The sequence below is a fragment of the Ollibium composti genome (assembly GCF_004801285.1).
In the GTDB taxonomy this organism is placed as follows: Bacteria; Pseudomonadota; Alphaproteobacteria; order Rhizobiales; family Rhizobiaceae; genus Mesorhizobium; species Mesorhizobium composti.
This window is the reverse complement of sequence record NZ_SSNY01000005.1, coordinates 273,470-314,054: the sequence shown is the minus strand read 5'-3', so window position 1 is coordinate 314,054 and position 40,585 is coordinate 273,470. Positions and strand designations below refer to the sequence as shown.

Annotated in this window: 41 protein-coding genes, 1 pseudogene and 1 riboswitch (1 of these 43 only partly in view); of the genes and pseudogenes, 20 read left to right on the top strand and 22 right to left on the bottom strand. The window is 65.6% G+C overall.

Translation table 11 applies throughout. From position 1 onward, the window contains the following. Positions 1 to 267: hypothetical protein (locus E6C48_RS22705; RefSeq protein WP_206086472.1), on the top strand; the 267-nt coding region annotated here is incomplete at its 5' end. A 59-nt stretch (positions 268 to 326) separates the two neighbouring features. Further along, positions 327 to 488 carry a hypothetical protein gene (locus tag E6C48_RS22540; protein ID WP_168734506.1) on the top strand — a complete coding sequence of 54 codons (162 nt, stop codon included), beginning with the start codon at positions 327 to 329 and terminating at the stop codon, positions 486 to 488. A gap of 100 nt (positions 489 to 588) precedes the next feature. On the opposite strand, the gene E6C48_RS11385 is transcribed toward E6C48_RS22540, so the two are convergent. The 3 genes and pseudogenes from E6C48_RS11385 to E6C48_RS11375 form a co-directional block, all read right to left on the bottom strand. Beyond that, complete coding sequence (locus tag E6C48_RS11385) at positions 589 to 849, bottom strand: DUF2312 domain-containing protein (RefSeq protein WP_136357190.1); 261 nt, start codon at positions 847 to 849, stop codon at positions 589 to 591. A gap of 101 nt (positions 850 to 950) precedes the next feature. Beyond that, positions 951 to 1,106 (bottom strand): annotated as a pseudogene (locus E6C48_RS11380) (DUF2312 domain-containing protein); the annotation flags it as partial. A 117-nt stretch (positions 1,107 to 1,223) separates the two neighbouring features. Continuing rightward, positions 1,224 to 1,352 carry a GapR family DNA-binding domain-containing protein gene (locus tag E6C48_RS11375; RefSeq protein WP_407940975.1) on the bottom strand — a complete coding sequence of 43 codons (129 nt, stop codon included), beginning with the start codon at positions 1,350 to 1,352 and terminating at the stop codon, positions 1,224 to 1,226. Positions 1,353 to 1,587: 235 nt separating this feature from the next. Between E6C48_RS11375 and E6C48_RS11370 the strand changes: the two genes are divergently transcribed. Further along, positions 1,588 to 2,763, top strand: coding sequence for an MFS transporter (locus E6C48_RS11370; RefSeq protein WP_136357187.1), 1,176 nt, complete (start codon positions 1,588 to 1,590; stop codon positions 2,761 to 2,763). On the opposite strand, the gene E6C48_RS11365 is transcribed toward E6C48_RS11370, so the two are convergent. Continuing rightward, positions 2,748 to 3,635 carry a LysR family transcriptional regulator gene (locus tag E6C48_RS11365; RefSeq protein WP_136357246.1) on the bottom strand — a complete coding sequence of 296 codons (888 nt, stop codon included), beginning with the start codon at positions 3,633 to 3,635 and terminating at the stop codon, positions 2,748 to 2,750. The two genes, E6C48_RS11370 and E6C48_RS11365, sit on opposite strands and share 16 nt — an antisense overlap. Before the next feature lie 99 nt (positions 3,636 to 3,734). Here E6C48_RS11365 and E6C48_RS11360 point away from each other — a divergent pair, with 99 nt between their 5' ends. Further along, a complete protein-coding gene (locus E6C48_RS11360) occupies positions 3,735 to 4,700 on the top strand; it encodes an NAD-dependent epimerase/dehydratase family protein (protein WP_136357185.1) in 966 nt (321 codons plus the stop codon). Positions 4,701 to 4,761: 61 nt separating this feature from the next. Here E6C48_RS11360 and E6C48_RS11355 read toward each other — a convergent pair whose 3' ends face one another. From E6C48_RS11355 to E6C48_RS11345, 3 genes are all read right to left on the bottom strand, one after another. Continuing rightward, positions 4,762 to 4,920, bottom strand: a complete 159-nt coding sequence (locus tag E6C48_RS11355; protein WP_136357183.1) for a DUF3309 family protein — start codon at positions 4,918 to 4,920, stop codon at positions 4,762 to 4,764. A gap of 96 nt (positions 4,921 to 5,016) precedes the next feature. Beyond that, positions 5,017 to 8,196 carry an efflux RND transporter permease subunit gene (locus tag E6C48_RS11350; protein ID WP_136357181.1) on the bottom strand — a complete coding sequence of 1,060 codons (3,180 nt, stop codon included), beginning with the start codon at positions 8,194 to 8,196 and terminating at the stop codon, positions 5,017 to 5,019. A gap of 58 nt (positions 8,197 to 8,254) precedes the next feature. Then, entirely contained in the window at positions 8,255 to 9,409 is a 1,155-nt protein-coding gene (locus E6C48_RS11345; RefSeq protein ID WP_136357179.1) for an efflux RND transporter periplasmic adaptor subunit, read from the bottom strand. A 410-nt stretch (positions 9,410 to 9,819) separates the two neighbouring features. Between E6C48_RS11345 and E6C48_RS11340 the strand changes: the two genes are divergently transcribed. From E6C48_RS11340 to E6C48_RS11330, 3 genes are all read left to right on the top strand, one after another. Then, positions 9,820 to 10,824, top strand: a complete 1,005-nt coding sequence (locus E6C48_RS11340; RefSeq protein ID WP_136357177.1) for an iron ABC transporter substrate-binding protein — start codon at positions 9,820 to 9,822, stop codon at positions 10,822 to 10,824. Positions 10,825 to 11,101: 277 nt separating this feature from the next. Next, positions 11,102 to 12,655 carry an ABC transporter permease gene (locus E6C48_RS11335; RefSeq protein ID WP_230978729.1) on the top strand — a complete coding sequence of 518 codons (1,554 nt, stop codon included), beginning with the start codon at positions 11,102 to 11,104 and terminating at the stop codon, positions 12,653 to 12,655. After that, positions 12,652 to 13,734 carry an ABC transporter ATP-binding protein gene (locus E6C48_RS11330; protein ID WP_136357173.1) on the top strand — a complete coding sequence of 361 codons (1,083 nt, stop codon included), beginning with the start codon at positions 12,652 to 12,654 and terminating at the stop codon, positions 13,732 to 13,734. The genes E6C48_RS11335 and E6C48_RS11330 overlap by 4 nt, the downstream gene beginning before the upstream one ends. Positions 13,735 to 13,899: 165 nt before the next feature. On the opposite strand, the gene E6C48_RS11325 is transcribed toward E6C48_RS11330, so the two are convergent. The 5 genes from E6C48_RS11325 to tlpA all read right to left on the bottom strand — a co-directional run bounded on the left by E6C48_RS11325 (position 13,900) and on the right by tlpA (position 19,041). Next, positions 13,900 to 14,955, bottom strand: a complete 1,056-nt coding sequence (locus E6C48_RS11325; protein ID WP_136357171.1) for a sn-glycerol-3-phosphate import ATP-binding protein UgpC — start codon at positions 14,953 to 14,955, stop codon at positions 13,900 to 13,902. A gap of 5 nt (positions 14,956 to 14,960) precedes the next feature. Beyond that, positions 14,961 to 15,809, bottom strand: a complete 849-nt coding sequence (gene ugpE / locus E6C48_RS11320) for a sn-glycerol-3-phosphate ABC transporter permease UgpE (protein ID WP_136357244.1) — start codon at positions 15,807 to 15,809, stop codon at positions 14,961 to 14,963. Positions 15,810 to 15,843: 34 nt separating this feature from the next. Beyond that, the gene (gene ugpA, locus E6C48_RS11315; RefSeq protein WP_136357169.1) at positions 15,844 to 16,728 is read right to left on the bottom strand and encodes a sn-glycerol-3-phosphate ABC transporter permease UgpA; all 885 of its coding nucleotides are present in this window, start codon (positions 16,726 to 16,728) and stop codon (positions 15,844 to 15,846) included. A gap of 175 nt (positions 16,729 to 16,903) precedes the next feature. Beyond that, positions 16,904 to 18,211, bottom strand: coding sequence for a sn-glycerol-3-phosphate ABC transporter substrate-binding protein UgpB (gene ugpB / locus E6C48_RS11310; protein WP_136357167.1), 1,308 nt, complete (start codon positions 18,209 to 18,211; stop codon positions 16,904 to 16,906). A gap of 149 nt (positions 18,212 to 18,360) precedes the next feature. Beyond that, a complete protein-coding gene (tlpA, locus tag E6C48_RS11305) occupies positions 18,361 to 19,041 on the bottom strand; it encodes a thiol:disulfide interchange protein TlpA (protein WP_136357165.1) in 681 nt (226 codons plus the stop codon). Positions 19,042 to 19,086: 45 nt separating this feature from the next. Between tlpA and argH the strand changes: the two genes are divergently transcribed. The 5 genes from argH (at position 19,087) to E6C48_RS11280 (ending at position 25,248) form a co-directional block, all read left to right on the top strand. Then, entirely contained in the window at positions 19,087 to 20,487 is a 1,401-nt protein-coding gene (argH, locus tag E6C48_RS11300; protein WP_136357163.1) for an argininosuccinate lyase, read from the top strand. 99 nt (positions 20,488 to 20,586) lie between these two features. After that, positions 20,587 to 20,799 (top strand): hypothetical protein, encoded by a 213-nt coding sequence (locus E6C48_RS11295; RefSeq protein WP_136357161.1) that lies wholly within the window; start codon positions 20,587 to 20,589, stop codon positions 20,797 to 20,799. Between the two features lie 18 nt (positions 20,800 to 20,817). Beyond that, positions 20,818 to 22,083 (top strand): diaminopimelate decarboxylase, encoded by a 1,266-nt coding sequence (gene lysA, locus E6C48_RS11290; protein WP_136357160.1) that lies wholly within the window; start codon positions 20,818 to 20,820, stop codon positions 22,081 to 22,083. A gap of 113 nt (positions 22,084 to 22,196) precedes the next feature. Next, positions 22,197 to 24,797, top strand: coding sequence for a TIGR02302 family protein (locus tag E6C48_RS11285; protein ID WP_136357158.1), 2,601 nt, complete (start codon positions 22,197 to 22,199; stop codon positions 24,795 to 24,797). A gap of 52 nt (positions 24,798 to 24,849) precedes the next feature. Further along, positions 24,850 to 25,248 carry a glyoxalase superfamily protein gene (locus E6C48_RS11280; RefSeq protein ID WP_136357156.1) on the top strand — a complete coding sequence of 133 codons (399 nt, stop codon included), beginning with the start codon at positions 24,850 to 24,852 and terminating at the stop codon, positions 25,246 to 25,248. A gap of 28 nt (positions 25,249 to 25,276) precedes the next feature. On the opposite strand, the gene E6C48_RS11275 is transcribed toward E6C48_RS11280, so the two are convergent. From E6C48_RS11275 to E6C48_RS11265, 3 genes are all read right to left on the bottom strand, one after another. After that, the gene (locus tag E6C48_RS11275) at positions 25,277 to 25,639 is read right to left on the bottom strand and encodes a response regulator (RefSeq protein WP_168734505.1); all 363 of its coding nucleotides are present in this window, start codon (positions 25,637 to 25,639) and stop codon (positions 25,277 to 25,279) included. Positions 25,640 to 25,682: 43 nt separating this feature from the next. Next, the gene (hpt, locus tag E6C48_RS11270; protein ID WP_136357154.1) at positions 25,683 to 26,225 is read right to left on the bottom strand and encodes a hypoxanthine phosphoribosyltransferase; all 543 of its coding nucleotides are present in this window, start codon (positions 26,223 to 26,225) and stop codon (positions 25,683 to 25,685) included. A gap of 61 nt (positions 26,226 to 26,286) precedes the next feature. After that, positions 26,287 to 26,886 (bottom strand): hypothetical protein, encoded by a 600-nt coding sequence (locus tag E6C48_RS11265; protein WP_230978728.1) that lies wholly within the window; start codon positions 26,884 to 26,886, stop codon positions 26,287 to 26,289. Positions 26,887 to 27,116: 230 nt separating this feature from the next. Between E6C48_RS11265 and ftsE the strand changes: the two genes are divergently transcribed. From ftsE to E6C48_RS11245, 4 genes are all read left to right on the top strand, one after another. Further along, positions 27,117 to 27,776: a cell division ATP-binding protein FtsE gene (ftsE, locus tag E6C48_RS11260; protein ID WP_136357150.1), complete on the top strand. Its 660-nt coding sequence runs from the start codon at positions 27,117 to 27,119 to the stop codon at positions 27,774 to 27,776. Then, positions 27,769 to 28,758 (top strand): cell division protein FtsX, encoded by a 990-nt coding sequence (locus E6C48_RS11255; protein WP_136357148.1) that lies wholly within the window; start codon positions 27,769 to 27,771, stop codon positions 28,756 to 28,758. The genes ftsE and E6C48_RS11255 overlap by 8 nt, the downstream gene beginning before the upstream one ends. Positions 28,759 to 28,846: 88 nt before the next feature. Next, positions 28,847 to 29,557, top strand: a complete 711-nt coding sequence (locus E6C48_RS11250; protein WP_136357240.1) for a YdcF family protein — start codon at positions 28,847 to 28,849, stop codon at positions 29,555 to 29,557. Between the two features lie 62 nt (positions 29,558 to 29,619). After that, complete coding sequence (locus tag E6C48_RS11245; RefSeq protein WP_136357146.1) at positions 29,620 to 30,417, top strand: lysophospholipid acyltransferase family protein; 798 nt, start codon at positions 29,620 to 29,622, stop codon at positions 30,415 to 30,417. Positions 30,418 to 30,577: 160 nt separating this feature from the next. Here E6C48_RS11245 and E6C48_RS11240 read toward each other — a convergent pair whose 3' ends face one another. Further along, on the bottom strand, positions 30,578 to 31,525 hold the full coding sequence (locus E6C48_RS11240) for an aldo/keto reductase (RefSeq protein ID WP_136357144.1): 948 nt from the start codon (positions 31,523 to 31,525) through the stop codon (positions 30,578 to 30,580). A gap of 107 nt (positions 31,526 to 31,632) precedes the next feature. Next, positions 31,633 to 32,154: a gamma-glutamylcyclotransferase gene (locus E6C48_RS11235; RefSeq protein WP_136357142.1), complete on the bottom strand. Its 522-nt coding sequence runs from the start codon at positions 32,152 to 32,154 to the stop codon at positions 31,633 to 31,635. A gap of 76 nt (positions 32,155 to 32,230) precedes the next feature. Here E6C48_RS11235 and E6C48_RS11230 point away from each other — a divergent pair, with 76 nt between their 5' ends. Next, a complete protein-coding gene (locus tag E6C48_RS11230) occupies positions 32,231 to 33,232 on the top strand; it encodes a DUF2125 domain-containing protein (protein WP_136357141.1) in 1,002 nt (333 codons plus the stop codon). A 68-nt stretch (positions 33,233 to 33,300) separates the two neighbouring features. On the opposite strand, the gene E6C48_RS11225 is transcribed toward E6C48_RS11230, so the two are convergent. Together E6C48_RS11225 and E6C48_RS11220 are read right to left on the bottom strand one after the other, a co-directional pair. Beyond that, positions 33,301 to 34,242 (bottom strand): prephenate/arogenate dehydrogenase family protein, encoded by a 942-nt coding sequence (locus tag E6C48_RS11225; protein ID WP_206086471.1) that lies wholly within the window; start codon positions 34,240 to 34,242, stop codon positions 33,301 to 33,303. Further along, positions 34,235 to 35,353 carry a pyridoxal phosphate-dependent aminotransferase gene (locus tag E6C48_RS11220; RefSeq protein WP_136357139.1) on the bottom strand — a complete coding sequence of 373 codons (1,119 nt, stop codon included), beginning with the start codon at positions 35,351 to 35,353 and terminating at the stop codon, positions 34,235 to 34,237. The genes E6C48_RS11225 and E6C48_RS11220 overlap by 8 nt, the downstream gene beginning before the upstream one ends. A gap of 117 nt (positions 35,354 to 35,470) precedes the next feature. Beyond that, positions 35,471 to 35,547, top strand: a riboswitch (SAM riboswitch). A 49-nt stretch (positions 35,548 to 35,596) separates the two neighbouring features. Here E6C48_RS11220 and metA point away from each other — a divergent pair. Next, complete coding sequence (gene metA, locus E6C48_RS11215) at positions 35,597 to 36,517, top strand: homoserine O-acetyltransferase MetA (protein ID WP_136357137.1); 921 nt, start codon at positions 35,597 to 35,599, stop codon at positions 36,515 to 36,517. Positions 36,518 to 36,534: 17 nt separating this feature from the next. Here metA and E6C48_RS11210 read toward each other — a convergent pair whose 3' ends face one another. Then, complete coding sequence (locus tag E6C48_RS11210) at positions 36,535 to 38,349, bottom strand: ABC transporter ATP-binding protein/permease (RefSeq protein WP_136357135.1); 1,815 nt, start codon at positions 38,347 to 38,349, stop codon at positions 36,535 to 36,537. After that, entirely contained in the window at positions 38,346 to 39,122 is a 777-nt protein-coding gene (locus tag E6C48_RS11205) for a class I SAM-dependent methyltransferase (protein WP_136357236.1), read from the bottom strand. Before E6C48_RS11205 ends, E6C48_RS11210 begins: the two co-directional genes overlap by 4 nt. Positions 39,123 to 39,248: 126 nt before the next feature. Here E6C48_RS11205 and gloB point away from each other — a divergent pair, with 126 nt between their 5' ends. Together gloB and E6C48_RS11195 are read left to right on the top strand one after the other, a co-directional pair. Further along, complete coding sequence (gene gloB, locus E6C48_RS11200) at positions 39,249 to 40,016, top strand: hydroxyacylglutathione hydrolase (protein WP_136357133.1); 768 nt, start codon at positions 39,249 to 39,251, stop codon at positions 40,014 to 40,016. A 7-nt stretch (positions 40,017 to 40,023) separates the two neighbouring features. Beyond that, positions 40,024 to 40,458 carry a cupin domain-containing protein gene (locus E6C48_RS11195; RefSeq protein ID WP_269142528.1) on the top strand — a complete coding sequence of 145 codons (435 nt, stop codon included), beginning with the start codon at positions 40,024 to 40,026 and terminating at the stop codon, positions 40,456 to 40,458. Positions 40,459 to 40,468: 10 nt separating this feature from the next. Here the strand turns inward: E6C48_RS11195 and yddG are convergent, their stop codons facing one another. Beyond that, positions 40,469 to 40,585 carry the 3' end of an aromatic amino acid exporter YddG gene (yddG, locus tag E6C48_RS11190; RefSeq protein WP_136357131.1) on the bottom strand. 774 nt of this gene lie beyond the right edge of the window, so the window shows 117 of its 891 coding nt (coding positions 775-891); its start codon lies beyond the right edge, outside the window; its stop codon occupies positions 40,469 to 40,471.

Genomic DNA, 40,585 nt, shown 5'->3' with positions numbered 1-40,585 from the left:
GCCCCGATCCTTCACCAGTCTCACCGCCTCGAGCTTGAACTCGCGGCTGAACTTCCTTCTCTGCATTCCAACTCTCCAGTTCCGTTAAACACCTTATCTCGGTGTCCACGAAACCGGCAGCAGGCCAATAATAATGAGCTTGAGGAATTCGATCTTATTTATCGCAGCGGGCGGGTGAAGATGGGAATGGGTGCAGGCCTTGATCTGATCCTTCCGGAAGAGATGAAACTCCTTGAGCGGCTCGCAGGGCTCGGCGCGACATCCTAATCAAAGAGGGTAAACATGATGGCGACCTGATTTCAGTCGATCCAGCGGGAAACACGTGGTTGACACGGATCGTGCCGGGCTGGCCGATGGCGAAGCTGGCAAACCGGGAAGGCCGCCGCTGGCTTGCCTCGAAATCCAGAGATCGGGGATTCGCATCGGAGGAATTGAAGTTGGATTTCTTTACGAAGAAATCGCCAATCATCCTAGATGAGAAGCGCTGAAGCAGCCAACGCTCAAAAGGAGAAGGCCCCGCAAGCTTGTCGCTTCGGGGCCAAACATTTGGTCGCTCAAATTGGCGAGGAACTCGGTTATGCCTAACGATCACGCCATGCCGAGAGCCGCCTTGTACAGGTCCAAGATTGCCTCAGCTTCTTGCCGTTCAGCCTGATCCTGCTTGCGCATTCTGACGAGCTGTCTGACCGCCTTCACGTCGAAACCGGTCCCCTTACACTCGCCGTATACCTCCTTGATATCGTCGGCGATCGTCTTCTTCTCTTCCTCGAGCCGCTCGATCCGTTCGATGAACGCACGGAGCTGGCCTGCGGCTACCGTTTGGCTGCTATCGGTGACTTCGTCTGCCATGTCGTTGTTTCCTATTCCGGAGAGAAGGCGTGTCGTCTAGTCCGATGACGTGTCGCCTACGTAAGTCGTTGATCTGATTGCTAGGCGACAAGTTTTAGGGGCGACCCGAAGCCCGTCCCCTTCATCTCAGCAAAGATCTCTTTTATGTCCTCTTGGATCTGGGACTTCTCCTCTTCGAGGCGCTCGACCCTTTCGATGAATGCACGAAGCTGCCCTGCTGCGACAGTCTGGCTGGTTTCGGTGATCTCGTCTGCCATGTGAACTCCATTCAATGCTTGTGCGCCATTCTGAACACCCGGTTTATCAGGAGGTCTCCCGATAACGGATTCTTAGGCTAACCCTAACAAAACTCTGCTGAAATCCCTTTCGGGAGACTAACTAAACGTGTGAAAGTCGTCGGCGATCGTCTTCTTTTCTTCCTCAAGCCGCTCGATACGCTCGATCAGGGCGCGCAACTGGCCGGCGGCGACCGTCTGGCTGGTTTCGGTGATTTCGTCGGCCATCGTTTTTTCTCCACATGGGCACGCCGCGACTCGACTGTCGCCGGCTTCGTGTTCGGGCGCTTCGATGCCCGACCGCCGCGCGCGGGTCAAGCCGGACCGGCATCGCAGTTGCCATGTCTGTGACTTGCCCGCGCCGGTCTCGACGCTGGATCGGGATTTTCGCCGCCATGCCGCTTGACTGCCGTTTGAATCGATCTAATTTCCGCGCGTCCCCGGCCTCAGGCGAGAACGCCCCATGCAAACGACCAACGTCCTGCAAACCGCCGTTCGCGGCCGCTGGGCGGTCGCCACGATGTTCTTCGTCAACGGTTTCCTGACCGGTAGCTGGGCGCCGCAGATTCCTGTCTTTCTCGAGCGGCTCGCCATCTCGAAATTCACGCTGGGCGTGCTGATCCTGGTCTTCGGCCTCGGCGCGCTCACCTTCATGCCGCTTTCCGGCTACCTGATGTCCCGCAATGGTTCGCGCACGGTCGTGCGCGGCTTCGGCGCCGTCGCCGTCTTCGGCCTGCTCCTGGTGGCGTTGGCGCCCAACGTCGTCCTGGCCGCGCCCGCCATGTTCCTCTTCGGTGGCCTCATCGGCGGCATGGATGTCGCCATGAATGCCAATGCGGTCGCCGTCGAGCGGCGCCTGTCGAAGGCGGTGATGTCGTCCTCGCACGGCTTCTGGAGCCTCGGCGGCTTCGCCGGCGGCGGCCTCGGCGGCATCACCATCCAGGCCTTCGGCCACGTCGCCCATGCGGCGCTTGTGACCGCCGCGGCACTCGTCCTGTTCCTGGCGGCCACCCGCTACCTGATTGCCGAGGCAAAACCCGCCGTCCACGAACATCACAGGTTCACCCTGCCGCGCACGGCCACCGTCTATCTGGTCGGGCTGATGGCGCTGCTGTCGATGATTCCCGAAGGCGCGATCCTCGATTGGGCGGCCCTGCATCTCCAGCAGGAACTCGGCGCCGACCTCGCCACGGCGGGGCTGGCTTTCGCCTTCTTCTCGGCGGCCATGTCGCTGATGCGCTTCGCCGGCGACAGCGTGCGCAACCGTTTCGGCGCCGTGACGACGCTGCGCGTGTCGAGCCTGATTGCCGCCGGCGGCATGCTTGTGGCGGCGCTGTCTCCCTGGCCCTGGCTGGCCATCGCCGCCTTCGCCTTCTGCGGCCTGGGCATCGCTAACATGGTGCCGATCGCCTTTTCCGCCGGCGGCAACCAGCCCGGGATGGCCTCGGGCACCGGCATGAGCGTCGTCACCACCATGGGCTACTCCGGTATCCTGATCGCGCCTTCGGCGATCGGCTTCGCCGCCGAGCACATCGGCTTTTCGCCGATCTTCATGGCGCTGGCCGGCTTCCTGGTGATCGTGTGCCTGATGGCGAACCTCGCACACACCGCCGACTTTGCGCCTCAGCCGGCGGAGTAGCGCTTCAGCTCCTCGTGGAGAAAATCGGCCACCCGGCGTATGCGCACGCTGGTGCGCACGTCGCGGTGCATGGCCAGCCACACTGGCAGCACCGGCAGCGGCAGGCCGGGAAGCACGATCTCGACGGCTGGATCGCGTCTGGCCAGCGGCTCCTGCCCGATGCCGATGCCGTTTCCGGCACGAACCGCTTCCCACAGCACGATCTGATTGTCGGTGCGCAGGCCGAACGCGCCGCGCGACAGCACCAGACCGAACCCGGCGAAACCGCGGACGATCTCGTCGCTGCGGTCGAACCCGATCAGACGGTGGCCGCGCAGATCGGCCGGCACCTGAGGGCGGCCGCTGCGGTCCAGATAGGGTCCGGCCGCCGCAAGGCAGAGCGGGATATCCGTCACCTTGCGCGCCACCAGTTCGTTCTGCACCGGCCGCACCATGCGGATGGCGATGTCGGCGTCGCGCCGCAGCAGGTTCTCGACCCGGTTGGAGGCAACGATCTCGACCTCGATACCGGGCTCCTCGACGCCGAGGCGGGCCGTGATGCCGGGCAGGACATAGGCCGCCACCACCTCGCTCGCCGCGATGCGAACCGTGCCCTCGATCGCCTCGACCGAGCCGAGCGCCAGCATGGAGAAGGCGGCCGCCTCGTCCGACACCGTCTTGCCGCGCTCGTAGAGCACAGCCCCCGCTTCCGTGAGCTGGTAACCGCGCCGTCCGCGCCGGAACAGCGTGACGCCCAGCGCCGTCTCCAGCTCGGCGATATGACGGCCGAGGGTCGGCTGGCTGGCATCCAGCCGACGTGACGCGGCGGACAGGCTGCCCGCTTCCGCTACGGCGACGAAGCTCTTGATGAGGTTCCAGTCGAGATCGGGCATCAATTCATAATTGAATATCTGAAGATCATTCTTCGCCAATTTTCATTCATAGGCGACGGGATCATATCTGGGCTCCCAACACAAGTACGGAGCAAGCAAATGACCAGCATCGTCATCCTCGGCGCCAACGGCCGGCTCGGCCGCGTCGTCGCCAAAGCCTTCATCGAAGCCGGCTATGACGTCAGGGCCGTTACCCGCAGCGGCAAGCTGCCTTGGGAACTCGGGAAGGCGACCGCTGTGGCAGCCGATGCGCTGGATCGTGCCGGCCTGATCGCCGCGACGGCGGGCGCCGACATCGTCTTCAACGGGCTGAATCCCGTCTATTCCGACTGGAGCACGGCCCTGCCCATGGCTGAAAACGTCATGGCGGCCTGCCGCGCGAATGGCGCACTGCATCTCTTTCCCGGCACCATCTACAATTTCGGCCAGCCGATGCCGCCATTGCTGAAGGAAGACACGCCGTTCCTGCCGACTACTGAAAAGGGCCGCATCCGCGTCGCCATGGAAGCGCTGTTCCGCGCCGAGGCGGAAGCGGGCCGCGTCCGCACCGTCCTGCTCAGGGCCGGCGACTTCTTCGGCGGCACCGGCACCGGCGGCTGGTTCGACACGGTGATGGCGTCCAAGGTGACCAAGGGCACCTACACCGCCGCCGGGCCGGTCGATCTGGTGCACGAATGGACCTACCTGCCGGACCTGGCGAACGCCTTCGTCGCGCTGGCCGAAAACCTCGACAGGCTCGGCGCCTACGAGGCGCTGCATTTCCCCGGTCACCCGGTCACCGATCTCGAGATGAAGGCGGCGATGGAGCAGGCGGTCGGACGGCCGCTGAAACTATCCGCGCTGCCGTGGTGGGTGCTGCGCGCCGGCGGCCCGTTCGTGCCGATGTGGCGAGCGCTCGTCTCGATGTCCTACCTGCGCTTCGAGGAGCACAGGCTGGTCTCCGATCGGCTGGAAGGCATCATCGGGCCGGTCCCGCACACGCCTCTGGAGCAGGCGGTAGCGGCGGCGCTGGTCGACCTCGGCATAGAGGTCGACGGAATCGACTACCCCGCGCGAGCCGCCTGAGCAGCAAAAAGGCGGCGCAAGCCCGGCTCGCGCCGCCTTTCGATCCGGTCGAAGCAGCCGGTCATATCCGGCCCATCAGAAGCAGGACGATGACGATCACCAGGATGACGCCGACGATACCGGACGGGCCATAGCCCCAGCCGCGCGAATAGGGCCAGCTCGGCACCGCGCCGATCAGGATCAGGATCAAAATGATGATGAGAAGGGTGCTGAGCGTCATTGAAAGGCCCTCGCTTGAAGTGTTGCAATGGCACAACAATGCGAAAGGCCGTCCGGGAGTTCCCGGACGGCCCTGTCTATCAAGAAGCTCAAGCGTCTATTCCGCGGCCTTGGGGAAGGCCGAAGCCGGCTCGCCCGCAGACTCCTGCGCTTCTTCAGGCGCGGTCGAAACCGCCCCCTTGCCGCGCCTGAACAGCCGGCTCCACAGACTGCCCCGCTCGCCTTCCTTGCGCTTGGCGCGTGTGAACACCATCAGCATTGACGGCGTCACGATCAGCGTCAGCACCGTGGCGAAGGACAGGCCGAAGACGATCGCCGAGGACAGCGAGATCCACCATTGCGTCGACGGCGCATTGATCGTCGTCTCGTGGTGGAAGATCTCCAGCCCGAGGCCGAAGGCGATCGGCAGCACACCGAGGATCGCCGACACCGCCGTCAGCACGACGGGACGGGCGCGCTCGCGGCAGGTCTGCAGCACCGCCTCCATCTTGTCCCAGCCTTCTTCCCGCAACCGGTCGTAGGTGTCGATCAGCACGATGTTGTTGTTCACCACCACGCCGGCCAGCGCGATCACGCCGATGCCCGACATGACGATGCCGAAGGCCTCGCCTGTCAGGAGCAGGCCGAGGAACACGCCGATCGTCGCCATGACGACGCAGGACAGCACCAGCCACACGCTGGTGAACTTGTTGAACTGGGCGAGCAGCACCAGGAAGATCAGGAAGATCGCCGCGCCGAACGCCTTCGACAGGAAGGCGGACGCCTCCGCGCTGTCCTCGTTCGAACCGGCAAGCTTCCAGCGCACGCCTTCCGGCAGGCCCATGTCGGCCACCGCCTTGGTGACCTCGGCCTGCACGGCCGCCACCTGCTTGTCGCCGGCGACGTTCGCCTGCACCACGACGGTACGCGCCCCGTCGATGCGGTTCAGGATGCCGACGCTGGCCTCCGGCTTGCGGATGACGAAGTTGGAGATCGGCACCGAACCCTGGCTGGTCTGCACGCGCAACTCGTCGAGCGTCGACAGCGTTCGCCGGTCCTCGGGCAGCCTGAGCCGGATATCGACGGCGTCGTCGGCACCGGCCGGCCGGTACTCGGACAATTTCAGCCCGTTGGTCACGAGCTGCACGACATTGCCGACCGCATTCGGGCTGATGCCGTACTGCGCGGCCTTGGCACGATCGACCTCGAGCGCCCAGTCGATGCCGGGCGGCGGCAAGCCGTCGGAAATGTCGATGACGCCGGGAACCTTGGCGATGCCCGCCGCGACCTTCCGTGCCACCTTGTCCAGCCCTTCAGGGTTGGCGGCGGAGAGGCGGATCTGGATCGCCTTGCCGGTCGGCGGACCGGCCTCCGGCACGCGCACCTCGACGTCGACGCCCGGAATGCCGGCCATCGCCTTGCGCAGGTCGTCGAGGATCTGGTTGGCGGGCTTGCGCTCGCGCCAGTCGACGAATTCGTACTGGATGACGCCGACGACGTCCTCGGGAATGTCGGCGCCGCCTCCTTGCGTCTTGCCGACGCGCGTATAGACCGACTTCACGCCCGGCCAGCCGAGCAGCCTGTCCTCCGCCGTCTTCGTCGCAGCGTCCATCTCGGCGAGCGACAGGTTGCCGCGCGCATGGACGTAGAGCAGGCCGTAGTCGGGCTCGACATTGGGGAAGAACTCGACGCCCGCGCCATACTTGCCATAGGCCATGAAGACGCCGACCAGCAACGCCACCGTGAGCACGCAGACCGTGATCGGGAAGCGCACCGCCTGCTTGACCACGGCCATGTAGAGGCCGTCGCGGTGCTCTTCCTCGCCATGCGCCGGTGCCTTGGCGAACTTGGCGCCCAGCGTCGGCGTGAACACAAGCGCATAGAGCATCGAGGCCGCCAGCGTCACGATCAGCGTGATCGGCAGATACTTCATGAAGTCGCCGACGATGCCCGGCCAGAACAGCAGCGGCGAGAAGGCGGCGATGCGCGTCATGGTGGCGGCGATGACGGGGCCGGCCATGCGCTTGGCGGCCAGCGCGAAGGCTTCCTCGCGCGGCATGCCCTCGCCCATGCGCCGCTCGGCGAATTCGGTGACGATGATGGCGTCGTCCACCAGCATGCCGACCGCCAGGATGAGCGAGAAGAGCACGATCATGTTGATGGTGAAGCCCATCAGGGTGAGCATCAATATGCCCATCAGGAAGGATGACGGGATCGCCAGCCCGATCAGCAGCGAGGCGCGGCCCGACAGCGCATAGAGGATGACGATGAAGACCAGGATGACGGCGATCATCACATGGTTCTGCAGGTCGGTCAGCAGCTGGTTGACAAAGACCGACTTGTCCTGCGTGTAGGTGACTTCCATCCCCTGCGGCGCGGTCTTGACGAAAGCGTCGGCGACGGCCTTGGCGCCCTCGATCGTCTGGACGATGTTGGCGCCGATGCGCTTCTTCACCTCGATGGCGATGGCCGGCTTGCCGTCGAGGCGCGTGATCGTCTCGGCGTCCTTGAAGGTCGAGCGGATAGTGGCGATGTCCTTGGCCTGCACCACTGCGTTCGGCCCGGCGATGACCGGCAGGTTGGCGACATCTTCCGGCGTCTCGATCAGCGACGGCACCTTGACGGCGTACTTGCCCTCCGAGCCCTCGATGTTGCCGGCAGCGACAAGGCTGTTCGATGCGCCGACGCCCTGCATGAGCTGGTCGAGTTGCAGCCCGTAGGACGACAGCTTGACCGGATCGACCACCACTTCGACGAGATCGTCGCGGGCGCCCTGCAAGTCGCCCTCGAGCACGCCCGGCACCTCCTCGATGCGGTCGCGCAGCTCGCGTGCGGCCGCCGTCAGCACCCGCTCCGGCACATGGCCGGACAAGGTGACGACGAGCACCGGGAATTCCGAGACGTTGACCTCGTTGACGGTCGGCTCCTCGGCCGCCTGCGGCAGGTCGGCCTTGGCGTCCTGCACCTTGGAGCGTGTGTCCTGCAGGGCGGTCGCCAGGTCCACCGACGGCTCGAACTCGACCAGCACGTAGCCGCCGCCCTGGAAGGCGGCCGAACGCATCTCCTTGAGCCCTTTCAGGCTCTTGAGCTTGGTCTCCATCGGCCGAAGAAGCAGGCGTTCCGAATCCTCCGGCGAGATGCCCTGGTAGACCAGGCTGACATACATCATCGGGATCGGAACGTCCGGCTCGGCCTCCTTCGGCACCGACTGGTAGGCGAGCGCACCCGCCAGGATCAGGAACAAAAGGACCGAGATGGTCAGCCGCGCGTTGCGGATGGCAAGTCTGACGATATCCATGGGTCAGATCCGGTTGAGAGCGACGCTCGTCCAAGCGGAGCGTCACTCTGGATTCGGTTTATTGCGTGCTGGCCGCCGCGTCGCCGACCAGCGTCTTGATCTCTTCTGCCGTAGCCTCGACCGGCTGCACCACGTCGCCCTCAGCGACCAGCGCCTGGCCGGCGACGATCACCCTGGCGTCGGCGGGAATGCCGCCCAGCACGAGGCCCTTCGGCGTGTCGTCGACGAGGTCGATCGGGTAGAAGACGACCTTGTTGTTTTGATCGACGGCACGGATGCCGAGGTCGCCCTTGTCGCCCAGCGTGACGACGGAGCGCGGCAGTACCACGGCATCGGTCGGCTCGGCCGAAAGCGTGATCTCGGCGGTCATGCCGGCGGGAATGGAACCATCGGCATTGGGAATGGCAACCTCGACGCGGAAAGTGCGCGTCGCCGACGAGGCGTCGCGGCTGATGTAGCGCACGGTGCCCTCGGCCGTGCGGCCGCTGACCAGGCGCACGGCCGCCTTGTCGCCGATCTTGAGGTAGCCGAGGTCGCGCTCGCTCACCTCGCCGCGGGCGATGACCGGGTCGAGCGCCAGGATGGTGGCAACCTCGCCGCCCTGCATGACGGCGCTGCCGAGTTCGACCGGGATACGGTCGACGACGCCGTTGAACGGCGCCTTGACCTCGTTGCGGTCGAGTTCGGCTGCGGCGGCATCGAGCCCGGACTGCGCGGCGGCGAGGTTGGAGCGCGCCGTATCGAGCTGCAGCTTCGGCAGGTTGCCGCTCTTGGCCAGTCGCTCAGCGGCACTGAGTTCGGCCTGGCGCTGGGCAAGCAGGGCCTTGGCGTTGTCGACGGCCGAAATCTTCTCCTCGGCGGCAAGCATGAGGATGAGGTCGCCGGTCTTGACGCGGTCGCCCTGCTTGACCGGCAGCTTGTCGATGATGCCACCGACGCGCGTCGCCAGAACGGCACGCTTGTCGGCTTCGGTCAGACCCGAGATGCGGATGGCGCGGGCATGTTCGTCACGCGGCGGCTTGACCACCTTGACGATGCGCGCCGGCGCCTCCTCGGCCTTCGGCTGCTCTGCCTTCTGGCTGCCCTCGGCGGCCTTCTGCTCGTCACCGCCGGCGGCGCTGCCGACGGAGGAGAACGTGCCGGTGGCGACCCAGGCAGCGAAGCCGATGAGCACCACAATGGCCGCAAGCTTGTGAAACCTGAATTTCGACATCGTTATTGTCCGTTGAGTGGCCCCAATGGCCATGCACACGTCGCGGTCATATGGGTTGTGCGCGACGGCATTCAAATCGCCGTGATTGGCGAAGGGCGCCTTCTACAGGAAAGTGACGGCGCTATACAGTCGAAATTGTCGGGGAAACGGCCACAGACTTGGCCCGCAAGCCGTTGATCATCGTTCGGTTTGCGCCTGTTCGCCCTAATTTTGCGGCGGCGCGCAAGGCTTTTGTTCCATTTGGCAGCAGCCGTCAGGAATGAGAACACGTACGGCGATTTATGGCGATCTTCGCCACGACCAGTCTCCCTCGGCGGCTGACCGGATGCCCGCAAGATAATCTTGACTGATGTATTCAGGTATTGATAAGGGTGCCGCCACGCCAACGTCGGCGTGCCAAGGAGACCTTGATGAGATCGATCCTTTCCCCCTTCTGCGGAGCCGTGCTCGCCGCAGTCCTGCTCACTGCGCCGGCGAATGCCGACGACGAAGGCATCGTCGTCTACAACGCCCAGCACGAAAGCCTCACCAAGGAATGGGCCGAAGGCTTCACCAAGGAAACCGGCATCAAGGTGACGCTGCGCAACGGCGGCGACAGCGAATTCTCCAACCAGATCGTCGCCGAGGGCGCCGCCTCGCCCGCCGACGTCTTCCTGACGGAGAACTCGCCGTCCATGGTGCTGGTCGAAAATGCCGGCCTGTTTGCCCCGGTCGACGCCGACACGCTGGCGCTGGTGCCGGAGAACTATCGCCCGGCCAGCGGCAAGTGGATCGGCATCGCCGCGCGCAGCACGGTGTTCGCCTACAACAAGGACAAGCTCAAGGAAGACCAGCTGCCGAAGTCGCTGATGGATCTGGCCGACCCGAGCTGGAAGGGCCGCTGGGCCGCCTCTCCCTCGGGCGCCGACTTCCAGGCCATCGTCTCCGCCGTGCTCGAACTCAAGGGCGAGCAGGCGACCGCCGACTGGCTGAAGGGCATGAAGGAAAACTTCACCGCCTATCGCGGCAACGGCACGGTGATGAAGGCCGTCAACGCCGGTGAGATCGATGGCGGCGTCATCTATCATTATTACTGGTTCGGCGATCAGGCCAAGACCGGCGAGAACAGCAAGAACGTCGCCCTGCACTACTTCAAGAACCAGGACCCCGGCGCTTTCGTTTCGCTCTCCGGCGGCGGCGTACTGGCTTCGAGCAAGCATCCGAAGGAAGCCCAGGCATTCCTGAAATGGGTTGCCGGCAAGGGCGGCCAGGACATCCTGAAGAACGGCACTTCCTATGAATACGCCGTCGGCGTCGGCGCCGAATCCAATCCCAAGCTCGTTCCGCTGGCCGATCTCGACGCCCCCAAGGTCGAACCCTCCATGCTCAACGCCAAGAAGGTCACAGACCTGATGACGGCGGCCGGCTTGCTTTAGCCGGCGTTCCGCCTAAAAGGGCAGCGCAAAGGCAGGTCCGGGAAAACACGAAGCGGTTTTCATCCGGACCTGCATCAAGACAAGGAAAACGATCGTTTCGGCGCTTCCGTGGCATTCCGAAACGATCCAGCCACTCCCGGCGGATATCCGCCGGGATAGCCAACCGAGAAACAGATGAGCATTCGCCGCATATCCGGCCGGGTCGTCCGCGCTCACGCCGCCATGGCAGTGCTGCCTGCGCGGACGGTCTGACCTGATGGCGGCGCAGGCGGATTCCATGACGACGGGTTTCGCCGCCTCACCGCCGCGCGCCCGCCGCCCGCTGCCCTGGATCACCGCGGCCGCGGTCTTGGTGTCGGCGCTGGCGCTCGTGCCTCTGACCTTCATCATCTGGATCGCCATCCAGACCGGCTGGGCGACCACCTGGGCTCTTGTGGTGCGCCCGCGCGTCGGCGAATTGCTCGTCAACACCGCCCTGCTGGTGCTGCTGACGGTGCCTGTCTGTGCCGTCCTGTCGATCGCGCTCGCTTGGTTGACCGAACGCACCGACCTGCCCGGCGCCCGCCTGTGGTCGCTGCTGGCGGTGGCGCCGCTGGCCATCCCGGCCTTCGTCCACAGCTATGCCTGGGTGACGATGCTGCCCGGCTTCCATGGCCTGCCGGCCGGCGTGCTGATCTCCGTGATCGCCTATTTCCCCTTCCTCTACCTGCCGGTGGCGGCAAGCCTGCGGCGTCTCGATCCGGCGCTGGAGGACGCCGCCGCCTCGCTTGGACTCGGCCCCGCGCGCGTCTTCCTGCGCGTGGTGCTGCCACAACTGCGGCTTGCCATATGCGGCGGCTCATTGCTGGTCGGCCTGCACCTTCTGGCGGAATACGGCCTGTTCGTCTTCGTCCGCTTCGACACTTTCACCACCGCGATCGTCGACCAGTTCCAGTCGACCTTCAATGGCCCCGCCGCCACCATGCTGGCCGGCGTGCTGGTTGCCTGCTGCCTGGCGCTGCTCGCCTTCGAGATGCTGGTGCGCGGCGAGGAGCGCTATGCCCGCGTCGGCTCTGGCGCGGCACGCCTGCGCCCGCCAAGCCGCCTTGGCCGCCTGACGCTGCCGGCCCTCGCTTTGCCCCTTCTGGTCGCGCTCCTGTCCCTTGGCGTGCCGCTCGTCGTCATCGCCCGCTGGCTGACCGCCGGCGGCGTTGCCGTGTGGCGTCTCGACGAGATAGGCTTGGCGCTCGGCCAGACGCTGTTCCTGGCGCTCGCCGGCGGCCTGCTCGCCACCGTCGCCGGCATCCCCATCGCCTGGCTGTCGATCCGTGCCCCCGGCAAGCTGCAGCGCGTGCTGGAGGGATTGAACTACACGGTCGGTGCACTGCCCGGCGTGGTTGTGGCGCTGGCACTGGTGACGATCACCGTCACCGTCATGCTGCCGCTCTACCAGACGCTGGTGACGATCCTGATCGCCTATGCGCTGATGTTCCTGCCGCGCGCCATCATCTCGCTGCGCGCCTCGATCGCGCAGGCGCCGATCGAGCTGGAACGCGCCGCCGCGGGCCTCGGCCGTCCGCCGATGAGGGCCCTGTGGGCGACGACGATCCGCCTTTCGGCGCCGGGGGCGGCCGCCGGCATGGCGCTGGCCGCGCTCGGCATCACCAACGAACTGACCGCCACCCAGATGCTCGCGCCCAACGGCACGCGCACGCTGGCACTGGCCTTCTGGGCCTATAGCGGCGAGATCGACTATGCGGCCGCAGCGCCCTATGCCGCGATCATGGTGGTGCTTTCGCTGCCACTGACTTTCCTGCTCTATGCGCAATCGAAGCGGATGGCCGGACGATGAGCTTCCTCGACCTTACGGCATTGACCAGGAGCTACGGGCCGGTCAGGGCGCTGGCCGGCATCGACCTCGCCGTCGAGGCCGGCACCCGCACGGCGATCGTCGGCCCGTCAGGCTGCGGCAAGACCACGCTTCTGCGCCTGATCGCCGGCTTCGAGGCGCCCGACAGCGGGCGCATCGTGCTGGATGGGCAAACCATGGCCGACGGCGCCGCCTTCGTGCCGGCGCACAAGCGCGGCATCGGCCTCGTCGCGCAGGACGGCGCGCTGTTCCCGCATCTTTCCATCGCCGACAACATCGGCTTCGGCATGGCGCGCGGCGAGGCAGGCCGCGCCGAGCGCGTCGCCGAGCTCGCCTACATCGTCGGGCTCGACAAGGCGATCCTGAAGCGACGGCCGCACGAGCTGTCCGGCGGTCAGCAGCAGCGCGTGGCGTTGGCCCGCGCCATGGCCTGCAAGCCCCGGCTGATGCTGCTGGACGAACCCTTCTCGGCGCTCGACACCGGCCTGCGCTCCTCCATGCGCAAGGCGGTGGCCGAACTGCTCGAAAATGCCGGCATCACCACCATCCTGGTCACCCACGACCAGGCCGAGGCACTGTCCTTCGCCGACCAGGTGGCGGTGATGCGCGAGGGCGCCTTTTCGCAGGTCGGCACGCCGCGCGACCTTTACCTCAGGCCGAAGAACCGCATGGTCGCCGAATTCCTCGGCGACGCCATCGTCATTCCGGCGCGTATCGCCGGTGGCTTCGCGCAATGCTCGCTCGGCCGCATCGCCGTCGACAGCGCCGACCGGCGCGACGTGGCGCGCATCATGCTGAGGCCCGAACAGGTGCTGTTGAAGCGCACTTCGAGCGAAGGCATGTCCGGGACGCCCGACATGCTGTTCGCGGAAGTGACGGAGATGGAGTTCGCCGGCGCCGTCTGCACGGTGGCGGTCAGGCTGCTCAACAATCCCGATCCGCCCGACGCCGCGGCCATCGGCTCGACGCCCCTCATCTTGAAGAAGCCAGGCATCGAAGCACCCGCCGTCGGCGAAGTGGTGCGCGTCAGCGTCACCGGCACCGCGCATGTGCTGGAGTGACTGGTGCGTCCTTCGAGGCTCGCTTCGCTCGCACCTCAGGATGAGGGAGGTCCGCGCCCGGCAACTGGCTGAAGGCGTAATCGGTTGTTGTGATGATTTCGGCTCGCGCTATGGACCCTCATCCTGAGGTGCGAGCGAAGCGAGCCTCGAAGGACGCACGACAGATCAGATCCGTTTGCCGGCCTGATCGAACCAGTGCAGGCTTTCAGCCGTAGCCACGACCCGCAAGTTGTCGCCGGGCTGAGCGGTCGCGCGACCGGCGACACGCACGACGATACTTCCGCCGGCGGCGGCGCAATGGAGAAAACTTTCGGCACCCACCGGCTCGACCGCTTGCACGGTCGCCGGTAGCGTCACCGAGCCGGCCGGCACCTCGCCGTTTGCCGCGACGTCGGCATCCTCCGGCCGGAAGCCGATTGTTACGGCCTTGGCCGGCGTGGCAAGCCCGGTCGCGCTGCCGTCGGCGAATGACGTCCCGTCGCCGATCAGGGGCAGCAGATTCATCGGCGGCGCGCCGATGAAGGAGGCGACAAAGGTCGAGGCCGGCTTCTCGTAGACATCGAGCGGCGCGCCGATCTGCTCGACCAGCCCGGCATTCATCACCACCAGCATGTCGGCCAGCGTCATCGCCTCCAGCTGGTCATGGGTGACGTAGACGGAGGTGACGCCGAGCGAGCGCTGCAGGTTCTTGATCTCGACCCGCATCTGGCCGCGCAGCTTGGCATCGAGATTGGACAGTGGCTCGTCAAACAGGAAGACTTTCGGGCTGCGCACGATGGCCCGGCCCATGGCGACACGCTGGCGCTGGCCGCCGGACAATTCGCGCGGCCGCCGGTCGAGCAGGTGCGACAACTCCAGCGTCTCCGCCACCTCCTTCACCCGCCGGTCGATCTCGTCCTTCGGCGTGCCGCGGTTGCGTAGGCCATAGGCCATGTTGTCGTAGACCTTCATATGCGGGTAGAGCGCATAGTTCTGGAACACCATGGCGATATCGCGCTCGGTCGGGCCGATCTCGTTGACTTTCCTGCCGTCGATCGAGCAGGTGCCCGACGAGATCGCCTCCAGCCCTGCGATCATCCTGAGCAGCGTGGACTTGCCGCAACCGGACGGGCCGACCAGCACGCACAGCGCCTTGTCGGGAATGGCGATGGAAACGCCCTTCACCGCCTCGACGCCGCCGGCATAGACCTTCTTCACGTCCTTGAGGTCGACTGTCGCCATAAACGCTATTTCTCCGATTCCACCAGGCCGCGCACGAACCAGCGCTGCATCAGCACCACCACCAGGATGGGCGGCACGATGGCGAACATGGCGGTGACCATGACGAGGTGCCATTGCGTGTCGGCGTCGGCGAACGACACCATTTTCTTGAGCGCAATGACGATGGTGTTCATGTCGTTGCGGTTCGTCACCAGCAGCGGCCACAGGTACTGCGTCCAGCCGTAGATGAAGAGGATGACGAACAAGGCCGCGATGTTGGTGCGCGACAGCGGCAGCAGGATATCGAAGAAGAAGCGCCACGGCCCGGCGCCGTCGACGCGCGCGGCCTCCACCAGTTCGCCCGGAATGGTCATGAAGAACTGTCGGAACAGAAGCGTCGCCGTCGCCGAGGCGATCAGCGGCAGGATCAGCCCGGCATAGGTATCGATCAGGCCGAAATCGACCATCACCTTGTAGGTCGGCAGGATGCGCACCTCGACCGGCAGCATCAGCGTGATGAAGATCAGCCAGAAGAACGTCATCCTCAGCGGAAAGCGGAAGAAGACGATGGCGTAGGCCGACAGGATCGAGATGGCGATCTTGCCGATGGCAATGCCCAGCGCCATCACCGTGGTGTTGAACAGGAGCGTGCCGACGCCAACGCCGCCGATGCGCCCCACGCCGCCGAACAGGGCTTCCGTATAGTTGGCGAAGAACTTACCGCCCGGCAGCAGCGGCAGCGGCGGGCGCAGGATCGTCTGCAGCGTGTGGGTCGAGGCTACGAAGGTATAGTAGATCGGGAAGGCGACGACGAGGATGCCGAGGATCAGTACGGCGTGGGCGATGTAGATGCCGGTCGCCGACTGGCCGATCATCAGCTTGTCGTGCCCGCTGGCGGGCGCTTTCCGGTCAGCCATAGTGCACCTTCCTTTCCACGTAGCGGAACTGGATGGCGGTAAGCGCGATGACGATGACCATCAGAATGACGGACTGAGCCGCCGAGGAGCCGAGCAGGAGATTGACGAAGCCGTCATTGTAGACCTTGTAGACCAGCGTTTCGGTGGCCTTGCCCGGCCCGCCGCCGGTGACCGCATGGACGATGCCGAACGTGTCGAAGAAGGCATAGGTCGTGTTGATGACCAAAAGGAAGAAAGTGGTCGGCGCAAGCAGCGGGAAGACGATCGTCCAGAACCGCTTGGTCTCGCCCGCGCCATCGATGGCCGCCGCTTCGATCAGCGATTTCGGGATCGCCTGCAGGCCGGCGACGAAGAACAGGAAATTGTAGCTGATCTGCTTCCACGACGCCGCCACCACCAGCAGGATCATTGCGTCGGTACCGTCGAGAACAGGGTCCCAATGCAACCCCAGCCGCCTCAAAAGCACAGCGACGGAGCCGATGGACGGGTTGAACATGAACAGAAACAGCATGCCGGCGATGGCCGGCGCGACCGCATAGGGCCAGATCATCAGCGTGCGATAGAAACCTTTGCTGCGCACCACCTTCTCGGCCATGACGGCCAGCAGCAGCGCCACGCCCATGGCAACGGCGGCGGTGGCAACCGAGAAGACCACCGTCACCTTGATGGAATTGACGTAGGCCGGCTGTGACAGGACCTTGGCGAAATTGTCGAACCAGACGAATTTCGATTTCAGCCCGAACGGGTCTTCCTTCAGCATCGACTGGTAGAGCGCCTGCCCCGCCGGCCAGTAGAAGAAGATCAGCGTGATAGCGAGCTGCGGCGCCACCAAGAGATAGGGCAGGACCTTGTTCGGGAAAACGACGCGGGGGGTCATGTGCGATCCTCCCCCCTCGAGGGGGAGGTGCACGCGAAGCGGGCGGAGGGGGGCGCCGCGAAAGGCATCGCCTCTAGGGCCTCGCCCCAAAAGCGCTGGCACACGTCCACAATGACCCCCTCTGGCCGCTCAGCGGCCATCTCCCCCTCGAGGGGGGAGAAATCGCCGGCGCCGCTCAACCCCCGGTCGCTTCCTTGATCGCGGCGTTGCCGCGCTCGACGGCATTGTCGAGCGCTTGCTGGGCCGTTTCCTTACCGGCCAGCATGTTCTCGAATTCCTCGTTCTGGATGTCGCGCACCTGCGGCAGGTTGGGCAGGCGTACGCCCTTCGAGTTCTCGGTCGGCTCCTTACCCATCATCTGCAGGATCGGCGTCTCGCGGCCGGGATTCTTCTCATAGAAACCCGACTTTTTGGTCGCCTCGTAGGCGGCCAGCGTGACCGGCAGATAGCCGGACTTCTCATGCAGGTACTGCTGCACGTCCGTCTGCGAGAGATAGGTGAAGAAGGCGGCGATGCCCTTGTACTGCTCGTCGGTCTTGCCGCCGAACACCCAAAGGCTGGCGCCGCCAGGCGTCGTGTTCTGCGGCGCGCCCTTGGCATCGCTGTCGTAAGGCAGCTGGCCGATGCCGTAATTCATGCCCGACTTGACGATGTCGCCGAGGCCGCCCGACGATTCGGTCATGATGCCGCATTCGCCGGCGAGGAAGAGCTGCTTGGCTTCCGAAGTGCGGCCGCCGTACTTGAACGTGCCGTCCTTGGCGAGATCGGCGAGCGCCTGGAAATGATTGACGTAGATCGGCGCGTTGATCTTCAGTTCCGGCGTACCGCCTTCGAGGCCGTTCTGATTGGTCGCCCACGGCACGTTGTTCCAGGCGGCGAAGTTCTCCAGATGGATCCAGGTCAGCCAGGTCGAGGTGTAGCCGCAGGCAGCCGCACCGCTGGTCTTGATCTTCTTGGCCATGTCCCAGACCTCGTTCCAGGTCTTGGGCGGCGTGTTCTCGTCGAGACCCGCCTTCTTGAAGATGTCCTTGTTGTAATAGAGGATCGGCGAGGAGGAGTTGTAGGGGAAGGACAGCATCGTGCCGTCCGGCTTCGAATAATAGCCTACGATGCCCGGCAGGTACTGGCTCTTGTCGAACTTCATGCCGGCGCCTTCCAGCACCTCGGCCACCGGCTTGACCGCGCCTTCGGCAGCCATCATCACGCCGGTGCCGACGTCGAAGACCTGGATGATGTCGGGCGCCTGCTTGGCGCGGAAGGCAGCGATGCCGGCGTTCAGCGCTTCCGGATAGGTGCCCTTGAAGACCGGGACGATCTCGTAGTCTTTCTGGCTGGCGTTGAAATCCTTGGAAATCTTGTCGACCACCTCGGCATTGGCGCCCGTCATGGCATGCCACCAGGTGATCTGCGTCGCGGCAAACGCCGTCGTGGTGGAAAACAGGGTCAACGTGGCGGCGGCGGCCGCAAAGCCGTGAAACTTCATGTCTCTCTCCCGATCTGTCATTGGCGAAACGTGTTCGCGACGGCAAGTATCGGCGGATTGTGACAGGTGCGCAATAGTTCTGTTAAGACTGCGTGACCTTTCACACAAAGTTCGGATCGGTTTCGTTTGAGCGGCCGGCAGAGGACCGCTCAGTTTTCGAGCGAGGCTTCGATGAGTTTGCGAGCATCCGGGCTCGCCCATTCGGCGGGGCCGTTCATATGGCCGACGAGGCAGCCCTCACCGTCCACCAGCATGGTGACCGGCAGGCCAAGCGCCAGTCCGCGTTGCTTGACGTCGTTGAAGACCCCCATGGAGGCGTCGCGATAATAGCCGAGTGTCTTGATGCCGATGTCGGCGAGGAACTTCTTCGGCTTGGCGTCGTCGCCGGTGTCGACGTTGACGGCGACGACCTCGAAGCGATCGCTGCCCATCTCCTTTTGCAGCGCGTCGAGCGCCGGCATCTCGGCCCGGCACGGCGCGCACCATGTCGCCCACAGGTTGAGCAGCACCGTCTTGCCTGTGTGACCGGCCAGCGTCATCGGCTTGCCGTCCGGCCCCTCGAAGGAAAGGTCCTTCAGCGACTGTGGCGGATCAGCCGGCAGCAGCGCCGCCACCTCCCCGGTGGCCGAGGCGGCCACGGTCTTCGCCCTGTCGGCCTTGGCCGCGCAGGCGGCATCGTCGGGGCCGGAAGCGGCGGCGACCGTTTCGGGTGCCGTGTTGCCAGACCCGCTCTCCCTGACATATACCGCGACCGCGCCGGCCAGCGCGCCGGCGACCAGCGCGGCGAGCACCAGGCGCGGGGCCGGGAGAAGGTTTTTGCCGTTTGCCATGGTCCTGATGTCTTCCGAAACGGTTTGGTCGAGCGGGTTATAGCGATGGGTGACGATAAGGCCAGCAACCAGATGTGGGGCGGACGTTTTGCCTCGGGTCCGGCCGCGATCATGGAAGCGATCAACGCTTCTATAGACTTCGACCGCAAGCTCTACGCGCAGGACATCCGCGGCTCGCTCGCCCACAGCGAGATGCTGGCGCAAACGGGCATCATTTCGGCCGCCGATCAAGAAAAAATCGCTCACGGGCTGAACACGATTGCGAAAGAAATCGAGGGCGGCACCTTTGCCTTTTCGAAGAAGCTCGAAGACATCCACATGAACATCGAGGCCCGCCTCGCCGAACTGATCGGCCCGGCGGCCGGCCGCCTGCACACGGCGCGTTCCCGCAACGACCAGGTGGCGGTCGATTTCCGCCTCTGGGTGAAGGACGAATTCAACCGCGTCGCCGCAGCGCTCAAGGACCTGATCGCCGCCTTCCTCGACCGCGCCGAGGAACACGCCGCGACCGTCATGCCGGGCTTCACCCATCTCCAGACCGCGCAGCCGGTGACGTTCGGCCACCATTGCATGGCCTATGTCGAGATGTTTGCGCGCGACCTGTCGCGCGTGCGCGACGCCATCGAGCGCATGGACGAAAGCCCGCTGGGCGCCGCAGCGCTCGCCGGCACCGGCTTTCCGATCGACCGCCACAGGACGGCGAAGGCGCTGGGTTTCCGCGAGCCGACCCGCAATTCGCTCGACAGCGTTTCCGACCGCGATTTCGCGCTGGAGTTCCTTTCCGTCGCCGCCATCTGCGCCACCCACCTGTCGCGGCTGGCCGAGGAGATCGTCATCTGGTCGACGCCGCAGTTCGGCTTCGTGCGACTGTCGGATCAGTTCTCGACCGGCTCCTCCATCATGCCGCAGAAGAAGAACCCGGACGCCGCCGAACTGGTGCGCGCCAAGACGGGCCGCGTCAACGGCCACCTGATCGGCCTGCTCACCGTCATGAAGGGCCTGCCGCTGACCTATTCCAAGGACATGCAGGAGGACAAGGAAGCCGTCTTCGACACCGCCGAGACGCTCGACCTGATGCTGGCGGCGATGACCGGCATGGTGCGTGACCTGACCGTCAACGAGGCCGCCATGAAGAAGGCCGCCGGCTCCGGTTACGCCACCGCCACCGACCTCGCCGACTGGCTTGTGCGGGAACTCGGCCTGCCCTTCCGCGAGGCGCATCACGTCACCGGCCGCGCCGTGGCGCTGGCCGAGAGCAAGAAGGCCGGGCTGGAGAAGCTGTCGCTGGAGGACCTGCGGTCCATCCATCTTGGCATCACCGCCGATGTCTTTTCGGTGTTGGCGGTGAAGAACTCGGTCGCCAGCCGCAAGAGCTTCGGTGGCACCGCGCCGGCGGAAGTGAAAAAGCAGGTCCGCGCCTGGAAGAAGCGGCTCGCCAAAGCATGAGGGCGGGGTGCATTTAATTGCAAACTCGGCTATAGCCGGACCGGCCATTGCGCAGCGGCGCATTGCTCACGTGTACAGGCAGAACGGACGGACGCAGCGATGACCGCAGGCAGGATATTCACGGCGCTGGCGCTCGTGGCAACCATGGCGCTGGTTTCAGCCTGCGGGCGCAGGCCGGGGCAGCTCGACACGCCCTACGAGGCCACCGTCCAGGCCCGCAAGGACGCCGAGAAAGCCAAGAAGCCGCTGCCGCCGGAACCCGCGCAACCGGAGACCGACAAGCCCTTCATTCTCGACAGATTGATCCAGTAGCGTTTCCGGGCCTTTCCAGTGAACCATTTCGACTATCGCGACGGCGTGCTGCACGCCGAAGACGTGGCGATCCCCGATATTGCGGCGGCGGTCGGCACGCCCTTCTATTGCTATTCGACCGCCACGCTGACCCGCCATTTCCGCGTCTTCTCCGAGGCCTTCGCCGGGCTCGATGCGCTGGTCTGCTACGCCATGAAGGCGAACTCCAACCAGGCCGTGCTGAAGACGCTGGCCAAGCTCGGCGCCGGCGCCGACGTGGTGTCGGAAGGCGAGATGCGCCGCGCGCTGGCCGCCGACATCCCGGCCGACAAGATCCTGTTCTCCGGCGTCGGCAAGACGGCGCGCGAGATGGATTTCGCGCTGCAAGCCGGCATCCTGTGCTTCAACGTCGAATCGGAGCCGGAACTGGAATTGCTCTCGGCCCGCGCCGTCGCACTTGGCAAGACAGCGCCCGTCTCGCTGCGCATCAACCCCGACGTGGATGCGAAAACCCACAAGAAGATTTCCACCGGCAAGGCCGAGAACAAGTTCGGCATCCCCCGCCAGCGCGCCCGCGAGGTCTACCGCCGCGCCGCCGAACTGCCGGGCATCCGCGTCACCGGCATCGACATGCATATCGGCAGCCAGATCACCGAGTTGCAGCCCTTCGACGACGCCTTCGCCCTGCTGGTCGATCTGGTCGACATGCTGCGCGCGGACGGCCACGCCATCGACCATGTCGATCTCGGCGGCGGCCTCGGCATCCCCTACCGGGCCGACAACAACCCGCCGCCGCTGCCCGACGCCTATGCGGCGGTGGCGCGCAAGCATGTCAGCAAGCTCGGCCTCAAGATAATGTTCGAGCCGGGCCGTATGATCGTCGGCAATGCCGGCATCCTCGTCGCTGAAGTCGTCTATGTGAAGGAAGGCGACGCGAAGAATTTCCTCATCGTCGATGCCGCGATGAACGACCTCATCCGCCCCACGCTCTATGACGCTTTCCACGATATCCGCCCAGTCGTCCAGCCGGCACCCGATGCCCAGCGCCTCAAGGTCGACGTCGTAGGCCCGGTCTGCGAGACGGGCGATTTCCTGGGCCTCGACCGCGACCTGCCGCGCCTGAAGGCCGGCGACCTCATCGCGGTGGGAACCGCCGGCGCCTACGGCGCGGTGCAGGCCGGCACCTACAATTCCCGCCTGCTGGTGCCGGAAGTGCTGGTGGACGGCGACCGGTTTGCGGTCGTGCGTCCACGCCAGACCTATGACGATCTGATCGGGCTGGACCGGCTGCCGGACTGGCTCTGACAAACGAGGCAGGCGCATCACGTTTTTGGAACCTGCCTCGCCTTTGCCGTGTTTGCTGGTATTGTCTGCGAAGTGAGGCCGCCCACCCCAAGGCCGGCGGCGAACAAGGGCCGATGACGGAACGACCCGCAGTCAGCACCGGAAGGCATCTCGCGGCGCGGCTTGCCGCCAGCCGCACGCTCACGCGCGCCGCCATCGTCGTCGAGCGTGGCTGGCCACTCGTACTGCCGTTCGTCATTGTCGCCGTCCTTTTCCTCAGCTTTGCCTGGTTCGGCCTGTTCCCTCGCCTGTCGGATACCGTGCGCCTCGTCGTCGTGACAGGCTTTGCACTGGCCGCGCTGGCCGCTCTCTATCCCTTGCGTTTCTTCCGCCTGCCGACGGCCGCCGAAGTGGACCGCCGCATCGAGGCTGCAAACGCGCTGCCGCACACGCCCTTGCAGGTCCGTACCGACCGGCCGAGTGGCCATGGCTCGGCCTTCTCGCAGGCGCTGTGGGACGAGCACCAGCGCCGCATGGCGGCCCGCCTGAACCGTCTCGGCGCAGACCTGCCGCGCCCGCGCGTGCCGGACCGCGACCCCTGGGCGCTGCGCGCGGTGGCGGCCCTCGCCCTCGTCGCGGCGCTGGCCTTCTCGCTCGGTCCGCAAGGCGGCAGCGTCGCCGATGCCTTCCGCCAGCGGCCGACGGCGGAAACCGTGCCGCCGCGCATCGACGCCTGGGTAACGCCGCCGGCCTATACCGGCAAACCGCCGATCTTCCTGACCGCCGACGCCAACCAGGGCACGAGTGCCTTCACCGTACCGCAGGGTAGCGACGTCACCCTGCGGGTTACCGGCGGCGCAGGCGACGAGACGCTGGGCTATCGGGACACCGGCGGCAACACCCGCCAAATCGAGGCCGCACAACCCAAGGCGACTGCCGCCAACACGCCCGGAGCAGGAAGCACCGGCGCACCCGCGACAGGTCCGGCCGTTCGCCAGTTCGCCGGCAAGCTCAATACCGACGGCGAACTCTTCCTGAAATCCGGCGAAACCGAACGCGGCCGCTGGCGTTTCGCCGTCGTGCCGGACACCGCGCCGCAAATCCGGTTCGTCGGCGACCCAAAGCGTGCCGCCAACGGCACAATGGAGCTGAACTACCAGATCGACGACGACTACGGCGCGTCGACGGCACGAGCCGACTTCGCGCTCGCCGATCCGCCGGCGCCGGGTACCCGCCCGCTCTATCCCGTGCCGGAAATGCCGCTTTCCCTGCCGCGCCGCGGCGGCAAGGCCAATGCCGCCCGCACCACCAAAGACCTGACCGAGCACGTCTGGGCCGGCTCGACCATCCGGCTGACGCTGGAGGCGGCCGACGACGCCGGCCAGGTCGCCCGCAGCGAGACGAAGACGCTCACCATGCCGGAGCGGCCTTTCACCAACCCGCTGGCGCGCGCCGTGATCGAGCAGCGGCGCCTGCTTGGACTCGATGCCAACGCCCGGCCGCACGTGCTCGACCTGATGGACGCCATCACGCTGCGTCCTGAGGATACGTTCGACAACATGGCGCATTACCTGGCCATCATGAGCGCCCGCAGCCGGCTCAAGCTGGCCGACAGCGACGACCAGTTGCGCGACGTCGTTTCCTATATGTGGGACATCGCGCTCGGCATCGAGGAAGGCGACCTGTCGGCGGCCGAGAGGAAGCTCAGGCAGGCGCAGCAGAACCTGCAGGACCTGTTGAAGAACGGCGCCAGCGACGAGGAGATCGACAAGGCGATGAAGGAATTGCGCCAGGCGATGCAGGACTTCCTGCGCGAATTCGCCGAGCGCCATCCCAACGACAGGAACGCCCCGCGCATGCCCGACGGCGCCAGGGAGCTCAGCCAGCGCGACCTCGAGCGGATGATGGACCAGATCGAGAATCTGGCGAAGTCGGGCGACCGCGACAAGGCGCAGCAGTTGCTGTCGCAGCTCGAAGACATGATGAACAACCTGCAGGCCGGCCGTCAGCAGCAGCAGAGGCAGGGCCAGAGCGAGATGCGCCAGCAGATGGACAAGCTGGGCGAGATCATGCGCCGCCAGCAGGAGATGATGAACGAAACCTTCCGCATGGACCGCATGCAGCCAGGCCAGCAGGGCGAGGAGCAGGAGTTCGGCGAGAACCAGGGCATGCCGGGCGAGCAGGACCAGCCGCAGAACGGCCAGCAAGGCCAGCAGGGCGACGGCAAGCCGATGACGCCGCAGGAGTTCGCCGATGCCTTGAAGCAGTTGCAAGAAGGCCAGGGCAAGCTGCAGAAGGACCTGGAACAGCTCGGCAAGAGCCTGGAAGGCATGGGTATGCAGCCGAACCAGGGGTTCGGCGATGCCGGCAAGGAAATGGGCAGTGCCGAACGCTCGCTCGGCGACGCGGACGGCAACGGCGCCGTCGGCCATCAGGGCCGGGCGCTGGAAGCCCTGCGCAAGGGCGCGCAGGACATGATGCAGCAGTTGCAGGCCATGCAGGGCGACGAAGGCGGCGCGCAGGCGGGCGGGCGCCAGCAGAATGCCGACCGCGATCCGCTCGGCCGTCCCCGCGCCACCGAAGGCCCGGACTTCGGCGATTCGGTGAAGGTGCCGGACGAGATCGACGTGCAGCGCGCGCGCCAGATCCTCGAAGCCATCCGCAAGCGGCTGGGCAACGCGCTCTCGCCCGACGTCGAGCGCAGTTACCTGGAACGCCTGCTGGAGTTGAAGTAGGGCGCGATCCGAACCCTGGTCGCTAGGGCATTCTTTCCGGCGATGGTGAACGATGACGAAGCTCGGCAACGTAACGCCCATCCTGCGCATCTTCGACGTGGCCAAGGCGCATGAGTTCTATGTCGGCTTCCTCGGCTTCACGATCGACTGGGAGCACCGCTTCGACGACAACGCGCCGCTCTACGTCGGCATCTCGCGCGATGCCTGCGTCCTCCACCTGAGCGAGCATCATGGCGACGGCACCCCGGGTTCCACCGTTCGCATCCGCACGCAGGACGTGGCGGGCCTCCATCAGGAGTTGATCGGCAAGAGATACCGCTTCGCGCGGCCGGGCCTCGAACACACGCCATGGCAGACCAGGGAAGTCACGGTCGCCGATCCCTTCGGCAACCGGCTGACCTTCTGGGAAGAAGCGGACGGACAGGGTGCAGAGGCGGAACCGGCTTCGTAATTCCGGGCAGCGGTTCGATATCCGCCGTTCAGTTCAGCGCGCGGCTCACCCGTTCGCGGATTTCGGCGAGCGTGAACGGCTTCTGCACGACGTCGCGAATGATGCCGTTCAGTTCCTCGGCGCGCTCGCGCTGGTCGGCATAACCGGTGACCAGCATGATGCGCATCGCCGGATAGGCGGCGGCCGCCGCCTTCGCCATTTCGATGCCGTCCATCTCCGGCATGCGGATATCCGAAACGACGAGGTCGTAGCCGCCAGCCGCGGCACGGATCGAGGCCAGTCCGGCCGCGCCGTCGGCGGCGACGTCGATCTGGTGCCCGGCGCGTTCGAGCGCGCGGGCGGCGAGTGTGCGGACGGATTCGTCGTCCTCGACGATCAGGAGCTTTGCCATGGCGCGCACCATGGCGGCTAAGCGTTAAACTTTTCCTGATCGCCTACGCGTCGCCGCGCACGATGCCGACAAAGGGCAATTCGCGAAAAGCGTGCCCCACATCCATGCCGTAGCCGACAACGAAGAAATCCGGGCAGTCGAAGCCGACATAGTCGGCGTTCAGCGTGGTCTGGCGGCGCATGCGCTTGTCGAGCAGCACGGCGATCGAGCAGCTTTTGGCGCCGCGCGACAACATTAGTTCGCGGGTGAACTTCAGCGTCTTGCCCGATTCCAGGATGTCGTCGATCAACAGCACGTCGCGTCCGGCGACCTCGTTGTCGATGTCGCGCAGCACCCTAACCTCGCCGCTGCTGGTGCCGGCGCCGTAACTGGAGATGAAGATGAACTCGACCTCCGGCGCGAGACCGGCATCGTGCATGGCGCGGATGAGGTCGGCGGCGAAGATGAACGAGCCCTTCAAGACCGAGATGACCAAAAGGTCGTGGTAGTCGCGCGAGGCGATCTCCTTGGCCAGCTCCAGATTGCGCTGGGCAATGGCCGACGCCGAAAACAGCACCTCGATTGACTTGCCGCGAACGACTGGCATGCTGCGTCTTCCCCTATCGTTCAGGGTTTGTGAGATCCGGTTCGGCCAAACCTCGGCCGACCTATTCGGCGAACGTGACCGATACGGTCCCTACGCCGTTCTTAGGCACGTCCAATCGGCTGGAAAAGGCGAATCTTTCACCGGCAGCCAGAATGCGGCCGGATGTCCCCAGCGTATAGCGCGTCACGCGGCCGTCGGACGCGGCGACACGGATTTCCAGCGGCGGCAGGACGCCGGCCTCGCCGCCCTCGTTGGCGGCCTCGCCGTCGACGAGCAGCACGGGCTTGGTTCCCGATACGTCGAAGCGCGACCTGACGCCGGTCACGCTGAAAGCGGCCTGCACTGCCGGCGGCCCGGAGAACAGCCCAGAATCGCGCACCAGCGCATGCCCTCCAGAGACCCAGAACGCGGCGAGCGCGATGCCGATGCCGGTGATCCAGAACAGCGGGCCGCCACGCGCCGGCGCCCGTCGTTCCGGTTCCGTCTTTTCCTTGCGCAGCATATCCATGCCGACGCGCGGCGATGCCTGCGCAGTCTCGACCTTCACCGCCGGGATAGGCTCCGGCCTGCCGGGTCGCACGACCTCGTAGTCGGCGTCGACGACATCGGCGGGATCAACGGCGCGGCGCGGCGCCACGCCATCGAATGCGACGGCGGCCATGATTTCGCCGGAAACCGGGCGTGCCGTCCGCCTGTGCGCCCTTGCGCCCGAGATTGTCCCTGATAGTGCCATATTGCGTTTTTCGTAAACGGAATTGGTTAACGCTTCCCGACCGGAGAGACTTTGACGCACCCGCCAGAGCCACAATTTAACCGCCCGTTAACCATGCCGCCCGATGGTTTCAAAGAAACGGGCGGCGCGCCGCCACGCAATCACCCAGGTCGTCGAACGTGATCCGCTTCGAAAATGTCGGCCTCCGCTATGGCATGGGTCCGGAAATCCTCCGCGACATCACCCTGCAGATACCGGAGCGCTCGTTCCAGTTCCTCAGCGGGCCGTCGGGCGCCGGCAAGACGACCCTGCTGCGCCTGCTCTTCCTGTCGCTGAAGCCGACGCGCGGGCTGATCACCGTCTTCGGCAAGGATCGCGCCCGCATCCCGCGTTCGGAACTGCCGCTGCTGCGCCGGCGCATCGGCGTGGTGTTCCAGGATTTCCGCCTGCTCGACCACATGACGACCTACGAGAACGTAGCGCTGCCGCTGCGCGTGCGCGGGCGCGAGGAATCCAGCTACCGCACCGACGTGACCGAACTGCTGAAATGGGTGGGACTGGGCGAGCGCATGCACGTCCTGCCGCCGGTACTCTCCGGCGGCGAAAAGCAGCGCACCGCTATCGCCCGCGCCCTGATCGAGCAGCCGGAAATCCTGCTGGCCGACGAGCCGACGGGCAATGTCGACCCGCAGCTTGCCCGCCGCCTGCTGCGCCTGTTCATCGAACTGAACCGGCTGGGCACCGCCGTCGTCATCGCCACGCACGACCTCGGCCTGATGGATCAGGTCGACGCGCGCCGGCTGATTCTCTCGGGCGGAAGGCTGGACATCTATGACTGACCTGTCCGCCGACCACCCCAAAGAGAGCAGCGCCGGACGCGTCGAGGTGCGCGAGCGCATCCAGCGGCGCAGCGCCCCCATCGTGCCGGCCGGCAACATCGCCGGGCGCGCGCTGGTGCTGGTCATCGCCATCATGACCTTCCTGTCGTGCCTCACCTTCGGCGCGGTGACGCTGGTGCGCGACACCGCCTCGGTGTGGGAAAACCAGATCTCGCGCGAGGCGACGATCCAGATCAAGCCGGCCGACGGGCTGGACATGGAGGCCGCCCTCGCCACCGCCGCCGAGATCGCTGCCGCGACGCCGGGCGTGACCGGCACCCGCATCGTCGACCGCGACGCCACCGCGCGTCTTCTCGAACCCTGGCTGGGGGCCGGACTGGACATCGAGGCCCTGCCGGTGCCGCGTCTCGTCATCGTCACCATCGACGAGGTGAACCCGCCGGATTTCACAGCCTTGAGGACAGCGCTCGCCGGCAAGCTGCCGACGGCTGGACTGGACGACCACCGCACCTGGGTGGACCGGCTGGTCGCCATGGCCCGCACCACGGTCGCCATCGGCATCGCGGTGCTGGCGCTGATGCTGGCGGCGACGGTGCTGACCGTCGTCTTCGCCACGCGCGGCGCCATGGCCGGCAACGGCCACATCATCGAGGTGCTGCATTTCGTCGGCGCCGAGGCTCGCTTCATCGCCCGCGAGTTCCGCCGCCATTTCCTTTTGACCGGCATGAAAGGCGCGGCTGCCGGCGGCGCGGCGGCGATCCTCGTCTTCATCGTCTTTTCCTGGTGGTCGTCGCGCAACATGGCGACCCCGCAGGCCGACCAGGCGACCGCGCTGTTCGGCCATTTCGCCATCGGCTGGGCCGGCTATCTCGGCGTCTTCCTGATGGTGCTGGTCATCGGCGTTTTGACGGCGGCGACCTCGCATGCCACGGTCGTGGCCTTCCTCAGCGACCTCGACGCTCGCCAGACCGACACGGGATAGGGCCAGATCGCCGATGGATTTGACCTGGCGCAACCAAACGACGGCTGCGACCTACCAAAGGCCGCAATTCGGAGTTAACCATGTGAGCATGAAGGGGCAGGATTCGATCGACACGGCGGGCACCGCGCCGGCGGCGGTCGATGGCGCGCGCCTGCCAGGCCGCGCCGTCGTGCGGATTGCGCTCGGTTGTCTGGTCCTGGTGGCCGCCTGCTTCGTCGTCGGTTTCGGCTGGTTCGCCAGCCATGTCGCCCACCTGTCGACGCCGGCCGATCCGCAAAAGGCTGACGCCATCATCGTTTTGACCGGCGGCCAGGCGCGGCTCGACGCGGCGATGGAACTGCTCGAATCCGGCAAGGGCCAACGGCTGCTGATCAGCGGCGTGCATCCCTCCGCCAGCCGTTTCCAGTTGCAAAGGGCGATGGGCGGCGACAAGGCGCTATTCTCCTGCTGCGTCGACCTCGACCGCACCGCGCTCGACACCATCGGCAACGCCGAGGAAAGCGCCAAGTGGGTGGAGAACCATGCCTATGGCAGCATCATCGTCGTCACCAACAACTACCACATGCCGCGCAGCCTGCTGGAGCTCGGCCGGCTGCTGGGCGGCGCTCGACTGGAACCCTATCCGGTGGTCAATTCCGATCTCGGCAACGGCAACTGGCTGACCAAGCCGGAGGCTCTGCGCGTGCTGTTCACCGAATACAACAAGTATCTCCTGGCGCTGGCGCGCGGCATCGTACCGTTGAAGCCGACGCCCGACGGCGTCACGCTGGCCGGCGCAGGCCCCCCTTCCGTCCGATAGCCGTTTCCTTTTTCGCCAGCCTTGGTGTAACGAACGGCAAATCCTACCGGGCAGCCCCACCGATGCTCTACCTCCGTTCGCTGGCTTTCAACTTTGCGTTCTACGTCAGCCTGATCGTCCAGATGATCCTCTGGACGCCCTATTACTTCCTGTCGCCGCGCCACCGCGCCTGGTTCGTGCCGAAATTCTGGTCGCGAACCAGCCTGTGGCTCTACCGCGTGATCGCCGGCACGAAAAGCGACATCGCCGGCACGGAGAACCTCCCGGAGGGCTCCTTCATCCTCGCGCCCAAGCACCAGTCGTTCTGGGACGCCATCGCCTTCTTCCCCTACCTGAAAGATCCGCTCTACATCCTCAAGCGCGAGCTGACCTGGATTCCCTTCTTCGGCTGGTACATCCAGAAGATGCGCATGATCCCGGTCGATCGCGGCAGCCGTTCCAAGGCGCTGAAGGCCGTCACCGCCGCCACGAGGGCCGAAATGGCGCGCAACCCGCGCCAGCTCATCATCTACCCCGAAGGCACGCGCCGCGCGCCCGGCGCCGAACCAGCCTACAAATACGGCATCGTCGAGATCTACACGCAGCTCGGCCTGCCGGTGGTGCCGGTCGCCCATGTCGCCGGCCTCTACTGGCCGCGCCGCAAGTTCCTGCGCTATCCGGGAACCATCCGCGCCCGCTTCCTGCCCGCCATCCCGCCGGGGCTCGGTAAGGACGAATTCATGCGGCGACTGATTTCGGAGACGGAGGCAGCCTGCGACGCCTTGCTCGTCGAGGCATCGCGCCAGCCGAACCCGCCGCCGCTGCCGCCGACCGCCGTCAAGCGGCTGGCGGAATTGACGTCCGAGGCGAAGTGGAAGTAGGCACTCTTCGGATAAGCTCAGAGTCCTTTTGAAAACCGTCAGGCCGTAGCGAAAACGATGGTCGGCGAGCACCGGAGCGGAACGTACACCAAGTACGTGAGCACCGGAGCGCAGCCGGGTATCGTTTGCAGCCCGGCCTCACGGGATTTCAAAAGGACTCTCAGGCGCTGGCGTCGTCCAGTTCTCTTACATCGGCGGCCGACAGCGGCAGCGACGCCGAACGGATCAGGCTCTCCAATTGCTCCAGGCTGGTCGCGCTGGCGATCGGCGCGGTCACGTCCGGACGGGCGATGATCCAGGCCAATGCCACCTCGGCCGGCGCGGCCTTGTGCCGGGCCGCCACAGCATCCAGCGCATCGAGGATGCGCAGGCCTCGCTTGTCGAGATATTTCTTCACCCCGCCGCCGCGCGCGCTCTTGCCGAGATCGGCGACCGAACGGTACTTGCCCGACAGGAAGCCGCTGGCCAGGCTGTAATAGGTGATGACGCCGAGCCCTTCGGCCGCGCAAAGGTCGGCCAGCGGCCCCTCGTAAGAAGCGCGGTCGTAGAGATTGTATTCCGGCTGCAAGACCTCGTAGCGCGGCAGGTCACGCAGCCGGGCGATGTCGAGGGCCGCGCGCAACTGTCCGGCATCGAGGTTCGAGGCGCCGATGGCGCGAACCTTGCCGGCCTTGATGAGCTTCTGGTAGGCGCCCAGCGTTTCCTCATGCGGCGTCGTCGGGTCCGGCCAGTGCGACAGGTAAAGGTCGATGGCGTCGATCTGCAAACGCTTCAGCGAATCCTCGACGGCCTTCTCGATATGGGCGGCGGAGAGGTCCTTCTTGCCCTGCCCCATGTCCGAGCCGACCTTGGTGATGACGACGACGCGCTCGCGGTTGCCCCGCGCCTTCATCCACTTGCCGATGATGGTTTCCGATTCGCCGCCCTTGTTGCCCGGCACCCAGCGCGAATAGGCGTCGGCCGTGTCGACGGCGTTGAAGCCGGCTTCGACGAAGCGATCGAGCAGGGAAAAGGATGTCCTTTCATCGGCCGTCCAGCCGAACACGTTGCCGCCGAAGACGAGAGGGGCGATTTCGAGGTCTGTTCGACCGAGCCGGCGCTTCTGCAAGATATATCTCCGTGTTCGTCCATCGAATCGACTGGTTGCCCGCCGACCCTATTGCCTGTGGCCACCCGGTCCAAGCAAAGACGTTCCGTTTTGCCCGGATCGCCGCTTCACGATGGTGCGAGCCGCCGCGCCACGCCCTCCAGCCAGCGGTCGCGGATGCCGAGCGATTCCAGGTGCTCCAGCGTACTGGAAAGATAATCTTCGTTGCGGCCGGACTGGCCTGATGCGCCCTGCACCGCCGCCGCCGCCCTGTCCTCATCCAGCGCGCCGGCATACTGCTCATGCGCGCGATCGGCGACATAGGTCACCGCCGGCACCGTCTCGCCTGTCTCCAGCCGCACCACCACCATGCGTTCCAGATAGACGTTGGTAACGAGCTCGCGCGCACGCAGATAGTCGATCACCTCGTCGTGCCGCTCGCCGCGCACCCGGAAGGCAAGCCCGACGCAGGAACCGCCGCGATCCAGCCCCAACACCAGCCCCGGCCGCTCGCGCGTGCCGCGATGGACGAAGGAATAGATGCAGAGCGATCGGCGATAGCCGTAAAGCCGCGCCCGGCGCGCCTCGACATGCTCGAACCCCGGCCGCCAGATCAGCGAGCCATAGCCAAAAACCCAAAAATCGCCCATATCGCCAAGCCTGTATGCAAGGAAGGGAACGCCGTGCGGAACCGCCGGCACTCCCCGCGTTAACGAGAGCGGCAGCATGACGTCAAGTGAACAATCCCCGCCGAAGTCCCGCCGCCGCGGCCTGCTCTGGCTTGTGCTGGCGCTGCTCGTGGCGTTCGGCCTCTACAGCGCCGGCTGGTTCTGGCTGTCCGACAGGGTCCGCGGCCAGACCGCCCAGGTCATTGCCGCGCTGAACGGCAAGGGGATCGACGCTGAATGCGCCAACCTCACGGTCAGCGGCTATCCGCTGCGCTTCGTCGTTTCCTGCGACAGTCTCGCCTATGAGGATGACGCCCGCGCCGTCGCCGCCTCCAGCGGCAAGCTGGACGCGGTGGCGACGATCCTGCGGCCATTCTCGCCATCGGCGGAATTTCGCGGGCCGCTCAGGACCACCGCTCCCGGCATGCCACCGCTGTGGATCGACTGGGATCACCTGCGGGCCGACGCCGGCCTGTCCTGGCCGACGCCGGCCAGCCTGAGCCTGACCGCCGAGGGCCTGTCGGGCCAGACCGATCCGGAAGACGGCGACCCGGTCTCGCTGTTCAGCGCCGGCAAGGCCGACACCGAACTGCGGCCGAGCGGCGAAGACCTCGTCGCCGGCGGCCGCTTCGGCGATGTCGAGATCGATGCCGAGGCCATCGGCGGCCGCCTGGTGCCGCCCTTCGACGCTGCCGGCGAGGCGACGCTGAAGAACGGCGTCGCGATGCTGCAGGCGGGCACGAAAAGCCTGCGCGGCCAATCGATCGAGATCGCCAACCTCGAACTTTCCTCCGGCGAGGCGCGCGTGTCGCTCTCCGGCCCCCTCTCCATCGATGCCGACGGCCTGATCGACGCCAAATTGAACATCAAGCTCACCAACCCGAAGGCGGTAGCGACCGTGCTTGCCGGCATCATCCCGGAACAGAAACGCCAAATCGAGCAGGGCTTCGCAGCCCTTGCCATGCTGGGCTCCTCCCCGTCGATGCCGCTGGTTATCGCCAAGGGCAAGGCGTCGCTGGGGTTCATTCCGTTGGGGAAGATCGGGGCGATAGGGGAGTAAGGAAATAAGGCGGTACGGCGGTAGGTAGTCCAATACCTACTGCCCTACTGCCCTACTGCCCCACTGCCCTATTCCCCTATTCCCTTCCCCTGCTCCACCCCGTGCCGCCCGAAGTCCGGCGCCGCCGTTTCCTGGCCGGCCTCGATGATCGAACGGCGGATGCCACGCGTGCGGGTGAACAGGTCGAACAGTTTCTCCCCGTCGCCCCAGCGGATCGCCCGCTGCAGCGAGGCAAGGTCCTCGGAGAAACGCGCCAGCATTTCCAGGATCGCGTCCTTGTTGTGCAGGCAAACGTCGCGCCACATAGTCGGGTCGGAGGCGGCAAGGCGGGTGAAGTCGCGGAAACCGGAGGCCGCGTATTTGATGACCTCGCCCTTCGCTACCGATTCCAGGTCGTCGGCGGTGCCGACGATGTTGTAGGCGATGATGTGCGGCAGGTGCGAGACGATCGCCAGCACCATGTCATGATGTTCGGCGTCCATCGTGTCGATGTTGGAGCCGCAACGGCGCCAGAATTCCGACAATTTTTCCAATGCGGCCGGATCGGTGCCGGGCAGCGGCGTGAAGATGCACCAGCGGTTCTCGAACAGTTCGGCAAAGCCGGCGTCGGGGCCGGACTTTTCCGTGCCGGCCAAGGGATGGCCGGGGATGAAATGCACGCCCTTCGGCACGAAGGGCTGCATCTGCGCGATCACCGAGGCCTTGGTGGAGCCGACATCGGTGAGGATCGCCCCGTTCTTCAGCGCCGGCGCGATTTCTTCTGCGACCTCGGCCGAAGAGCCGACCGGCACCGAGACGATGACGAGGTCCGCGTCGCGCACGGCCTCTCTAAGATCAGTCGAATAACTGTCGCCGAGGCCGAGTTCCTCGGCCCGCTTCAGCGTCGAAGGACTGCGCGTGGCGATGGCGATATGGCGGGCAAGGTGCTCGCGGCGGATGACGCGCGCCAGCGACGAGCCGATCAGGCCGATGCCGACCAGCGCGATCTTTTCAAACAGGGGTTCAGGCATTGTTCTGGCTTTTCAGGAATTCGGAAAGGGCGGCGGCGACGCCGCGATTGGCTTCTTCGGTTCCGACCGTCATGCGCAGCGCGTTGGGAAAACCGTAGCCGGCAACGCGCCGCAATATATAGCCGCGTGCCGTGAGATAATCGTCGGCCTTCGCCGCCGAGTGCCTTTCGGCTTCGGAGAAATGGACGAGGAGAAAATTACCGACGCTGGGCGTGACGCGGAGGCCGAGCCTGGTGAATTCTTCGGTGAGCCAGGCGAGCCACTGCTCGTTGTGGGCGACGCTGCGCGCAATATGCTCGCGGTCGCGGATGGAGGCGATGCCGGCCTCGATCGCGGTGGCGTTCACGTTGAACGGCCCGCGCACGCGGTTCACCGCATCGACGATAGCAAGCGGGCCGTACATCCAGCCCAGCCGCGCGCCGCCGAGGCCGATCTTGGAGAAGGTGCGCGTCATCACCACGTTCTCGCTGGAGCCGACCAGTTCGATTCCCGCCTCGTAGTCGTTGCGCCGGACATATTCGGCATAGGCGGCGTCGAGGATCAAAAGCACGTTTGCCGGCAAGCCGGCATGGAGCCTGCGCACCTCGTCGAACGGCAGGTAGGTGCCGGTCGGATTGTTGGGGTTGGCGAGGAAGACGATCTTCGTGCGTGACGTCACCGCCGCCAACATGGCGTCGACGTCGGCCCGCTCGTTGATCTCCTTCACCACCACGGGCTTCGCGCCTGCTGCCTGCACATAGATCTTGTAGACCATGAAGGCGTGTTCGGTGAAAATCGCTTCGTCGCCGGGCGACAGGTAGATCTGCGTCAGCAGGCCGAGGATTTCGTCCGAACCGTTGGAGCAGACAATGTTCGCCGGATTGAGCCCATGCACCTCGCCGATCGCCTCGCGCAGCCGCCTGGCCGAGCCGTCGGGATAGATGTCGAGTCGCCCGGCAACCGCGCGCGCGGCCTCGATCGCCTTGGGCGAGGGGCCGAGCGGGTTTTCGTTCGAGGACAGCTTGAAAAGCTTCACGCCGGCGGGCGCGGTGCTCTTGCCCGGCACATAGGCCTCGATGTCCATGATGCCCGCGCGCGGGGTTGGACGTGCCTGATGCTCAGCCTTGGTCATGTCGGAAATCCGTGGAAGCCGCTGCGGGAATACAGGCCGCCGCCGCCGCTGTCGAGAGGTGGCGGCTGGGCCAAACCGCGCCCGTTGACGACGCCGCGCCGCAGGCATAGATACGGTTTCGAACGTCGTGGTGATTTGCCGGTCGGCTTGCAGCCACGTTAAAGAAGTCGCTAAAGGACCGTGAGGGCAAAACCCATGGGGCCGGTCGCGATTTCGCCGCCGGTCTTTTTGTTGGAGTGTCCCATGCCAATCAAGATCCCCGATCAGCTTCCCGCCCGCGAAGTGCTTGCCCGCGAAGGCGTGTCCATCATGGACGAGAAGACAGCGCGACGACAGGACATCCGCCCCTTGCAGATCGGCCTGCTCAACCTGATGCCCAACAAGATCCGCACCGAAACGCAGTTCGCCAGGCTGATGGGCGCCACGCCGCTGCAGGTGGAACTGACGCTGGTGCGCGTCGGCAACCACAAGGCCAAGAACACCTCGGAAGAACACCTGATCGCCTTCTACCAGACCTGGGAGGAGGTACGGGATCGCAAGTTCGACGGCTTCATCGTCACCGGCGCACCGATCGAACTGCTGGCGTTCGAGGAGGTGAACTACTGGAACGAGCTGACCCGCATTCTCGACTGGACGGCGACGAACGTCCATTCCTCCTTCTTCATCTGCTGGGGCGCGATGGCGGCGGCGTGGCATTTCCACGACGTGCCGAAATACACGCTGGACAAGAAGGCGTTCGGCGTCTTCCGCCACAGGAACAACGCGCCCGCCTCGCCCTATCTCGCCGGCTTTTCAGATGATTTCGCCATTCCCGTCTCGCGCTGGACGGAGGTGCGCAGCGCCGACATCAAGCCCGACACCGGGCTGGAACTGCTGATGGAATCGGACAGGACCGGTCCCTGCCTTTTGTCCGAAAGGGCGGGCAACCGGCTCTACATGTTCAACCACATCGAATACGATTCCACCTCGCTGAAGGAGGAATACGACCGCGACGTGGCCGCCGGCACCGCAATCGAAGTGCCGCACGAATACTATCCCGGCAACGATCCATCCAAGCCGCCGCTCAACCGCTGGCGCTCGCATGCGCATCTTCTGTTCGGCAACTGGATCAATCAGGTCTACCAGACGACGCCGTACGACATCGAGAACGTCGGGCAGGGCTGACGACAGGCGAGCAGCCGTCAGACCGATGACGCCGCCTTCTTGCGCTTGGGCATAGCGGGCGGCGGCTCGATGGCGCCGGCGCGCATGCGCGGCGGCCGCAGCGGCTCGCCGCCCTCGCGCTTGACGATGTTGAGTGCGCGCGGGAAGAAGGCGTGGTTGTGAAGGCCGCGGCCGATGTTGACGACGGCGGCCTCCGGAAGCCGTTTTTCCAGCATGGCGAGAATGCGCTTCACCGTCGCGCCGTCGAACGTATCCAGCGCCTCGTCGATGACGATCCAGCGCGGCTTTTCCAGTCCCAGCCGCGCGAAGGCCAGAAGCCGCTGCTCGTCGTCGTTCAACTCGTGCTCCCAGCGCGCCGAACGGTCGAGCGAGCCGGCAAGATGGTCCAGTCCCATCTCGCCGAGAGCCGCCTTGAGGGCCGCGTCGTCCTTGCGGGCCTCGTCGCTCGAACGCACGAGCACCTCGCGCAGCGGCGCCGGCGGGAAATAGGGCGTGCGCGGAATGAACACCGGCGTCTCCCCCTTCGGCATGCCGATGCGTCCGCTGCCCCATGGCCACAGCCCGGCGAGCGCGCGGAAGAACAGCGTCTTGCCGGTGCCCGGATCGCCGCTCACCAGCACATGTTCGCCCGGCTTGATGCGCACATGATCCTCGGTGAGCCGCGTACAACCGTCGGGCGACTTGATCTCCAGCCCCTCGAAGCTCATCGACCCGTCGGCGTTCTCGGCAAGCTCGATATGACCTTCGGCGCCGTGCAGCGTGTCCGTCTCCGTCAGCGCCAGCCGGAAGTCGGCCACCCGCATCAGCGTCGCGCGCCAGTCGGCGATGGCGCCGATGTTGTTGACGAACCATTTCAGCGAGGAATGTACCTGGTTGAAGGCGCCCACCGCCATCATCAGCCCGCCGAAGGAGATATCGCCGGCAAAATAGACGGGTGCGGCCACCAGGATGGGTGCCACCACGGTGATCCAGCCATAGGTGTCGGTGACCCAGGCGAGATTGATCTGCGCCGTATAGATACGCATCATGGCCGTGAGCACGGCGCCGAGGTCGAGGGAGAGTCGCTTCTTTTCCTGGCCCTCGCCATCGGCGAGCGCAATGGCGTCGATATGCTCGTTGACGCGCACCATGGAGTGCCGCAGTTCCGCCTCGCGCGTGTAGCGATCGCTGTTCAATTCGATCAGCGGCCGGCCGACCAGCCAGCTGATCAGCGACGCCAGGCCGGCATAGAGGAAGGCCGCCCACACCATATAGCCGGGGATGGCGATGGAATGGCCGGCGAGATGGAAGACGAAGCCGGCCGACAGGGTCCACAGCACGCCGACGAAGGAGACGAGCAGGATCAGCGCCTGCACGAAGCCGATGGCGAGGCCTGTCGTCAGGTCGGAGAGATGGCCGGCGTCCTGCTGCATGCGCTGGTCCGGATTGACGCCGATGGCGCCGGCATGGGTCAGGCGGAAGGCACGGTTCGGCCGCATCCATTCCTCGATGAGATCGGTCGTCAGCACCTCGCGCAGCCTGAGCTTGATGCGCTGGTTCAGCCATTGCTGCGCGATGTTGAGCAGGATCAGGCCGCCGGCGATGGCTGCGAACACCACGAGCTGATGCAGGAATTCGGCCACGTCGCGCCGCTGGATGGCGTCGTAGAAGGGCTGGTTCCAGCGGTTGAGCAGGATCTGGCCGAACGACGTGGCGACGATGACGGCGAGGATGGCGGCAGATGCCCAGGCGATCCTGCGGGTGATCGGCGAACCCGCCAGCGCCTGCCGCATGGTCGCGAGCTGGTCGGACAGGCTGCTCGCCTGGATTTCGGTGGTCTCGGGCGCATTCATGCGGGATCGGCTCCATGCCGCGTCGAACGGCTTCCGACACGGCCGAGGCCGGTGACGCCCTGCGGCGACAGCGCCGGCACGAAGACCCTGCGCGAAGCGCGCTGCGCCGCCGGCACCCCCTGATAGAGCCGCTTCTGCGCCGCCACCACCAGCACGCCCGAGAAGATCGGCCAGAACCGCCTGCCGCCGCGCTCCAGCACATTGTGGAAGCGCATCATGAAACGGCGCGGCGACGGCGGAAAATGCAATCCGTCGGCCCAGGCGGCGGGCGTGAAGTTCGCCTCGCGCAGCAGTTCCGCGAGCTGGCCGCGCGAATAGGGACGGCCGGTGCCGAAGGGCGTGTGCTCGAAGCGCGCCCACATGCCGCGTCGGTTGGGCACGACGATGACGACATGGCCGGCGGGCGACAGCACACGCCAGATTTCGTTCAGCGTCTCGCGCGGATTCTCGGTATGCTCGAGCGAATGGACGAGCAGCATGCGGTCCACCGAGGCGTCGACAAGCGGCAGGTCCTCCTCGAACACCAGCGCGGTGGATGTCGGCCCCGTCGCCGGCCACACCACCGCGCCCTGCGCCGCCGGCATGAAGGCGAAGACGCGCTCCGCATCCGCGCCGAACCGTTCCAGCCAGGGCAGCGTATAGCCCAGCCCGACGAGACGTTCGTTCGGCACACTCGCCCATACCGACGAAAGCGCCATGGTGATGGAATGCTCCGCCAGCCGGCCGAGCGTCGAGGCATAGAAGGAGCGCAGGTCGACAATGTCGGAATGCATGGCGGGACGGTATCCGCGAAGCGGGTGGAGTTCAACAAAGGCGACGGCGGCGACATTGGCGGGTGACAGCCGCATCCGTCCGCCCTATCTGTGACTTCGACAGACGAATGCAAGAGGAGAAGGCGGATGGCCGTCGAGATCGAACAGTTCATGTGCCGCGAGGACAATTTCGGCGTGCTGATGCGCGACCCGGTGACCGGCGACACGGCGCTGATCGACGCACCGGAGGAAAAGCCAATCCTGGCAGCGATCGAGCGGACCGGCTGGGTGCCGAAACTCCTGCTCATCACCCATCATCACGCCGACCATGTCGAGGCCAACCTTGCCCTGAAGAAGCGCTTCGGGCTGAAGATCATCGGTCCCGAGGGCGAGAAGGACAGGATTCCCGGCATCGACGACACCGTACGCGGCGGCTCGACCATCGGCTTCGGCAACGAGGAGATCGAGGTGATCGACACGCCCGGCCACACCGCCGGCCACGTTTCCTATTACATGCCCCAGTCCGGCGTCGTCTTCGCCGCCGACACGCTGTTCGCGCTCGGCTGCGGGCGGCTGCTCGAATGCCCGCCCGATGTCATGTACGAATCACTGAAGAAGCTGTCGGACCTGCCGCCGGACACGAAAGTCTATTGTGGCCATGAATACACGCTTTCCAACGCCCGCTTCGCGCTGACGGTCGATCCCGACAACAAGGCGCTGCAGGCGCGGGCGAAAACGGTCGAGGCGCTGCGGGAGGCGGGCCGGCCGACGCTGCCCACCACCATAGGCGACGAACTGGCCACCAATCCGTTCCTGCGCTGGTCGGACCCGTCGATCCGCAGGCACCTCGGCATGGAGCAGGCGTCCAGCGACGCCGTCTTCGCCGAGATCCGCCGCCGCAAGGACAATTTCTGAGCCGGCCGTGACCCCGCGCACCGTCATCGAAACCCTCGGCATGAAGCCGCATCCCGAGGGCGGCTGGTATGTCGAGACGTTTCGCGACGCTCCCGAAGGCGGACGCGGCCATTCCACCGCCATCTATTTCCTGCTGGAGCGGGACCAGGTCTCGGCCTGGCATCGCGTCAGGGACGCCGCCGAGATCTGGCATTTCTACGCCGGCGCACCGCTGGAACTGTCCATCCACGAGGAGGGTCGGCGGGTCGAAAAGCATCGTCTCGGCCCCGACCTCGCCGCCGGCCAGCGCCCGCAGGCAGTCGTCCCCGCCGGCTGCTGGCAGACGGCTAAAAGCCTGGGCGACTGGACGCTGGTCGGCTGCACGGTCGCACCCGGTTTCGATTTTTCTGCCTTCGAGCTGGCCGCCCCCGATTGGCAGCCCGTGGTCGCGTCGGAGCGGTGATCCTGGCCGCCTAGCGCCCCGCCTCCGCGGCCGCGACCTTGCGTCCACCGAACAGCAGCGCCTTTGCCGCCAGCACCGCGCCACCAGTGATCAGCATGCAGGCCGCAAGGATGCGCCAGCTTGGCTC

Bases quoted from the DNA above. Each gene is read 5' to 3' on its own strand.
- E6C48_RS11385 (WP_136357190.1), bottom strand. From the start codon at position 849: ATGGCAGACGAAGTCACCGATAGCAGCCAAACGGTAGCCGCAGGCCAG.
- E6C48_RS11375 (WP_407940975.1), bottom strand. From the start codon at position 1,352: ATGGCCGACGAAATCACCGAAACCAGCCAGACGGTCGCCGCCGGCCAG.
- E6C48_RS11370 (WP_136357187.1), top strand. From the start codon at position 1,588: ATGCAAACGACCAACGTCCTGCAAACCGCCGTTCGCGGCCGCTGGGCG.
- E6C48_RS11365 (WP_136357246.1), bottom strand. From the start codon at position 3,635: ATGCCCGATCTCGACTGGAACCTCATCAAGAGCTTCGTCGCCGTAGCG.
- E6C48_RS11360 (WP_136357185.1), top strand. From the start codon at position 3,735: ATGACCAGCATCGTCATCCTCGGCGCCAACGGCCGGCTCGGCCGCGTC.
- E6C48_RS11355 (WP_136357183.1), bottom strand. From the start codon at position 4,920: ATGACGCTCAGCACCCTTCTCATCATCATTTTGATCCTGATCCTGATC.
- E6C48_RS11350 (WP_136357181.1), bottom strand. From the start codon at position 8,196: ATGGATATCGTCAGACTTGCCATCCGCAACGCGCGGCTGACCATCTCG.
- E6C48_RS11345 (WP_136357179.1), bottom strand. From the start codon at position 9,409: ATGTCGAAATTCAGGTTTCACAAGCTTGCGGCCATTGTGGTGCTCATC.
- E6C48_RS11340 (WP_136357177.1), top strand. From the start codon at position 9,820: ATGAGATCGATCCTTTCCCCCTTCTGCGGAGCCGTGCTCGCCGCAGTC.
- E6C48_RS11335 (WP_230978729.1), top strand. From the start codon at position 11,102: ATGACGACGGGTTTCGCCGCCTCACCGCCGCGCGCCCGCCGCCCGCTG.
- E6C48_RS11330 (WP_136357173.1), top strand. From the start codon at position 12,652: ATGAGCTTCCTCGACCTTACGGCATTGACCAGGAGCTACGGGCCGGTC.
- E6C48_RS11325 (WP_136357171.1), bottom strand. From the start codon at position 14,955: ATGGCGACAGTCGACCTCAAGGACGTGAAGAAGGTCTATGCCGGCGGC.
- ugpE (WP_136357244.1), bottom strand. From the start codon at position 15,809: ATGATCGGCCAGTCGGCGACCGGCATCTACATCGCCCACGCCGTACTG.
- ugpA (WP_136357169.1), bottom strand. From the start codon at position 16,728: ATGACCCCCCGCGTCGTTTTCCCGAACAAGGTCCTGCCCTATCTCTTG.
- ugpB (WP_136357167.1), bottom strand. From the start codon at position 18,211: ATGAAGTTTCACGGCTTTGCGGCCGCCGCCGCCACGTTGACCCTGTTT.
- tlpA (WP_136357165.1), bottom strand. From the start codon at position 19,041: ATGGCAAACGGCAAAAACCTTCTCCCGGCCCCGCGCCTGGTGCTCGCC.
- argH (WP_136357163.1), top strand. From the start codon at position 19,087: ATGGGTGACGATAAGGCCAGCAACCAGATGTGGGGCGGACGTTTTGCC.
- E6C48_RS11295 (WP_136357161.1), top strand. From the start codon at position 20,587: ATGACCGCAGGCAGGATATTCACGGCGCTGGCGCTCGTGGCAACCATG.
- E6C48_RS11285 (WP_136357158.1), top strand. From the start codon at position 22,197: ATGACGGAACGACCCGCAGTCAGCACCGGAAGGCATCTCGCGGCGCGG.
- E6C48_RS11280 (WP_136357156.1), top strand. From the start codon at position 24,850: ATGACGAAGCTCGGCAACGTAACGCCCATCCTGCGCATCTTCGACGTG.
- E6C48_RS11275 (WP_168734505.1), bottom strand. From the start codon at position 25,639: ATGGCAAAGCTCCTGATCGTCGAGGACGACGAATCCGTCCGCACACTC.
- hpt (WP_136357154.1), bottom strand. From the start codon at position 26,225: ATGCCAGTCGTTCGCGGCAAGTCAATCGAGGTGCTGTTTTCGGCGTCG.
- E6C48_RS11265 (WP_230978728.1), bottom strand. From the start codon at position 26,886: ATGGCCGCCGTCGCATTCGATGGCGTGGCGCCGCGCCGCGCCGTTGAT.
- E6C48_RS11255 (WP_136357148.1), top strand. From the start codon at position 27,769: ATGACTGACCTGTCCGCCGACCACCCCAAAGAGAGCAGCGCCGGACGC.
- E6C48_RS11250 (WP_136357240.1), top strand. From the start codon at position 28,847: ATGAAGGGGCAGGATTCGATCGACACGGCGGGCACCGCGCCGGCGGCG.
- E6C48_RS11245 (WP_136357146.1), top strand. From the start codon at position 29,620: ATGCTCTACCTCCGTTCGCTGGCTTTCAACTTTGCGTTCTACGTCAGC.
- E6C48_RS11235 (WP_136357142.1), bottom strand. From the start codon at position 32,154: ATGGGCGATTTTTGGGTTTTTGGCTATGGCTCGCTGATCTGGCGGCCG.
- E6C48_RS11230 (WP_136357141.1), top strand. From the start codon at position 32,231: ATGACGTCAAGTGAACAATCCCCGCCGAAGTCCCGCCGCCGCGGCCTG.
- E6C48_RS11225 (WP_206086471.1), bottom strand. From the start codon at position 34,242: ATGCCTGAACCCCTGTTTGAAAAGATCGCGCTGGTCGGCATCGGCCTG.
- E6C48_RS11220 (WP_136357139.1), bottom strand. From the start codon at position 35,353: ATGACCAAGGCTGAGCATCAGGCACGTCCAACCCCGCGCGCGGGCATC.
- metA (WP_136357137.1), top strand. From the start codon at position 35,597: ATGCCAATCAAGATCCCCGATCAGCTTCCCGCCCGCGAAGTGCTTGCC.
- E6C48_RS11210 (WP_136357135.1), bottom strand. From the start codon at position 38,349: ATGAATGCGCCCGAGACCACCGAAATCCAGGCGAGCAGCCTGTCCGAC.
- E6C48_RS11205 (WP_136357236.1), bottom strand. From the start codon at position 39,122: ATGCATTCCGACATTGTCGACCTGCGCTCCTTCTATGCCTCGACGCTC.
- gloB (WP_136357133.1), top strand. From the start codon at position 39,249: ATGGCCGTCGAGATCGAACAGTTCATGTGCCGCGAGGACAATTTCGGC.